General features: G+C 53.9%; 53 protein-coding genes (1 of these 53 running past the window's edge). All 53 read left to right on the top strand.

Features of this window, described 5'->3' with window-relative positions; translation table 11 throughout:
• On the top strand, positions 1-1235 hold the 3' end of the coding sequence (locus tag AC3Y2E_RS14200) for a PolC-type DNA polymerase III (RefSeq protein WP_379211296.1). Its footprint begins 3076 nt before the window's first position; the window shows 1235 of its 4311 coding nt (coding positions 3077-4311); its start codon lies off the left edge, out of view; its stop codon occupies positions 1233-1235.
• 410 nt (positions 1236-1645) lie between these two features.
• Positions 1646-2104 (top strand): ribosome maturation factor RimP, encoded by a 459-nt coding sequence (gene rimP / locus AC3Y2E_RS14195; RefSeq protein WP_379211294.1) that lies wholly within the window; start codon positions 1646-1648, stop codon positions 2102-2104.
• Positions 2105-2137: 33 nt separating this feature from the next.
• On the top strand, positions 2138-3235 hold the full coding sequence (gene nusA, locus AC3Y2E_RS14190) for a transcription termination factor NusA (RefSeq protein ID WP_190927990.1): 1098 nt from the start codon (positions 2138-2140) through the stop codon (positions 3233-3235).
• Between the two features lie 74 nt (positions 3236-3309).
• Positions 3310-3627: an RNase P modulator RnpM gene (gene rnpM / locus AC3Y2E_RS14185; protein ID WP_379211291.1), complete on the top strand. Its 318-nt coding sequence runs from the start codon at positions 3310-3312 to the stop codon at positions 3625-3627.
• Positions 3611-3943 (top strand): YlxQ family RNA-binding protein, encoded by a 333-nt coding sequence (locus tag AC3Y2E_RS14180; protein ID WP_190927994.1) that lies wholly within the window; start codon positions 3611-3613, stop codon positions 3941-3943. Before rnpM ends, AC3Y2E_RS14180 begins: the two co-directional genes overlap by 17 nt.
• Positions 3944-3992: 49 nt before the next feature.
• On the top strand, positions 3993-7064 hold the full coding sequence (infB, locus tag AC3Y2E_RS14175; protein ID WP_483875100.1) for a translation initiation factor IF-2: 3072 nt from the start codon (positions 3993-3995) through the stop codon (positions 7062-7064).
• Positions 7065-7070: 6 nt separating this feature from the next.
• On the top strand, positions 7071-7427 hold the full coding sequence (gene rbfA, locus AC3Y2E_RS14170) for a 30S ribosome-binding factor RbfA (protein WP_190932417.1): 357 nt from the start codon (positions 7071-7073) through the stop codon (positions 7425-7427).
• Positions 7424-8422 (top strand): DHH family phosphoesterase, encoded by a 999-nt coding sequence (locus tag AC3Y2E_RS14165; RefSeq protein WP_379211285.1) that lies wholly within the window; start codon positions 7424-7426, stop codon positions 8420-8422. Before rbfA ends, AC3Y2E_RS14165 begins: the two co-directional genes overlap by 4 nt.
• On the top strand, positions 8419-9372 hold the full coding sequence (gene truB, locus AC3Y2E_RS14160; protein ID WP_379211282.1) for a tRNA pseudouridine(55) synthase TruB: 954 nt from the start codon (positions 8419-8421) through the stop codon (positions 9370-9372). Before AC3Y2E_RS14165 ends, truB begins: the two co-directional genes overlap by 4 nt.
• A gap of 1 nt (position 9373) precedes the next feature.
• Positions 9374-10342: a bifunctional riboflavin kinase/FAD synthetase gene (locus AC3Y2E_RS14155; protein WP_379211280.1), complete on the top strand. Its 969-nt coding sequence runs from the start codon at positions 9374-9376 to the stop codon at positions 10340-10342.
• Between the two features lie 165 nt (positions 10343-10507).
• The gene (rpsO, locus tag AC3Y2E_RS14150) at positions 10508-10777 is read left to right on the top strand and encodes a 30S ribosomal protein S15 (RefSeq protein ID WP_190932421.1); all 270 of its coding nucleotides are present in this window, start codon (positions 10508-10510) and stop codon (positions 10775-10777) included.
• A gap of 211 nt (positions 10778-10988) precedes the next feature.
• Positions 10989-13094, top strand: coding sequence for a polyribonucleotide nucleotidyltransferase (gene pnp / locus AC3Y2E_RS14145; protein ID WP_379211277.1), 2106 nt, complete (start codon positions 10989-10991; stop codon positions 13092-13094).
• 325 nt (positions 13095-13419) lie between these two features.
• A complete protein-coding gene (locus AC3Y2E_RS14140) occupies positions 13420-14454 on the top strand; it encodes a polysaccharide deacetylase family protein (protein ID WP_379211275.1) in 1035 nt (344 codons plus the stop codon).
• A gap of 235 nt (positions 14455-14689) precedes the next feature.
• Positions 14690-15910, top strand: a complete 1221-nt coding sequence (locus AC3Y2E_RS14135; protein ID WP_223837244.1) for a M16 family metallopeptidase — start codon at positions 14690-14692, stop codon at positions 15908-15910.
• Positions 15894-16343 (top strand): dUTP diphosphatase, encoded by a 450-nt coding sequence (gene dut / locus AC3Y2E_RS14130; RefSeq protein ID WP_379211273.1) that lies wholly within the window; start codon positions 15894-15896, stop codon positions 16341-16343. Before AC3Y2E_RS14135 ends, dut begins: the two co-directional genes overlap by 17 nt.
• A gap of 164 nt (positions 16344-16507) precedes the next feature.
• Entirely contained in the window at positions 16508-17404 is an 897-nt protein-coding gene (gene dpsA, locus AC3Y2E_RS14125; protein WP_379211271.1) for a dipicolinate synthase subunit DpsA, read from the top strand.
• Entirely contained in the window at positions 17404-18006 is a 603-nt protein-coding gene (locus AC3Y2E_RS14120) for a dipicolinate synthase subunit B (protein WP_379211602.1), read from the top strand. Before dpsA ends, AC3Y2E_RS14120 begins: the two co-directional genes overlap by 1 nt.
• 43 nt (positions 18007-18049) lie before the next feature.
• Complete coding sequence (locus AC3Y2E_RS14115; RefSeq protein WP_379211268.1) at positions 18050-19090, top strand: aspartate-semialdehyde dehydrogenase; 1041 nt, start codon at positions 18050-18052, stop codon at positions 19088-19090.
• 83 nt (positions 19091-19173) lie between these two features.
• Positions 19174-20394 (top strand): aspartate kinase, encoded by a 1221-nt coding sequence (gene dapG, locus AC3Y2E_RS14110; RefSeq protein WP_379211266.1) that lies wholly within the window; start codon positions 19174-19176, stop codon positions 20392-20394.
• A 182-nt stretch (positions 20395-20576) separates the two neighbouring features.
• Entirely contained in the window at positions 20577-21455 is an 879-nt protein-coding gene (dapA, locus tag AC3Y2E_RS14105; RefSeq protein ID WP_379211264.1) for a 4-hydroxy-tetrahydrodipicolinate synthase, read from the top strand.
• Positions 21456-22310: 855 nt separating this feature from the next.
• Positions 22311-23987 carry a ribonuclease J gene (locus AC3Y2E_RS14100; RefSeq protein WP_332072472.1) on the top strand — a complete coding sequence of 559 codons (1677 nt, stop codon included), beginning with the start codon at positions 22311-22313 and terminating at the stop codon, positions 23985-23987.
• A 207-nt stretch (positions 23988-24194) separates the two neighbouring features.
• Positions 24195-24932: a ClpP family protease gene (locus AC3Y2E_RS14095; RefSeq protein ID WP_332072471.1), complete on the top strand. Its 738-nt coding sequence runs from the start codon at positions 24195-24197 to the stop codon at positions 24930-24932.
• Positions 24929-25147: a YlzJ-like family protein gene (locus AC3Y2E_RS14090; RefSeq protein WP_190932432.1), complete on the top strand. Its 219-nt coding sequence runs from the start codon at positions 24929-24931 to the stop codon at positions 25145-25147. Before AC3Y2E_RS14095 ends, AC3Y2E_RS14090 begins: the two co-directional genes overlap by 4 nt.
• A gap of 225 nt (positions 25148-25372) precedes the next feature.
• Positions 25373-27937 carry an FtsK/SpoIIIE family DNA translocase gene (locus tag AC3Y2E_RS14085; protein ID WP_379211600.1) on the top strand — a complete coding sequence of 855 codons (2565 nt, stop codon included), beginning with the start codon at positions 25373-25375 and terminating at the stop codon, positions 27935-27937.
• Between the two features lie 231 nt (positions 27938-28168).
• On the top strand, positions 28169-28969 hold the full coding sequence (sleB, locus tag AC3Y2E_RS14080; RefSeq protein ID WP_379211260.1) for a spore cortex-lytic enzyme: 801 nt from the start codon (positions 28169-28171) through the stop codon (positions 28967-28969).
• 138 nt (positions 28970-29107) lie between these two features.
• Positions 29108-30388 carry an EF-P 5-aminopentanol modification-associated protein YfmF gene (gene yfmF / locus AC3Y2E_RS14075; RefSeq protein WP_379211258.1) on the top strand — a complete coding sequence of 427 codons (1281 nt, stop codon included), beginning with the start codon at positions 29108-29110 and terminating at the stop codon, positions 30386-30388.
• Positions 30389-30391: 3 nt separating this feature from the next.
• A complete protein-coding gene (yfmH, locus tag AC3Y2E_RS14070) occupies positions 30392-31678 on the top strand; it encodes an EF-P 5-aminopentanol modification-associated protein YfmH (RefSeq protein WP_379211255.1) in 1287 nt (428 codons plus the stop codon).
• Complete coding sequence (gene ymfI, locus AC3Y2E_RS14065; protein WP_379211253.1) at positions 31675-32424, top strand: elongation factor P 5-aminopentanone reductase; 750 nt, start codon at positions 31675-31677, stop codon at positions 32422-32424. The genes yfmH and ymfI overlap by 4 nt, the downstream gene beginning before the upstream one ends.
• Positions 32425-32534: 110 nt before the next feature.
• Complete coding sequence (locus tag AC3Y2E_RS14060) at positions 32535-32783, top strand: DUF3243 domain-containing protein (protein WP_379211251.1); 249 nt, start codon at positions 32535-32537, stop codon at positions 32781-32783.
• Between the two features lie 153 nt (positions 32784-32936).
• Complete coding sequence (locus AC3Y2E_RS14055; RefSeq protein ID WP_190926531.1) at positions 32937-33704, top strand: DUF3388 domain-containing protein; 768 nt, start codon at positions 32937-32939, stop codon at positions 33702-33704.
• Between the two features lie 52 nt (positions 33705-33756).
• Entirely contained in the window at positions 33757-34656 is a 900-nt protein-coding gene (locus tag AC3Y2E_RS14050) for a helix-turn-helix domain-containing protein (protein ID WP_379211248.1), read from the top strand.
• Positions 34657-34745: 89 nt separating this feature from the next.
• Positions 34746-34907 carry a hypothetical protein gene (locus AC3Y2E_RS14045; protein ID WP_190926535.1) on the top strand — a complete coding sequence of 54 codons (162 nt, stop codon included), beginning with the start codon at positions 34746-34748 and terminating at the stop codon, positions 34905-34907.
• 108 nt (positions 34908-35015) lie between these two features.
• Positions 35016-35507, top strand: coding sequence for a YajQ family cyclic di-GMP-binding protein (locus tag AC3Y2E_RS14040; RefSeq protein WP_190926536.1), 492 nt, complete (start codon positions 35016-35018; stop codon positions 35505-35507).
• 260 nt (positions 35508-35767) lie between these two features.
• The gene (rimO, locus tag AC3Y2E_RS14035; RefSeq protein ID WP_190926538.1) at positions 35768-37096 is read left to right on the top strand and encodes a 30S ribosomal protein S12 methylthiotransferase RimO; all 1329 of its coding nucleotides are present in this window, start codon (positions 35768-35770) and stop codon (positions 37094-37096) included.
• A complete protein-coding gene (pgsA, locus tag AC3Y2E_RS14030) occupies positions 37093-37671 on the top strand; it encodes a CDP-diacylglycerol--glycerol-3-phosphate 3-phosphatidyltransferase (RefSeq protein WP_190926540.1) in 579 nt (192 codons plus the stop codon). Before rimO ends, pgsA begins: the two co-directional genes overlap by 4 nt.
• Positions 37672-38017: 346 nt before the next feature.
• A complete protein-coding gene (locus AC3Y2E_RS14025) occupies positions 38018-39268 on the top strand; it encodes a competence/damage-inducible protein A (RefSeq protein ID WP_379211244.1) in 1251 nt (416 codons plus the stop codon).
• A 314-nt stretch (positions 39269-39582) separates the two neighbouring features.
• Positions 39583-40635, top strand: coding sequence for a recombinase RecA (gene recA / locus AC3Y2E_RS14020; RefSeq protein ID WP_332072463.1), 1053 nt, complete (start codon positions 39583-39585; stop codon positions 40633-40635).
• Positions 40636-40731: 96 nt separating this feature from the next.
• Positions 40732-41424, top strand: coding sequence for a RecX family transcriptional regulator (locus AC3Y2E_RS14015; protein WP_379211241.1), 693 nt, complete (start codon positions 40732-40734; stop codon positions 41422-41424).
• A 78-nt stretch (positions 41425-41502) separates the two neighbouring features.
• On the top strand, positions 41503-42474 hold the full coding sequence (locus AC3Y2E_RS14010; RefSeq protein ID WP_379211239.1) for a Gfo/Idh/MocA family protein: 972 nt from the start codon (positions 41503-41505) through the stop codon (positions 42472-42474).
• 332 nt (positions 42475-42806) lie between these two features.
• The gene (locus AC3Y2E_RS14005; protein ID WP_379211237.1) at positions 42807-43436 is read left to right on the top strand and encodes a chromate transporter; all 630 of its coding nucleotides are present in this window, start codon (positions 42807-42809) and stop codon (positions 43434-43436) included.
• Between the two features lie 28 nt (positions 43437-43464).
• The gene (locus AC3Y2E_RS14000) at positions 43465-44001 is read left to right on the top strand and encodes a chromate transporter (protein ID WP_379211235.1); all 537 of its coding nucleotides are present in this window, start codon (positions 43465-43467) and stop codon (positions 43999-44001) included.
• Positions 43994-45199, top strand: a complete 1206-nt coding sequence (locus AC3Y2E_RS13995) for an ROK family protein (RefSeq protein ID WP_379211233.1) — start codon at positions 43994-43996, stop codon at positions 45197-45199. Before AC3Y2E_RS14000 ends, AC3Y2E_RS13995 begins: the two co-directional genes overlap by 8 nt.
• Before the next feature lie 272 nt (positions 45200-45471).
• On the top strand, positions 45472-47013 hold the full coding sequence (gene rny / locus AC3Y2E_RS13990; RefSeq protein ID WP_190926556.1) for a ribonuclease Y: 1542 nt from the start codon (positions 45472-45474) through the stop codon (positions 47011-47013).
• A gap of 135 nt (positions 47014-47148) precedes the next feature.
• Positions 47149-47946, top strand: coding sequence for a TIGR00282 family metallophosphoesterase (locus AC3Y2E_RS13985; RefSeq protein ID WP_332072626.1), 798 nt, complete (start codon positions 47149-47151; stop codon positions 47944-47946).
• 281 nt (positions 47947-48227) lie between these two features.
• Positions 48228-48488 carry a stage V sporulation protein S gene (locus AC3Y2E_RS13980; protein WP_006211249.1) on the top strand — a complete coding sequence of 87 codons (261 nt, stop codon included), beginning with the start codon at positions 48228-48230 and terminating at the stop codon, positions 48486-48488.
• 139 nt (positions 48489-48627) lie between these two features.
• On the top strand, positions 48628-49578 hold the full coding sequence (locus AC3Y2E_RS13975) for a dipeptidase (protein WP_379211229.1): 951 nt from the start codon (positions 48628-48630) through the stop codon (positions 49576-49578).
• 215 nt (positions 49579-49793) lie between these two features.
• On the top strand, positions 49794-51524 hold the full coding sequence (locus tag AC3Y2E_RS13970; protein ID WP_190926560.1) for a 2-oxoacid:acceptor oxidoreductase subunit alpha: 1731 nt from the start codon (positions 49794-49796) through the stop codon (positions 51522-51524).
• 1 nt (position 51525) lies between these two features.
• Positions 51526-52395: a 2-oxoacid:ferredoxin oxidoreductase subunit beta gene (locus AC3Y2E_RS13965; protein WP_190926561.1), complete on the top strand. Its 870-nt coding sequence runs from the start codon at positions 51526-51528 to the stop codon at positions 52393-52395.
• Positions 52396-52533: 138 nt separating this feature from the next.
• A complete protein-coding gene (pduL, locus tag AC3Y2E_RS13960; protein WP_379211597.1) occupies positions 52534-53106 on the top strand; it encodes a phosphate propanoyltransferase in 573 nt (190 codons plus the stop codon).
• 337 nt (positions 53107-53443) lie between these two features.
• On the top strand, positions 53444-54979 hold the full coding sequence (gene miaB / locus AC3Y2E_RS13955) for a tRNA (N6-isopentenyl adenosine(37)-C2)-methylthiotransferase MiaB (RefSeq protein WP_379211226.1): 1536 nt from the start codon (positions 53444-53446) through the stop codon (positions 54977-54979).
• 41 nt (positions 54980-55020) lie between these two features.
• On the top strand, positions 55021-55527 hold the full coding sequence (locus tag AC3Y2E_RS13950; protein WP_379211223.1) for a YlbF/YmcA family competence regulator: 507 nt from the start codon (positions 55021-55023) through the stop codon (positions 55525-55527).
• A 289-nt stretch (positions 55528-55816) separates the two neighbouring features.
• Positions 55817-56716, top strand: coding sequence for a diacylglycerol/lipid kinase family protein (locus AC3Y2E_RS13945; RefSeq protein ID WP_379211221.1), 900 nt, complete (start codon positions 55817-55819; stop codon positions 56714-56716).
• A gap of 37 nt (positions 56717-56753) precedes the next feature.
• Complete coding sequence (locus AC3Y2E_RS13940) at positions 56754-57266, top strand: low molecular weight protein-tyrosine-phosphatase (RefSeq protein ID WP_379211219.1); 513 nt, start codon at positions 56754-56756, stop codon at positions 57264-57266.
• The last annotated feature ends 405 nt before the right edge of the window (positions 57267-57671 follow it).

Below are 57671 nucleotides of genomic sequence, written 5' to 3'. Positions count from 1 at the left end.
TGGCTCAAGGCTGCACCGGCGTAAAGCGCAGTACGGGACAGCATCCGGGCGGAATCGTCGTCGTGCCCGATTACATCGAAGTCGAGGACGTTACGCCGGTTCAATACCCGGCCGACGACACGAAGGCCGATTGGAAAACGACCCATTTCGACTATCACGCGTTTGAGGAAAACTTGCTCAAGCTCGATATACTCGGACACGACGATCCGACGATGATGCGGATGCTGCAGGATTTGACCGGTGTAGACCCGACGACGATTCCGATGAACGATCCGAAAGTAATGAGCTTGTTTAACTCTACTGAGGCGCTGGGCGTAACGCCCGAACAAATCCGTTCGTCTGTCGCCACTTACGGGGTGCCGGAGATGGGGACGAAGTTCGTCCGTCAGATGCTTCAGGAAACGCAGCCTTCCACGTTTGCCGACCTGCTGCAAATTTCCGGATTGTCTCACGGTACGGGAGTGTGGCTCGGCAACGCCCAGGAGCTGATCCGGAACAATACGTGCAACATTAAAACCGTTATCGGGTGCCGGGACGATATCATGCTGTATCTGATCTATAAAGCGGGACTGGATGCGGGTCTGGCGTTTAAGATTACGGAAAGCGTGCGTAAGGGCCGGGGGCTGACGGACGAGTGGATCGATGAAATGAAAAAACATAACGTGCCGAAATGGTATATCGATTCGTGTCTGAAGATCGAATACATGTTTCCGAAGGCGCATGCCGCCGCTTACGTTATATCGGCCGTACGTACCGCCTATTTCAAGCTGTATCACCCGATCGCATATTACGCCACGTATTTTTCGGTGCGCGCTTCCGAAGATTTTGACATCGAGCTGTGCTGTCAAGGCTACGACGCGATCAAAGCTAAGCTGATCGAGATTGAGGAGAAAGGGTTCCAGGCGCTGCCCAAAGAGAAAGCGATGATCTCGGTGCTGGAGATGGCGCTGGAAATGACGGCCCGCGGATTTTCGTTCAAAAGCATCGATCTGTACCGGTCCGACGCGACGCGGTTTATAATCGACGATAAAGCTCTCATCCCTCCCTTCTCTTCCATTCAGGGAGTAGGGGAAAACGCGGCCCGCAATATTGCGGCTTCCCGGGAAGACGGGCCGTTCCTGTCGATCGAAGACTTCCAGACGAAGTCCAAAGCGACCAAAACGATCATCGAAATACTAGGCGGAATGGGCTGCTTCCGCGGCTTGCCGGAGTCCAACCAGCTGTCCTTGTTTTAACGGCTCGGAACCTTCCTTATAGTGCGAGTTCAAAAAGTCCGGTTTTCAGCACCGAGAAGATGGGATGAAGCTAGGAAATGAGGGGCGGAGCGTAGTGGCAGCTTTCGTGATCACCGGAAGTTCCGGCTGAATTCCATATTCGATGACGAGCAGGCTTCCTGATCGGCTTCGAGATCAAAAGTGGGCTTTTTGAACAACCTCTTATATTGATTTTTTCCGCTGGAACGGCCGTGTTTAAGCTAGGAAACCGCTTGTTTTCAGGTTGAAAGGAAACAACTGTTATGGTATAATCATTTTTGGCAATAATGAGTACGGATAGATTGACGCGACTGGAGAGTGGGGAAACCCACTCTTTACGTTTTATCGCACATATCGGAGCTATCCGGCGAAAGTAGCGAAGGAGGTCGACCATGGCGCAGCACATCAAAACGGCCGTGGAGCAAATGCTGGCGCCCTTTTTGGAGCGTGAAGGGTTCGAGTTGGTGGATATCGAGTATGTGAAGGAGGGAAGCAACTGGTTCCTTCGCGTATTTGTAGATAAAGAGGGCGGCATCGACATTGACGATTGCGGCCGCATCAGCGAGTTTTTAAGTGAGCGGCTGGATGAGAAAGATCCGATTCCAACCGCCTATTTTCTCGAAGTATCGTCTCCCGGAGCGGAAAGACCGCTAAAAAAACCGCTGGATTTTGTCCGGGCGGTAGGCAAGCACGTCTTTATAACGACGTACGAGCCGGTCGACGGCGCCAAGGAATTCGAAGGGACGCTGCTGAGCTACGACGAGAACCAGCTTGTCGTACTTGCGGCGAACAAAAAAACGGAAATTCCGGTCGGCAAAGTCGCAAGCGCCCGTCTTGCGATTTTGTTCTAGCGGCTTACCCTTGAAAGGAGGAATCCACCAAACATGAACATGGAATTTATCGAAGCGTTGTCGGATATTGAGCGGGAGAAAGGGATTTCGAAGGACGTTTTGATCGATGCGATCGAAGCGGCTCTCATTTCCAGCTATAAACGCAACTTCAATACAGCACAAAACGTGAGGGTTGACATCAACCGTCATACTGGACTAATTAAAGTGTATGCCCGTAAAACCGTCGTTGAGGAAGTGCTCGACCTCCGGCTTGAAATATCGCAGTCTGCGGCTAGAGAGATTAATCCGAACTTCCAACTGGGCGATATCGTGGAGATTGAAGTCACTCCGCGCGATTTCGGACGGATTGCCGCCCAGACGGCGAAGCAGGTAGTGACCCAGCGTATCCGCGAAGCGGAGCGGGGACTTATTTACGACGCGTTTATCGATCGGGAGGAAGATATTGTAACCGGCACGGTACAGCGTCAAGATTTGCGGAACATTTATTTGGACCTCGGCAAGGTGGAAGCCGTGCTGCCGCTCAGCGAGTTGATGCAGGGCGAGAAGTTCAAGCACCAGGACCGGATCAAAGCGTTTATAACGAAGGTGGAGAACACGACAAAAGGACCGCAAATTATGCTGTCCCGCACACACCCCGGTCTGCTGAAGCGGCTGTTCGAGCTCGAGGTTCCGGAAATTTACGAAGGTGTCGTGGAGATCCGTTCCGTCGCCAGAGAAGCGGGCTTTCGTTCCAAGATTGCGGTCCATTCCCGCAACGACGAGGTCGATCCGGTCGGTTCCTGCGTAGGTCCGAAAGGTACGCGCGTGCAAACGATCGTAAATGAGCTCCGCGGCGAGAAAATCGACATCGTCCGTTGGTCGGAAAATGTTGAGGAGTACGTCGCCAACGCGCTCAGTCCTTCCAAGGTGCTCGAAGTGAACGTATTCGAAGCGGAGAAAATGGCGCGGGTTATCGTGCCGGACTACCAGCTGTCGCTTGCGATCGGCATCAAAGGGCAAAACGCTCGTCTGGCCGCCAAACTTACGGGCTGGAAGATCGATATCAAAAGCGAATCGCAGGCCGAGCAGGAGCTGGGACGCCCGCGTTCGTCGGGTGTGGAAATGCCTCAAGACTCGGTCAGCATCGACTAACCGGTTAGGAAGCGGTTCGCGGTCCCGATAGCGGATGTCGAACGGTTTTTAACGGGATAAAGGTGGGGATGGCCGTGAAAGCAAGAAAAGTACCGCAGCGTAAATGTATCGTCTGCCAAAAAACGTTATCCAAACGGGAAATGCTGCGGATCGTCCGCACGCCGGAGGGGGAGGTCGAGCTCGATCTTTCCGGCAAGAAAAACGGACGCGGCGCTTATATATGCGGGGATGCGGAAGCGTTCAAAAAAGCGAGGAAAACGAAGGCTTTCGACCGGGCGCTCAAGGTGAACCTGACAGCGGAGCAGTACGAGCGGCTCGAGCAAGACTTCTCCTCCGTGCAGGACAAATTCAAATCGGTTAGTTGTGGGAAACCAGATGAACAGTCCGAATAAGGCGTTATCTTACTTGGGGCTCGCGATGCGGGCGGGGAAACTCGCCATCGGTGAAGAAGGCGTCCTGAAAGCGGTACGCTCGGGACAGGCTCGCCTGGTCGTGATGGCGGAAGACGCATCGGACAATACCCGCAAAAAGTTTCAGGACAAATGCCAGCATTATGGCGTTACGCTGGCAGAATGTTTCGACCGGTATGAGCTCGGCGCCGCGATCGGGAAAGAGGCGCGCGTGCTTGTAGCGGTAGTAGATGCAGGATTTGCCCGGCTGATCGAGCCGTGTCTCGTAAATAACCCGGAGGTGAAACCTATTGACTAATCAAGACAAAGATAAATTGCGCGTCTATGAATACGCGAAGTCATTAAATATGAGCAGCAAAGAAATTATTACGATATTAAGAAGGTTGAATGTGCCTGTGAATAACCATATGAGTGTGATGGAGAACGATTCAGTGGACAAAGTGGAGAAATTTTTTCGCGACGTAAAAGCGAATGCCGCAGCCAAACGCGCTGCCGGCGAGGGAAGCGTATCGAATACGGCAGCTCCGGCACAAGATGCCAAACCTGCCCAAAGATCTCAGGAAAATAGAGGGGGCGACCGTCCGCAAGGCGGGGACCGCTCAGAGCGCAGCGACCGTCCGCAAGGCGGGGACCGCCCAGAGCGCAGCGACCGTCCGCAGGGCGGAGATCGTCCGGAGCGCAGCGACCGTCCGCAGGGCGGAGATCGTCCGGAGCGCAGCGACCGTCCGCAAGGCGAGCGTCGTTACGACAATAACCGTCCGAATCAGGGCGGAGGCAGACCGCAAGGCGGAGGCCGTCCATACGGCGACCGTCCGCAAGGTCAAGGCGGCCAAGGTGGCCAAGGTGGAGGCCGTCCATACGGCGACCGTCCGCAAGGTCAAGGCGGCCAAGGTGGCCAAGGTGGAGGCCGTCCATACGGCGACCGTCCGCAAGGCCAAGGCGGCCAAGGTGGAGGCCGTCCATACGGCGACCGTCCGCAAGGCCAAGGCGGTCAAGGCGGAGGCCGTCCATACGGCGACCGTCCGCAAGGTCAAGGCGGCCAAGGCGGAGGCCGTCCATACGGCGACCGTCCGCAAGGCCAAGGCGGAGGCCGTCCGTATGGCGACCGTCCACAAGGTCAAGGCGGCCAAGGTGGAGGCCGTCCATACGGCGACCGTCCGCAAGGTCAAGGCGGTCAAGGCGGAGGCCGTCCATACGGCGACCGTCCACAAGGTCAAGGCGGTCAAGGCGGAGGCCGTCCATACGGCGACCGTCCGCAAGGTCAAGGCGGCCAAGGCGGAGGCCGTCCATACGGCGACCGTCCGCAAGGCAGCGGCAGACCGCAAGGCCAGGGCGGCCAAGGCGGAGGCAGACCGCAAAGCACTACCACTACTCCACCGATGGCTACTGGCCGTCCGCAGCAGACGCGCACGGACCGTGACCGCGGCTACCAGGACCGGGATCGCGCCGGAACGCTCAAAAATGCGGACCCGCGCTTTAACAAAGCGGAAGTCATCCGGACGACCGTTGAGGATTTGGATGATATTACCGTAGCGCAAGGGGTTAAAACTTCGAAAAAACCGAAGTCTCCCCAAGGCAACTCCCGCGGCGGCAGCAACTCCCGCGGTGGCAAAGGCGGCAAAGGAAGATATCAGCCGGAGCCGATCCGTAAGGAAAAGATCGACAACACGCCGAAGAAGATTATCGTACGCGGTACGATGACGGTTGGAGAATTGTGCAAATCGCTCCATAAGGACGCATCCGAAGTTATCAAAAAGCTGCTCTTCCTCGGGGTTATGGCTACCATCAACCAGGAGCTCGATCTGGAGACGATCCAGTTGGTCGCGAACGAGTTTAAGGTTGAAGTGGAAATCAAGCTGCCAGTCGAAGAAGACAATTTCGAAACGATCGAAGAGAAGGACGATCCGGCTGATCTGATCGAACGTCCGGCGGTCGTTACGATTATGGGTCACGTCGACCACGGTAAGACGACGTTGCTGGACGCCATTCGCCAAACGAACGTGTCCGAAGGCGAAGCCGGCGGCATTACCCAGCATATCGGGGCGTACCAGGTCGAAATCAATAACAAAAAAATCACGTTCCTCGACACGCCGGGTCACGAAGCGTTCACATCGATGCGCGCCCGCGGTGCTCAAGTTACAGATATTACGATTATCGTCGTAGCGGCCGATGACGGCGTTATGCCGCAGACGGTAGAAGCGATTAGCCACGCGAAAGCGGCAAACGTGCCGATTATCGTAGCGGTGAATAAAATCGACAAGCCGGATTCGAATCCGGATAAAATCAAGCAGGAGCTCACCGAGTACAATCTGGTGCCGGAGGAGTGGGGCGGAGATACCATTTTCGCCAACATTTCGGCCAAGCAAAGAATCGGTCTGGAAGAGCTGCTTGAGATGATCCTGCTCGTTGCCGAAGTTCAGGAGTTTAAAGCGAACCCGAACAAACGGGCTAGAGGTACTGTAATCGAAGCCGAGCTGGATAAAGGGAAAGGGCCGGTTGCGCGGATTCTCGTTCAGCACGGTACGCTTAAAATCGGCGATGCATTCGTAGCCGGCAACTGCTTCGGACGCGTCCGGGCGATGGTGAACGACAGAGGCCGCCGCTTGAAAGAAGCCGGACCGTCGACCCCTGTCGAGATTACCGGCTTGACCGAAGTGCCGCAAGCGGGCGATCCGTTTATGGCATTCGAGGACGAGCGCAAAGCAAGGGCGATTGCCGAAAGACGGATGACGTCCCACCGTCAGACGACAATGGGCGCGAACAGCCGAGTAACGCTGGACGATCTGTACAAACATATTAAGGATGGCGAGATCAAAGATCTCAATGTCATCATTAAAGGCGACGTACAAGGGTCCGTCGAGGCGCTTAAAGGCTCGCTCGAGAAAATTGAAGTGGAAGGCGTCCGCGTCAAAATTATCCACAACGGCGTCGGTGCGGTTACCGAATCCGACATTATTCTCGCTTCGGCTTCGAACGCGATCATTATCGGATTTAACGTTCGTCCGGAGCCTGCCGCGATGGCGACGGCGGAGCAGGAGAAAGTGGATATCCGTCTGCACAGCATCATCTACAAAGTAATCGAAGAAATCGAACATGCGATGAAAGGTATGCTGGACCCGGTATACAAAGAAGTCGTAATCGGTCAAGCCGAAGTTCGCAATATTTTCAAAGTGAGCAAAATCGGTACGATCGCCGGCTGTATGATCATTTCGGGCAAAATTACAAGAGCGGCGGAGCTTCGCCTCGTTCGCGGCGGCATCGTCGTATTCACAGGCAAAGTCGACTCCCTGAAGCGGTTTAAGGATGACGTCCGTGAAGTGGCGCAAGGTTACGAATGCGGTATTTCCATCGAGAAGTATAACGACATCCGAGAAGGGGACATTATTGAAGCGTTCGTGATGGAAACCGTAGAAAGGTGATGACGGATGGCAAAAGTACGTGTCGGCCGTGTCGGCGAACAAATTAAAAAAGAGCTGAGCCAGATTTTGCAAGCGGAGCTGAAAGATCCCCGTGTCGGTTTTATAACCGTAACGGGGGTCGATGTGACGAACGATCTGTCTCAGGCCAAAGTATACTTGAGCGTAATGGGCACGGATCAGCAAAAGGAAGATTCGCTTAAAGCGATCGAAAAGGCTACCGGATTTATCCGGTCCGAGCTCGGCAAGCGGATTCGGCTGCGCATTACGCCGGAGCTTTTGTTCCAGTTCGATACGTCGATTGAATACGGCAGCCGGATCGACGCGCTGCTGAACCAAATCAACAAAGGGAATCCGGACGCATGACGGACTCCCACCGCAATCGACCGTATGAACAGCAATTGGCGGCCGCACGGAAGTTCATCGAGGACAACGACCGGTTTCTGGTCGTTGCCCATGTGAACCCTGATGGCGACGCCGCCAGCTCTACGTCCGCAGTCGGATGGATGCTGGAGCGGCTCGGCAAACGGTTTGTGCTGGTCAACGAAGGAACGATGCCCAAAAAGTTTGATTTTTTGTGGGGATTCGAGCGTATGCTTGCGCTGGACGAGCTTCCGTCCGAAGAGCGGTATACGTGCATTATCAGCGTGGATTGCGCGGATGAAGCAAGGATCGGCCAAGTCAAGGAACGGTTTGCGGCGGACGCGAAGCTGCTGAATATCGACCATCATCCGACGAACGATTCCTTCGGCGACGTTCAGCTGATCCGCGAAGATGCCGCGGCAACCGTCGAGATCCTGTACGACTTGGCCGGTACGCTGCGGCTGCCTGTCGAGGGGGAGCTCGCTGCCGCGATTTACTGCGGATTGCTGACGGATACCGGCGGATTCCGCTACTCGAATACGACACCCAAGGTCATGCGGATCGCAGCGGAGCTTCTTGCCGGCGGGGTGGAAGGACATCGTCTGGCCGAGCTGGTGCTTGAGAAGATTACGTATGCTCATATCACCGTGTTAAAGCAGGCTTTAAACACGTTATCGTTTAACGAAGACCGTCAGATCAGCTGGATTACCGTCTCCCAGGACGATATCCGGATGACGGGGGCGACCTCGGAGGACATGGACGGGCTCATCTTGTATCCGCGCAATATAGAAGGAGTCGAGGTCGGGCTTCTCTTTAAGCAGACCGATGAGCAGACGGTCAAAGTCAGCTTCCGCTCCAACGGCAAAGCGGACGTGGCCGCCATCGCCCAGCGTTTCGGCGGCGGCGGCCATGTCCGTGCATCCGGCTGTATGCTGAAAGGCGGGCTGCAGGAAGTCGTGGAGCGAGTCGTAAAGGAAGTAGGACAATCGCTGCGATGAACTATGAAGGCGTATTGCCGGTTCACAAACCGGCGGGATTTACCTCGCACGACGTGGTGGCCAAGCTCAGAAGAATTGTCGGGATGAAGCGGATCGGGCATACCGGTACGCTGGACCCGCAAGTAACCGGCGTACTGCCGCTATGTCTGGGCCGCGCCACCCGATTCGTTGAATATATACAGGAGCTTCCGAAGCAATATGAAGCGGAGCTCACGTTCGGAATCAGCACCGATACCGAAGACTGGACCGGAGAGACGATCGAGCGGCTGGAGCCCGGCAGCATCAAGCTGTCGGAGACGGAGGTCCGTTCGGCGCTCGATTCGTTTACCGGTACGATCGATCAAATTCCCCCCATGTATTCCGCCGTCAAAGTCGGAGGCAAAAAGTTGTACGAATTGGCGCGGGAAGGGAAAGAGATCGAGCGAAAATCGAGAAAAGTCGACATTTATAAAATGGAGACGCTTGCTCTTGACCTGGAAACGGACTATCCGAAGGTTCGTTTTCGCGTGTTATGCTCGAAAGGCACCTATATCCGTACGTTATGCGTCGATATAGGGAAGGCGCTCGGTTATCCGGCCGTCATGACACAGCTCGTCCGCAGCTCCACCGGCTCGATTACGCTCGACGGGTGCTTCACCCTGGAGCAGATCGAAGAAAAGCACCGGGCGGGGGAACTGTCGTCTCTGCTTATTCCGGCAGACCGTCTCGTTACGCAGCTACCTTCGGTTACGGTGACGGCAAGCGGGGCGAGACATGCGGCGCAAGGCAAATCGCTTCCGATTCCGGACGGGCCGCTTCATTCGCAGCCGGATGAGCTTGTCAAGGTATACGATCCGGACGGCGTGTTTATCGGAATATTCAAAGCAGACGGGGAGAGCGGGATGCTGCGTCCGGAGAAAGTGTTCGCAAGCCAGGTCCAGGCGAGTGCCCAAGTAGCAGGTGAGAACTGACATGCAATCCATAAAGTTATCCTATCCGATCCCGAATCCGGTTCCCGGAAGTCCAAGTGGCGGACAAGTACTGGCAATCGGCGATTTCGACGGTCTGCACCTGGGACATCGCGAGGTGATCAGCCGGGCTGCAGAAACGGCGCGAAAGCTTGGAGCGCCTGCGGCGGTTATGACGTTTCATCCGCATCCGCGCGAGGTGCTCGGCCAGGACAAGTACGTCCGGCACCTCACGCCGGTGCGCGAGAAGCTGGAGCTTTTCGAGCAGGCCGGAGTGAATACCGCTTATCTCGTCCGTTTTGACGTCCCGTTCTCGCACATCACCCCTTCGCAGTTCGTGGAAGAAGTGTTGATCCCGCTTCGGGTGAATACGGTTGTGGTCGGCTTCGATTTCAAATTCGGTCACAAAGGAAGCGGCAATCCGGACATGATGTGCGAGCTCGCCGCGGGCCGCTTTGCCGTTGAAGTGGTGCGCCCTTATTGTATGGATGGAATCAAAGTCAGCAGTACGCTTATCCGGGAACATCTGGAGCGGGGAGAGGTCGGCCGGGTGCAGCAGTTGCTTGGCCGTTCCTACGCCATGACCGGGACCGTCATTCACGGGGCGGCGAGAGGCAGACAGATCGGATTTCCGACGGCGAATATCGAACTGGACGATTTTTATGTCATCCCTTCAAACGGCGTATATGCGATCCGGCTTGAACTTGGAGGCGAAAGTTTCGCCGGCGTTATGAACATCGGAACGAAACCGACGTTTGAAGATACGGACACGCGGACGCTCGAAGCGCATCTGTTCGATTTCTCCCGGACGATCTACGGAGAAGCCGTCAAGGTAGAACTGATCGAGTTCATCCGATACGAGCAAAAATTCAGTTCCATCGATGAATTGATCGCCCAAATCGGCCGGGATGTCGAGCAAGCGAAGCAAATTACGGGACATAGTGCGGAAAAAGCCGAGAATGGCGTTAAATAATCGCCTCCGGCATTTACTTTGCATTTGCAATTGTGTTATACTAAGTTTCGTTGCTTAGGCGAAAGCTTGGCAGCGATTCAGGAACCTTGGCTCGGTTGGCCGATCTCACCGTCGTCTTCTGGGCTAATGGCGATTGTTTATATGAAGATAGGGAGGTGAACGGAAATGGCATTGACTCAAGAACGCAAAACGCAACTGATTCAAGATTACAAAACTCACGAATCCGACACGGGGTCTCCGGAAGTGCAAATCGCGATTCTGACCGAGAACATCGTAAACTTGACGAATCACCTGCGCACGCACAAGAAAGACCACCATTCCCGTCGTGGACTGCTTAAGATGGTCGGTCAACGTCGTAAACTGCTGGCTTACTTGAAAAACAAAGAAGTTAGCCGTTACGCAGCATTGATCGAACGTCTCGGACTTCGCAGATAATGGTTACGGACAAAGCAACCTGCCGGCTAGGCCGCGCGGTTGTTTTTTTCTACAATCCATAGAGGCGGGGGTTCCCCCGAAAGCCCGGAATCGGTTTGTCGGTTTTCCGCGCCTTCGGGGGAATTTTCGTGCGCAAGAAGGAAATACTAGACTCTATGCAGAATAAAGGAAATGTCGCTACCAAAACTTACATACGAGCAGGAGGGAGTACATGGAAAAACAGGTGCGCATGGACCTAGGAGGCCGACCGCTGTCGCTTGAAACCGGCCGGCTGGCCAAACAGGCGAACGGCGCTGTGCTTGTCCGTTACGGTGAAACCGTCGTACTATGCACAGTCACGGCTTCGAGCGAGCCCAAAGATCTCGACTTTTTTCCATTGACGGTGAATTACGAAGAGAGATTGTATGCCGTCGGTAAAATTCCGGGTGGATTTATTAAGCGGGAAGGACGTCCGAGCGAGAAGGCGATTTTGGCCGGCCGGCTGACCGACCGTACGATTCGCCCCTTGTTTGCGGAAGGATTCCGCAACGACGTTCAGATCGTCGCGATGGTTATGAGCGTAGACCAGGACTGTCCGCCGGAAATTGCGGCGATGATCGGTACTTCGGCGGCGCTGACGGTATCCGACGTTCCGTTTAACGGCCCGATCGGCGGCGTTATTGTAGGCCGCATCGACGGTCAATTCATCATCAATCCGGACAGCAGCCAGGAAGACAAAAGCGACATGCACGTCGTCGTCGCCGGTACGAAGGATGCCATCATGATGGTGGAAGCGGAAGCGAACGAGATTCCGGAGGAGCACATCCTCGAAGCGATCATGTTCGGTCACGAGGAAATCAAAAAAATCGTAGCCGTCCAAGAACAATTCGCAGCCGAAGCGGGTAAGCCGAAGATGGAAGTGAAGCTGCACGCCGTGAACGAGTCGGTGAATAGCGATGTTCGGGCGTTTGCGAGCGCGCGTCTTGTGGAAGCGATCCGTATTCCGGAGAAGCATGCGCGTCAGGATGCGATCGATGCGATTAATGCAGAAGCGATCGACCATTTCGCGTCGCAATATGCGGAAGAGCCGGAGAAGCTGAAGGATGTTAAGGAAGTGCTGTACGATATCGTCAAAGAAGAAGTGCGCCGTCTGATCACGCATGATAAAGTGCGGCCTGACGGACGCGCGCCGGAAGAAATCCGTCCGATCGAATGCGATACGGCTTTGCTTCCTCGTACACACGGTTCCGGCCTGTTTACGCGCGGTCAAACCCAGGCTTTAAGCATTTGTACGCTGGGTGCGCTCGGCGATGTGCAAATTTTGGACGGGCTTGATCTGGAAGATTCGAAACGTTTTATGCATCATTACAACTTCCCGCCGTTCAGCGTAGGCGAGGCCAGACCGCTCCGCGCTCCGGGACGCCGCGAAATCGGTCATGGTGCACTCGGTGAGCGCGCGCTGGCCAAAGTATTGCCGGCGGAATCCGAATTCCCGTATACGATTCGTCTTGTATCCGAAGTTCTCGAGTCGAACGGCTCTACTTCGCAGGCGAGCATCTGTGCGAGCACACTCGCGATGATGGATGCGGGCGTACCGATCAAAGCCCCGGTTGCAGGCGTAGCGATGGGTCTGATCAAGGACGGCGAACATTTCTCGATTTTGACCGACATTCAAGGGATGGAAGACCATCTTGGAGACATGGACTTTAAAGTTGCCGGTACGGCGGCTGGAGTTACCGCGATCCAGATGGATATCAAAATCGACGGAATCGACCGTGAGATCTTGAATCAAGCGTTGGGGCAGGCGAAGGAAGGCCGGATGTTCATCCTTGGCAAAATGCTTGAAGCGATTCAAGAACCGCGCAAAAATCTTTCACCTTATGCGCCGAAAATCGTCATCATGCACATCAATCCGGACAAAATCCGTGATGTCATCGGTGCGGGCGGCAAAATCATCAACAAAATCATTGAAGAAACCGGCGTGAAAATCGATATCGAGCAAGACGGTACTGTATTTATCGCCTCTTCGAATGCCGAGATGAACGAGAAAGCCAAATCGATCATCGAAGGAATCGTCAAGGAAGTTGTCATAGGCGAGACGTACCTCGGTACGGTCAAGCGGATCGAGAAATTCGGCGCGTTTGTTGAAATTTTGCCGGGTAAGGACGGGCTTGTCCATATCTCGCAAATCTCGACGGAACGAGTAGCCAAAGTGGAAGACGTCTTGAAGATCGGCGATCAAATCACGGTTAAAGTAACCGAGATCGATAACCAGGGCCGCGTTAATTTGTCCCGCAAAGCAACGCTGACCACTCCGCAGGTACCGGCGCAAAGCTGATTGGCTGCGCCTCCTGTGCCTCAAGCGCAGGGCTGAAGATGCGGTTTTCTTCCAAGCGAAGCAAGATAATCGAATAACCCGAAGGAGCTTCGAACCGAAGCTTCTCTGAACAAAGAGCCAGAGCAGTCTGTCTCTTTTTTTATTGCTGCCGTACATATAAATGAGCTAAGCGAGACAGCTGTACAGCGTTTATTTACTGGACAGGGAAGAGGTATAGCCATTAGGGGCCTCACTTTTGGCGGGAATATCTTGTCCCTGTTACTTGGACATATCCAGGGCACGTTCGTCATAAGCTGGTACAAATCGGACGGATCGGGGTAGATATATGCAAAAGTATAAATGGCTATTTGTCGGAGGGGCGCTTGGTCTGGTCACTTGGGGTCTCGTGCAATCAAGCAGCATGGACGCTTTCGTCGCATCGTTGGACGAGCGCTCCGGAACCGCATACCGTCAGGTCGACCCGCTGGAAGGGTTTCATATGACGACGAGCACTTCGACGTCGCCGATATCGGGCGAACAGCTTATGGAACGCATCAGAGCGGAAGCGGATACCTACAAGGAAGCTCCGATCGATGCCAAAGTGGACCGGGTGTGGAAGGCGATCCCGGGGCTGAACGGGGTCGAGGTCGATATCGAACAAACGTTCAATCAGGCCAGGGGCAAAGACGTAAGCGGCGGTATTCCGCTCGTATTCAAACCGATCCCGCCTGCCGTAACCTTGAAGGATTTGGGCCCGCATCCCGTCTATAAAGGCAATCCTAACAAGCCGATGGCATCCCTGATGATCAACGTGGCCTGGGGGAACGAATTTATTGAACCGATGCTGGACGTTCTGGAGAAAGAGGACGTCAAGGCCACCTTTTTCTTTGACGGTTCCTGGCTGAGTAAAAATATCGATGTGGCGAAGCTGATTCAGAAGAAAGGGCACGAGTTGTCCAACCATGCGTATTCGCACAAAGATATGAGCAAGCTCGGCAGGGAAGAGACGGTCAAAGAGATCAGCCGGACACAAGATTTGTTAAAGGAACAATTAGGGGTGGACAATGTATTGTTCGCTCCGCCGTCCGGGGATTTCAGCGATTTGACGGTGAAAGTGGCGTTCGAGATGAATTTGCAGACGATATTGTGGACGCTGGACACGGTCGACTGGCAGAAGCCTTCCTCGGATTCCATCGTTCGCAAGATCAGCTCGCGCGTCGAGCCGGGTTCGCTGATCCTGATGCATCCGACCGCTTCGTCCTCCGGAGCGCTTTCCGGCATGATCCAAGAAATCAAGCGAAAAGGTCTCGTGTTGGGAACGGTCTCGGAACTAATCTCTCCGGAGCGAATACCAAAGGTTGAGCGCAACATTAATTTTTGATAAGATCATGGGAGTAAAGAATGTAGAGATTAGATCGGAACGCCTGCCCGTTCCCGAATTGCAACATAACCTGCCGGCCGCTTAAGACGCGGTCGTGCTACCAACGAGGCGCCAGCCGTACTTACGTTCTATCGGACCCCGGCACATGATGCAGCAATCGATCTACTACGTTTCCATATTAAGGGGGAGCCCCATCTTGATCAAAAAGACGCTGAGCAACGGTTTGCGGGTCGTCATGGAACAAATCCCGACCTACCGTTCCGTATCGTTCGGAGTATGGGTAAAGACCGGGTCGCGTTATGAAGACGGACCGAACAACGGAATTTCCCATTTTATCGAACATATGCTGTTTAAAGGAACGGAGCGGTATACGGCTAAAGATATCGCAGAAATTTTCGACGGGATCGGCGGCAACGTGAACGCCTTTACGGCGAAGGAGTACACGTGTTATTATGCGAAAGTTCTCGATACGCATCTGCCTATCGCCGTGGATGTGCTTTCCGACATGTTCTTCAATTCGAAGTTCGATCAAGCCGAGCTCGATAAGGAACGGAACGTCATCCTGGAAGAAATCTCGATGTACGACGATACGCCGGACGATCTGGTTCACGACCTGATTGCAAAAGCCGCGTACGGCGATCATGCGCTCGCCTATTCGATTCTCGGCACGGAAGCCAACTTGAAGGCGATTCAGCCCGCTCATCTGCGGCAGTATATGAAGGAACATTACTCGATTCCCAATACGGTCATCGGAATGGCCGGAAATATCGACGACAGCGTTACCGATTTGCTGGAAAAGCATTTCGGATCGTTTCACAATAAGGGGACCGCTTATGAGCTGGACGTTCCCCAATTTGTCGGCCAATCTTTATTTCACGCCAAAAAAACCGAACAAAATCATATCTGTCTCGCATTGCCGGGCTGCTCGCTGCACGATCCGATGCTGTACCCGATGATTCTGCTTAACAATATGATCGGCGGCGGAATGAGCTCGTACTTGTTCCAGGAAATTCGCGAGAAGCGCGGGCTTGCTTATTCGGTCTATTCGTACCATACGGCGCATGTCGACAGCGGCATGTTTACCATTTATATGGGGACGGCGCCGAAGCAGACCCAGGAAGTGCTGAATGTTACGATGGAAGTGCTGCGAGGCGTCGCGCAGAACGGTTTGTCCGACGAGGAGCTTCGCAAAGGAAAAGAGCAGCTGAAAGGGAGCTTTATTCTAAGTCTGGAGAGCACGAGCAGCCGGATGAACCGTCTTGGCAAAAACGAGCTCATGTTCGGCAAACATTACACGCTTGATGAAATTTTGGCCCGAATTGATTCCGTCTCGCAGGAAGATATCCGGACGCTGGTCAACCGGCTGTTCGGACAACCGTTCGCCTTGGCGATGGTCGGCAAATCGGACAAACCGATCCAGTCGTTCAGGAGGGATTCCCTTGTCATACCTAGTTAATGTCAAACGCCAACCCGGCTGCGAAGACGTACAGCTGCCTCAGAAAATGTCCGAGCTCGCCAGCGGCTTCGATCTGTATGCCGCCGTAGCCGAACCGGTAACGCTTCAGCCAGGGGAGCGGTCTCTTATACCGACCGGCTTCGCCATTGCTATGCCGCCGGAACTCGAAGCGCAAATTCGTCCGCGCAGCGGACTTGCCTATAAGCACGGCATCACATGCCTGAATACGCCGGGAACGATCGATGCGGACTATCGCGGGGAAATTAAAGTGTTGCTGATTAATCTTGGACAAGTACCGTTTACAATCGAACGGAACGAAAGGATCGCCCAAATGGTGTTTCAGACCGTGCCCGCTGTCAAGCTGGAAGTGGTGGACGATCTGGACGATACGGCGCGCGGGGCCGGGGGATTCGGTCATACCGGAACAAAATAACGGATTGCAGATGTAACGATCGTCGCTCCTGATCAAGGAAGCGGCGATTTTTTTTGTTGGCGGCGGGTGGAAGGGTGTAACGTCAGTAGGCAGCTTGGGCTGTAACCCATTCCTGTGTCCGCGCATAAGATGTTCTATACTTGCGGCACGAAAGGGGTGTAAATATGCTGACCGGCATTCAAGTCACCTTGATCGGCGGGGATGCGCGCCAATTGGAAGTGATTCATAAGTTTTCCGAGCTGGACGCGTCCGTCACCCTGATCGGATTTGACAACTTGCAGCATCTGCACAGTGGAGTTACAAGATCGGCCCTAACGGTAGAAGCGTTGGAAAAATCCGACGCGGTCATTTTACCGGTAGTGGGAACTGACGATAACGGCGTTGTCGATTCGATTTTCTCGACGTCCGAACTTTTATTGACCGATGAACATATCGCGGCGCTGCCCAAGCATGCGAAAGTGTACACCGGTATGGCAAAGCGTTATTTGAAGGAGCTGTGCTCCAAGCAGAGTATCGAACTGGTCGAACTGCTGGACAGAGACGATGTGGCGATCTACAATTCGATTCCGACGGCGGAAGGCGCCCTGATGATGGCGATTCAGAACACCGATATTACGATCCACGGTTCGATCTGTATGGTGCTCGGAATCGGACGGACAGGGATGACGATGGCGCGGACGTTGAAGGGGCTAGGCGCTACCGTCAAGGTGGGAATCCGCAAACCGGAGCATTTTGCACGGGCGTGGGAGATGGGTTTTACCCCGTTTTACTTGTCTGAATTGTCACATCAGGTGACGAATATCGACTTGCTTTTTAATACGATTCCGACTATGATAGTCACAGCGCAGATTATTGCCAACATTCCGCACCGCGCGGTCATTATCGACCTTGCGTCGAAGCCTGGCGGGACCGATTTTCGATTCGCCGAAAAACGGGGCGTAAAGGCAATGCTCGCACCCGGACTTCCCGGAATCGTCGCACCGAAAACAGCTGGACGCATCATTGCGAACACCGTAAGTCAGCTGATCATGGATGACGTATACTCCGGGAGGAATGCGTGATGGAATGGAATGGGAAAACGGTCGGCTTCGCCTTGACTGGGTCGCATTGTACGTTTGCCGAAACGATGCCGCATATTCAACGGTTCGTTGATGCGGGCGCGAAGGTCGTACCGATTGCGTCCAATACTTTAATGACGACAGATACCCGATTTGGCACATCGGAAAATTGGCAGAAACAATTGAAAGAAATAACCGGAAATGATATTATCTCTTCGATTGTCGATGCCGAGCCTCTGGGTCCGTCGAAGCTGCTGGATGTTATGCTGATTGCGCCTTGTACGGGCAATACGACGAGCCGGCTCGCCAATGCGATGACGGACAGCGCGGTTCTGATGGCCGCCAAAGCGCAAATGCGCAACCAAAGGCCGTTAGTGCTTGCGATATCCACCAATGACGGACTTGGATTAAACGCATCAAATATTGCCAAGCTGCTGGTCGCCAAAAATATTTATTTCGTCCCGTTCGGTCAGGACAATCCCGTGCAGAAACCGAATTCGCTTGTGGCGCGCATGGATCTGATTATGGATACGTGTGCGGCTGCGCTGCAGGGCAAACAGTTGCAACCGTTATTGATCGAAAGGTTCCAGGACATTATTTCTTGATCATCCTGTCTTCCTATCACTGCCCAAGGAGAGAAATCAGGTCATGTCGAGCCAAAAACGATTCAATGTCGCCGTAGTCGGATCTACCGGTGCGGTAGGCGAGCAAATTATCCGCCTGCTGGACGAACGTAACTTCCCGCTCCATGAGCTGAAACTGCTCTCGTCCGCGCGTTCCGCCGGAAAGAAGGTCCGGTTCAAAGAACGTGAGATTACGATCGAGGAAGCGACTCCGGAAAGTTTTGAAGGAATCGACATCGCTTTGTTCAGCGCGGGCGGAGACGTCAGCCGCGAGCTCATTCCTCATGCGGTAGAGCATGGAGCGGTATGTATCGATAATACTAGCGCATACCGGATGGACCCGGATACCCCGCTTATCGTCCCGGAAGTCAATATCGATAAAATCAGCGATCATCGGGGCATTATCGCCAATCCGAACTGTTCGACGATCCAGATGGTGGCCGCCTTGAAACCGCTGTACGATCGATATGGCATCTCGCGCATTATCGTTTCGACGTATCAGGCCGTATCGGGGGCCGGAGCGAAAGCGATTCAGGAAATGCTGCGCCAGTCCAAGGAAGTGATGGAAGGCCGCGAGGCGGCTCCGGAGCTTTTACCGGTTGGTTCTTTGCCGGTTAAACATCAAATCGCTTTTAATGCCATTCCGCAAATCGACAAGTTTACGGAAAACGGCTTTACTTATGAAGAAATGAAAATGATCAACGAAACGAAAAAAATGTTGGATGACGAATCGCTTGAGGTAACGGCTACCTGTGTCCGTATTCCGGTTGTGTACGGTCACTCGGAGTCGGTTTATGTCGAACTTAAAAGCGATTTTGACGTGGAAGAAGTAAAATCGCTTCTTGCCGCCGCTCCGGGAATCGTACTGCAGGACAACTTGCAACAGCAGCAGTACCCGCTCGCTACGGAAGCGGCCGGCAAGCTCGACACATTCGTTGGCCGCGTTCGCCGCGATCTGTCCAATCCGCGTGGGCTGAACCTATGGATCGTGTCCGACAATTTATTGAAGGGCGCAGCTTGGAATGCGGTGCAGATTGCCGAATACATCGCCATCGAGCAGCATTAATGAAATAAATATGGAATACCGAAGCGAAATGTTTCGATCTGTCTGTAAGCAGATCGAAACATTTCCGGCTTGGAGGGAAACCAATGCGCATATTGGTGCAGAAGTTCGGCGGAACTTCCCTCTCCGACGCCCGAGCCAGAAGCCATGCCATTCGGCATATCAGGCGAGCCTTAGCCGAATCGTTCCACTTGGTCGTAGTCGTATCCGCAATGGGCAGAAAAGGGGAACCTTACGCCACCGATTCATTGCTAGAGCTAGCCCGCAGTAATGGAAATTGCCTGCCCGCAAGGGAAAGGGATCTGTTAATGCACTGCGGCGAGATTATATCCGCAGCCGTATTATGCAGTCTGTTGGAAGCGGAAAACGTATCGTCCGTCGTATATACAGGAGCGCAAGCCGGAATTCGGACGAACGATCGGTTCGGCGACGCCCGGATCGATTCCATTCAGCCGTCCCGGATCGTTCAGGCATTGTCCGAAAGCAGAGTGGTCATCGTCCCCGGTTTTCAAGGGGAGACGGCCCAGGGCGATATTACAACACTCGGAAGAGGCGGCAGCGATACGACGGCTACGGCGCTGGGCTCAGCGCTGCGAGCCGAACGGGTCGATATTTTTACCGACGTTGAAGGCGTGTTTACGGCGGACCCGAGGATCGTATCCGAGGCCAAGCCTATCGATAAAGTCACTTATGCCGAAATATGCAATATGGCTTATCAAGGTGCCAAAGTGATTCATCCACGCGCCGTCGAGATCGCCATGGAAGCCGGCGTACCGATCCGGGTACGGTCGACGTTCTCTGAAGACGAAGGGACGCTTGTCACCCGGGCAGCCGAGACCGAGCTGTCGGATCGGAGGCTCCGGGACCGGTTCGTTACAGGGATCGCCCATGTCGCTCCGGTGACCCAGATCAAGGTTGCCGCGCAGGACGGACAATATGACTTGTCTCTGAACGTGTTCAAGGCGATGGCGTCGAATCAGATCAGCGTTGATTTTATTAACGTGAACGTGTCCGGCGTCACCTACACCGTATTTGAACACGAGGCCGGACGTGCGCTCGACGTTCTGGGCAAGATGGGATATTCGCCCGAGTTCGTTACCGGATGCGCGAAAGTGTCCGTAATCGGCGGAGGTATGAACGGCGTTCCGGGAGTGATGGCGAGAATTGTCGAGTCCTTGACGGAGCGTGACATACCGATTTTGCAATCGGCGGATTCGACCGCGACGATCTGGGTTCTTGTGAAAGAAACGGATATGGTCCAGGCGATCCAAGCTTTGCACCACGCTTTTATGCTTGATAAACCTTAAGTGTTCTTAGTATGCTTGAGATGCCGGCTTTGCTGAAGCGAAGTTTTGCAGATGCTTACGATGCCAACTTTGCTAAAGCAAAGTTCTGTTGATGCTTACGATGCCAACTTTGCTAAAGCAAAGTTCTGTTGATGCTTACGATGCCAACTTTGCTAAAGCAAAGTTCTTAGGAGGAATATAAAGTGAACTTCGGAAGAGTCATTACCGCCATGGTGACCCCGTTCGATTCCGAGCTTCGAGTTGATTGGAATCAAGCGAGACGTCTGGTCGATTTTTTGATTGAGGAGCAGAAGTCCGACAGTCTGGTGGTATGCGGAACTACGGGCGAATCCCCGACCTTGACGGAGGAAGAGAAGCTGGAGTTGTTCCGTCTGGCTGTTGATCAAGCGAAGGGACGCTGCAAAATTATTGCGGGAACCGGCAGCTACGATACGGTCCATACGATTCATCTAACCCGCGAAGCGGAAAAAGCGGGCGTTGACGGGGTTTTGCTTGTCGCCCCTTATTACAATCGCCCATCCCAAGAGGGAATATACGAACATTTCAAAGCGGCTGCTCAAGCGACGAGGCTGCCGGTCATGCTGTACAACATTCCGTCCCGTACAGGCATCACCGTGTCGGCCGCAACAACCTTGAAGCTGGCGCAACTGCCGAACGTAGTGGCTACGAAAGAAGCGCATTCGGATTTCGATCTGATCTCGGAATTGACGGCCAATGCGCCGGAAAGCTTCCGGGTATACAGCGGCGACGATATTCTCACTCTCCCTATGCTGTCCGTAGGCGCTTACGGGATCGTCAGCGTCGCCAGTCATGTGATCGGCAAAGAGATGCAGGAGATGGTAGGAGCTTACGTCGAAGGAAATGTGTCGAAAGCTGCACAATTGCATGCGAAGCTGCGCCCCGTCTTCGGCGGGTTGTTCAACTGTCCGCATCGCGTGCCGAATCCGGTACCGGTCAAGTATGCGCTCAGCCTGTTTGGCATGCCGGTGGGCGAAGTCCGGCTGCCGCTCGTGTCTGCGACAGAGGATGAGCAGCGTTTCATTCGCGCGTTGTTCCAATAAATGTTCGAAAGTTCGACCGGTGCCGGTAGGCATCGGTTTTTTTATATGCCGGAAAGTTCAAGTTCTTTACCGTGCTAAAGGGTAGGGAAGAGGTTTCTTTACTTAGCGTTTATGAAAGTATACTACTCAGGTTCGATGACTAACGAATCGTATCGTGCTTATGGCTGGAAAACGACATTATTCCAGACGTAACGAATCCGGGGATCGTTATCGAACCGAAAGTGGAAAAAAACGATCCGATTTGCGGGAATAACCATACAAGAGTTCGTTGCAAATTCAAACGTCTGCATCGGCTCTGATAACGATTGCTGGGTTCGTTAGCCACCATATCACCGCATGAAGATAAAGAAGCTAGCCAAAATCACACTGGGTGTGAATTTGGCATGAACCACGACCAAAATCACACTGGGTGTGAATTTGGCATGAACCACGACCAAAATCACACTGGGTGTGAAATTCGGGCCTCAATTGAAGTTGTGTTGTTACCGCCAAGTCTAAACAAGACAATACGACTGAGGCGAGCGGCTTGAGTGCGGGTACTCATTACTTTCCACGCGCATACGTAAGGTTTCACGTCAAAATACCGTCCGGACGCTTCTTTTCCGGACGGCTTTTTCATTTTGGAGTAAGCTAAATATCGAGCCGAAAGGTGCCGCTCCAGGCTGCCCGGTCACGCCCGATCCTTGCCCGTCCGGCCTCCCGCGCGGCTTGCGGCACTCCCCGTTGTATTCGTTTTCGCCCGACTTGTATTCCGCCATCCGGTTCATGTATAATAAATGACAAGTGACTGGTTCGGGTTATCTTTGGTTCGGGAATATAAAGATCGTCGTCAATATAAATTTAGGAGGTATAGTCTTGTCTAAGAAAAATATAGATAAATTATCGATTTTCGCTCTGGGCGGCGTGGGCGAAATCGGCAAAAATATGTATGTCGTGCAATATGCTAACGACATCGTCGTTATCGATTCCGGTTTGAAGTTCCCGGAGGAGGATATGCTCGGCATTGATATCGTTATCCCCGATATCTCTTATTTAACGGAGAACCGCGATAAAGTCAGAGGGATCTTGATTACGCACGGCCATGAGGACCATATCGGCGGTTTGCCTTATGTACTCAAACATTTGAACGTACCTGTGTATGGGACGAAGCTTACGCTCGGACTAATCGAAGGCAAGCTGAAGGAAGCGAATCTGCTCGGTGAAACGAAACGAATTCTGATTAACTCGGATTCGGAAGTGCAGCTCGGCGCAATTAAAGCTACATTCTTCAGAGTGAATCACAGCATACCGGACTCGGTAGGCGTCTGCCTGGATACACCCGAAGGGCTCGTCGTTCATACCGGTGATTTCAAATTTGACCAGACTCCGGTCAACCAGCAATATGCCGATTTGCATAAGATGGCAGCGATCGGCAGCCGGGGCGTTTTGGCGCTTTTATCGGATAGCACGAATGCGGAGCGTCCTGGCTTTACGGGCTCCGAACGTACGGTCGGCATCGAACTGGAGGAAGTGTTCCGCAAGGCGAAGCAGCGCGTAGTCGTAGCGACTTTTGCTTCGAACGTGCATCGCCTCCAGCAAGTAGTCGACGCGGCGGAAGCTACCCGCCGGAAGCTTACGGTAATCGGAAGAAGCATGGTCAACGTCGTAAACATTGCAAGCGAACTCGGCTATTTAAATATTCCGGACGGCATGCTGATTGAGCCGGAAGAAGTGAACAAGCTTGCCGCAGACCGGGTCGTCATCTTGTCTACAGGCAGCCAAGGCGAGCCTATGTCCGCGCTTACGCGGATGGCGCGCGCCAATCACCGCAAGGTAGACATTTTGCCTGGGGATACCGTCGTGATCGCGGCGACACCGATCCCCGGCAACGAGCGGTATGTTGGACGGACCGTCGACGAATTGTTCCGTATCGGAGCAAACGTAATTTACGGTCCGGGATCGGTTTCCGGAGTACACGTTTCGGGACACGGCAGCCAAGAAGAGCTGAAGCTGATGCTGAACATTATGAAGCCGAAATATTTCATTCCGATTCACGGCGAATACCGGATGCTCCGTCAGCACGCTTTGCTTGCGGAATCGGTAGGCATTGATCGGGAAGATATCTTCATCGTGGATATTGGCGATACGATCGAAATTCAAAGCGGCGTCGCCCGGAGAGGGCCTCGCGTTTCCTGCGGAAACGTGCTTATCGACGGTCTTGGCGTCGGAGACGTGGGGAACATCGTACTCCGCGACCGGAAGCTGCTGTCGCAGGACGGAATTTTGGTTGTCGTCGTAACGCTCAGCAAGCAGGACGGTACGATCTTGTCCGGCCCCGATATTATTTCCAGAGGATTCGTGTACGTTCGCGAATCCGAAGGATTACTCGACGAAGCGAACCGTATTGTCAGCAGCACGTTGAACCGGCTGATGGTAGAGAATGTAAACGAATGGGCTTCGCTCAAAACCCATGTAAAAGATGCGCTTGGACGATTTTTATATGAACAAACCCGAAGAAGACCAATGATTTTGCCGATCATTATGGAAGTGTAATGACACGACAGATCTAGTCACTGAACCCGAAGATACCCGAAACACGAATTTTTCGAAGCTATTCCGGCTTAAGACGGAATGGCTTTTCTTTTTTTGTTCAACGGCTTCGATTGCAGGGAGACTCAACAACAACAAGGTATTTTTTCCTTCGGATAAAAATCCCGGACCCAATCATACTATGAAGGACACGATAAGGGAGGGTTCGCCATGCCGGATAAGCCGATAAATGAGCAAGAGCAGCCAGACGTAGCCGAAGAGAAAAGAAGAAGTGCGACGGTCGAGACGATCCAGCAATTAGGGCAGACGACCACGCCTGCCGGGACAGAATCGAATATTTATTGTATGACGATCATCGGACAAGTAGAAGGGCATCTCGTGCTGCCGCCGCAAAATAAAACGACCAAATACGAGCATCTGATCCCGCAGCTGGTCGCGGCGGAACAAAATCCGAAGATTGAAGGCATTCTGATCATATTAAATACCGTCGGCGGCGATGTGGAGGCCGGACTTGCGATAGCGGAAATGATAACGTCGATGTCCAAACCTACAGTAACCCTAGTGCTTGGCGGGGGACATAGTATCGGCGTTCCGATCGCGGTTTCGTCCAACTATTCCTTAATCGCGGAAACGGCGACGATGACGATTCATCCGATCCGACTGAATGGACTCGTGATTGGAGTTCCGCAAACGTTCGAGTATCTGGATAAAATGCAGGAACGGGTTCTTCGCTTCATCACAAGTCATTCCAACATTACAGAACACAAGCTCAAAGAGTTAATGTTCAAAACCGGCGAGCTTACGCGCGACATCGGGACGACCGTGATTGGAATCGATGCAGTCAAGTACGGGCTGATCGATGCGGTCGGAGGCGTCGGAGAGGCGATCCGGCAATTAAATATGCGAATCGATCAATATCGCAGCATGAAAGGAAGGATCGTACAATGATCTTATACACGGAAGTTCCACTCGATACTGTGTTGGACGGCTTGAATGATTCCCGCCCCGCTTCCCAGGAAGTGACCGTCGGCGGTGTTTTGATGCAAGTGGAAGCCGTCTCGCCCTTCCAAGGAAAGATTGTCCGCCTGTTATCGCCGGACCCGATGCATTATTTAAATCCCGCTTACGCCCCCGGGCAATTGATCGAATTTAAACCGGTTTGAGACCGCCGGATAAGGAGCGCGTTATCATGCGCTTCTTTTTTTGTGCGAACAAGTGTTTTTATTTGCGCCGTTTTTTGGAAAGTATGATATAATAGCTACCGGAGAAGTTGTCTGATCCGTCTTGATTGCTTGTCCGCGGAGGGATCTTTTTGGCGTTGTCAGGATTTCGACGATGACCGCTTGCTAGCTGCTGCCATCTGATGCTGATATACGGAGGTGTGGACACTGGCCAAAAGAAGAAAAAAGAGCGGCTCGCTCTCAACACAGCTGAAGTTCGAATTGTACGGCATCCTGATCCTCATCTTCTCGGTAATCGCTTTGTCTCACGAAGGTTCCGTCGCGAGGTCGCTCATGTATTTGTTTCGATTTTTCCTCGGAGTGCTCGATTGGGTCGTGCCGGTCATTTTCGTATACATAGGGTTGTATGTGATGATTCGCAGAAATTGGCCGCGCGGCTGGACGGCGCGCAAGTCGGGATTTTTGCTCGTGATTCTCGGTTTTTTGATCATGAACCATATTACGATGTTTCAATTGCTTAGTCCGAATGGGGACCAGCTCTCCTCCTCGTGGATCGTAAGCCAGACCTGGGCCAGCTTGATCGACGGGCTAAGCCCGCAAAATGAAGCGGTGCTTGCCAATCAGGTGGGAGGCGGCATGGTCGGGGCCGTACTGTACGCTTGCTTGTACTTTTTGTTCGATAATCTCGGAGCCCGGCTGATCGAGTACGCTTTATTCGCGATCGGCTTCGTGCTGATCACCGGTATCTCCTATGTCGATCTCGGAAGCAAGGCCAAGCGTCTGTTCCGCGGCAGCGGAGGCCGGCTGCGGGATACGTTCTCGCATATGTTCGAGCTGCTCAAAAGCCCGGAGAAACCGAAGCCAGTTCGTACCCGCAAGGCGGTCAGGCCGCAAATTCCGCTGGACGACGATTTCGACGACGAGATTACCGGACCTGTCGTGATCCGGGAGAAGAAAAAGCCGGTCTTTTTCCAAATGCTGCAGCGCAAGCAAACCGCACCTGCAGGACCGGATATCGACGAGGAGGATGACGGGCAGATCGTATATTCGGCCAATGGGAAAGAAGACGGGAACGTTCCCAAGCCGGACTATGATGACGATATGGAAAACCGCGGGACGGAGGCGGATTCCTCGATTCCGTTAATCCGCGATTTTCAGGAGCATATTGCGGAGCAAGAAACGCCGGAGCGGCTTCCTCCAGCCATCCAGGAGCCCCCGGCGCTGCCGCAGCCTGCCGTCACGGCCATGCAGCCTCCTTCCAATCAGATCAAGATCAAACTGCCGGTGGAGGCAGACGGGGACGGAGATATGACCTTCCACAAAGAACCGGAACGGCCTCCGGCCAAGCCTTACGAGCTGCCGGCTTTCTCGCTGCTTGCCAAGCCGAGCGGTTCGGGCAAAGGAGGGGACTCCGTCGACTTCAAGACGATCGCCCGCAAGCTGGAAACGACGCTCGAAAGCTTCGGAGTCCGCACGAAGGTGCTGGAGGTGGTCAGAGGGCCGTCGGTCACCCGTTATGAGATTCAGCCGGATGTCGGCGTCAAAGTAAGCAAAGTGGTCAGCTTAACCGATGATATTGCGCTTGCGCTCGCTGCCAAGGATATCCGGATGGAAGCGCCGATCCCCGGCAAATCGGCGATCGGCATCGAAGTTCCGAACCCGGAAATCGCCGTCGTTACGATGCGGGAAGTGATGGAGAGTCTGGTGTTCCAGGAATCGGCCTCGAAACTGTCGATCGCTTTCGGCCGCGACATTTCCGGACAAGCGATCGTCGGCAATCTGGCCAAGATGCCTCACTTGCTCGTAGCGGGAGCGACAGGCTCCGGGAAGTCGGTCTGTATCAACGGGATCATAACGAGCATTTTGTACAAAGCGAAGCCGGACGAAGTGAAGTTTCTGATGATCGACCCGAAGATGGTCGAGCTGAATATGTACAACGGCATTCCACATTTGCTCGCACCGGTCGTAACCGATCCGAGAAGAGCGTCGCTGGCGCTGAAGAAAATCGTCGGCGAGATGGAGAAACGGTACGACCTGTTCTCCAAGTTCGGCACGCGGAATATCGAAGGTTATAACACGATGCCTGAGGAGAAAAGGGAAGGCGAGCCGCTGCCGTATATCGTCGTGATTCTGGACGAGCTCGCCGACCTGATGATGGTCGCCGCAAGCGATGTCGAGGATTCGATCTGCCGCCTCGCCCAGAAAGCGCGTGCCGCAGGCATCCATCTGATTATCGCGACCCAGCGGCCATCCGTAGACGTTATTACTGGTCTGATCAAGGCCAACATTCCTTCGCGGATCGCATTCGGCGTATCGTCGCAGGTTGACTCCAGAACGATTCTCGATATGGCGGGAGCGGAAAAGCTGCTAGGCCGCGGGGATATGCTGTTCCTGCCGGTCGGCGCATCCAAGCCGATTCGCGTGCAGGGAGCGTTTCTGTCCGACCAGGAGGTCGAGTCCGTCGTTACGTTCTGCAAAACCCAGGAGGAAGCGATCTACCGGGAAGAAATGGTTCCCGAGGTGGAAGAAGCGTCGGCGGAAGAGGAGCAGGTCGAGGATGAGTTGTACGATCAAGCGGTCCAGATCGTGCTTGAAGCCAAGCAGGCCTCGGTCTCGCTGCTGCAACGGCGGATGCGCGTAGGTTATACGCGGGCGGCCCGGCTGATCGACTCGATGGAGGCCAAAGGGATCGTCGGTCCTTATGAAGGCAGCAAGCCGAGAGAAGTGCTCGTCTCCTTGGAGCAGTATCAGCACAGCCGCATATCGTCATAGATGCAAGAGGGCTGTTCTCCTAAGTCGTTTTACGATTTTGTAAGCCCCGCTTAGAACCGAGTTCCCTTAAGAAAAAGGACCTCAGCCTCCACGTTATCGTGGAAGCCTGAGGTCCTTTCGTTTGGATCATCGGGACGTTTTTAGACTCCTTTCATTGCATAATCCGGCACCAGCTTTGTCATAATAAGGCGTGAATCCGACTGCAATATGACAAAGGGAAGGTAGACGGACATGAACAAGCGACTTGTGGTCATAACGATATGTACCGTATTGTTTTTGCTGGCAGGCATGCAAATCAAGAGCAAATACTACTCCGAACAAACGTTTGGAAACTGGGAGGTTCGGTACGGCGCCAAAGGAGGCGACGTCTACGAGCTTCAGGGCAGGCTGAAAATGCTCGGGTATTACCATGGCGATGTGGACGGCGACTTTGGCTACAGTACGCTGCAAGCGGTCAAAAACTTTCAGTACAAATTCGGAATGAAGGTAGACGGCCTGGTCGGCAGCAAGACCAAATTAAAACTGTGGGAAGCGACGAAGGAATGGTCGCCGGACCGCACTCCCCGCAAGGGCGCGGAACAAGCGGCTCCGGCAGCGCCGGCTCCGGGAACGGCGGCCGGAGGCGGCGCAGGTGCAGGCGCCGGACAAAAGCTGCCCAGCTCGAACAATCTCGGGTTGTCCGAGCAGGACCTGAACCTGATGGCAAACGCCGTATACGGGGAAGCGAGAGGCGAGCCGTATGTCGGGCAGATTGCCGTAGCCGCCGTTATTTTAAACCGGGTCCGGTCGGCGAGTTTTCCGAACACCGTATCAGGCGTTATTTTCCAGCCGGGGGCGTTCACGGCGGTAGCGGACGGACAGATCTGGCTAACACCGAACGATACAGCCAAAAAAGCGGTACAGGACGCTTTGAACGGCTACGATCCTTCCGGCGGATGCCTCTATTACTTCAACCCGGAGACCGCCACCTCCAAATGGATCTGGACACGGGTGCAGGTCAAAAAAATTGGCAAACATATCTTTTGCAACTAGTCCGAAACGAGGAAGCTGGAGAAGAAGTAACCGGTTAGGTTGCTTCTTCTGTTTCTAGAAGAATATAATGGAAAAGAGGTCGATACAATGGCAGTAGATACACGGCATCCATCACAAGCGGAAGGGAGCAAGTTGCCTTTGAATAAGTCTGCATTCGAAAGGGATACCGTGGGAAACGTGAGATTGCACGTTCTGCCGACGGATCAGTTTAAGACGTACGCTATCTCGGTATACATAGGACGTCCGTTGAATGAATCGTCCGTAACGCCGGTAGCGCTCACGCCGTTCGTTCTTCGCAGGGGCACATCCAGCTTGCCCGAAACCAAGCAGTTCCGGGAACGCCAGGACGACCTGTACGGAGCCGGCTTCGGCTTCGATATTTACAAAAGAGGCGACTACCAGATCGTCCAGTTCCGCATGGATATGATTCATGACGACTTTGTCTCGGACTCCGGCTCGATGCTGGAGCAGGCTGTGCAATTCGTCGGTGAGGCGATTACCGATCCGGTATTGGAGAACGGCGCTTTCAGAACCAAATATGTGGAAGCGGAGAAAGATACGCTTCGCAAACGAATCGAAGCCATCATTAACGATAAAATCCGTTATGCCGCAGAGCGCTGCATGGAGGAGATGTGCAAAAACGAGCCGTACCGGCTCCACCCGCTCGGCAAAGTAGACGATTTGGCAGCCATTACGCCCGAATCTTTGTACGCTTCCTACAAACAGTGGCTTGCGGAATCGCCGATCGACGTATACGTGGTGGGCAATACGACGCTGGCCGAGGTTAAACCGCTTGTCGAAGCGGCTTTTAAGTGGAATCCTCCGCAATCCGTCGCGTATAACCAAAAGCCCGAGCACCGGCAGGTGGAACAGGTCAACACGGTAGTCGAGCGTCTAGATGTAACGCAAGGCAAGCTGAATATGGGGCTTCGCACTTATGTAACTTATTCGGACGACGATTATCCGGCGATGCTGATGTATAACGGAATTTTAGGCGGTTATCCGCATTCCAAGCTGTTCTTAAACGTCAGGGAGAAGGAGAGTCTCGCTTATTACGCTTCTTCCCGTCTGGACGGCCACAAAGGCATTTTAACGATTCAGTCCGGGATCGAATTCGCCAACTATGAAAAAGCGGTAGACATTATTCAGAAGCAGATCGCCCAAATGAACGAAGGCCAATACAGCGACCTGGAGCTGTCGCAGACGCGCGCCATGATCTCGAACCAGCTGCGCGAAAGCCAGGATTCGGCGTATGAGACCATCTCGCTGGACTTCAATAATCAGCTCTCCGGCAAGGTGCGCTCGGCAGCCGAGCTGATCGAACAGATCGGACGGGTGGACGTCGAAGCGATTCGCCGCGTAGCCCAAGGCGTTAAGCTCGACACCGTATACTTTTTGAGAGACCGGAAGGGGGAGTGACGCATGCAAACGATACCGTTTACCCGACTGAAAGAGACGCTTTATTACGAGCAGCTGCCGAACGGACTCAAAGTATACGTCCTGCCGAAGCCCGGATTTCATAAAATTTACGCGACGTTTTCGACCAAGTACGGTTCGATCGACAACCATTTTCAAGTCGAGGGCAAGCAGGAAGTATCGGTTCCGGACGGAATCGCTCATTTTCTGGAGCATAAGATGTTCGAAGAGCCGACCGGCGACATTTTCGCCACGTTCGCTTCCCAGGGCGCTTCGGCCAACGCGTTCACCAGTTTCGACCGAACGGTTTATTTGTTCTCGGCAACCGAGCAGGTAACCGAAAACCTGACGACATTGATCAATTTCGTGCAAAACCCGTACTTTACCGAGCAAAACGTCGAGAAAGAAAAAGGAATCATCGGCCAAGAGATCAACATGTACCGGGACAATCCCGATTGGCGCGTTTATTTCGGCCTGATCGAGGCGCTGTACAGCAAGCATCCGGTGCGGATCGACATTGCCGGGACGATCGATTCGATTGCCCAGATTACTAAGGATACGTTGTACGAGTGTTACCATACGTTTTATCATCCGAGCAACATGAGCCTGTTCGTTGTCGGAGGCGTCGAAGTCGAGCCGATTATGCAGCTGGTCCGCGACAACCAGGCAGCCAAAACGTTCCCGTCTCAGGGCGACATCCGCCGCTTCTTCGAGGAAGAGCCGAGTCAGGTAAGCGAGCGCGAGAAAGTGATCGAGCTCCCCGTATCGCTCCCGAAATGCCTGTTCGGCTTTAAGGAGCTGAGCACTGAAGGGGAGAAGGGCGGGCCGCTGAAGCGGGAAATGACGACGAAGCTCGTGCTGGACGCCCTGCTTAGTCCGAGTTCCCAGCTGTACCGTGATTTGTACGACGACGGGCTGATCTCCGATACGTTCGGTCACGAATACAACTGCAATTCCAACTATGCGTTCTCCATTATCGGAGGCGATACGAAAAATCCCGACGAGCTTGTACAGCGGGTGAAGGCGGCTCTGGAACGCGCCAAGTCCGAAGGAATCAGTGCAGAGTCGTTTGAACGAAGTAGAAAAAAGAAAATCGGCGGCTTTTTGCGCATGATGAACTCACCGGAAGCGATGGCCAACGAGTTTACGAAGTATGAATTTAAAAATACGAGCCTGTTTGACGTGCTTGGCGTATACGAGTCGGTTACGCTGGAAGAGGCCAATGAGAGACTGCGCGAGCATGCCGATTTCGACCGGTTTGCCATATCGATCGTGCGGAGCCCGCAAGGATGATTAAGCCGTTCTCCGAGACGACCGTGCTCATTACCGGTGCGAGCCGGGGCATTGGGGCAGCCATCGCCCAACGCTTCGCCTCCGTCGGTATGAAGGTCGTCATCCATTACTTGCATTCTCACGAGGCGGCCAACGAAACGGCGCGGGCCTGTCTGAATCTCGGCGCGAACGTATTGACGGTAACGGCGGACGTACGCTCGAAAGAACAGCTGCAGCGGATGAAGGAAAAGATGGAGAAGCACGGAATGGTGCCGGATATTCTGGTCAACAATGCGGGAGTCGCCCACTACGGACTGCTGCAGGACGTTTCCGAGGATGAATGGGCGCATGTGATGGACGTTAATTTGAAAGGCATGTTCATGTGCACCCAGCTGTTTATGGATTCGATGATCAAGCAAAAGTACGGCCGAATCATTAATGTTTCGTCCGTCTGGGGCATATCCGGCGCTTCCTGCGAGGTCGTCTATTCCACCGCCAAAGGCGGGGTGAACGCATTTACGAAAGCGCTGGCCAAAGAGCTGGCGCCTTCGGGCGTCACCGTCAACGCCGTCGCCCCGGGAGTCGTAGAGACGTCAATGAACGACAAATGGAATACGGCCGAGAAGGAAGCGCTGCAAAACGACATTCCCGCCGGCAGATTTGCGCATCCCGATGAAATCGCTTCTCTGGTCTATTTTATCGCTCTTCCCGAATCGGGGTATATCACCGGGCAAATCATCAGTCCGAACGGCGGCTGGCTAACCTGAACCGACCGTTTTCCTGAAGTTGGACAAGCAGCGTTCGTATACGGACGACGCAATCGGCACATCCTACAATTGTTGCATCGTAACTTACAGCGACAAGGAGGAAACCGATCATGGCAACTGTATTGAAAAACTTCGAGCGCTGGAAAGAGTTTTTGTCCGAGCGAGTGGAGCAGGCACATAGCGCCGGCATGAGCGACGAAACGATCGCCAAACTCGCCGCCCAGCTTGGAGAATTTTTGTCCGACAAGATCGACCCGGAAAATAAAGAAGAACGCGTATTGAAGGAACTGTGGGACGTGGCGGACGAGCAGGAAAAAACGACTATTGCCCGTCTTATGGTGAAACTGGTTCGCTCCTAACAACCGAACAGCGGATGGAAGTCCGAAGCCTCCTCTAGCAGGGGGCTTTTACCGCGTAACGGAACTTTTTTTAGACACAGGCTAGGAGGATAATGACGAATATTGTAGAATAGTTTTGGTAAGGGTCGACAACTGGCGGAAAGGTGAGAACAGATGGAAACGAAACAGTGGTACATGGAATACAAAATACATAAAAACCGTCCGGGGTTGCTCGGCGATATCGCGTCTCTGATGGGGATGCTGGAGATCAATATATTAACCATCAACGGCGTCGAAGACCGGACCCGCGGCATGCTGCTGCAGACGAACGACGACGAAAAAATCGAATTGATGGGTAAGATGTTGAAAAAAGTGGATAATATTACTGTATCGGCACTTCGCGCACCGAAGCTGGTCGATATTTTGGCCGTTCGTCACGGCCGATACATCGAACGCGACTCCGACGACCGCAAGACGTTCCGGTTCACCCGCGACGAATTGGGACTATTGGTCGACTTTCTGGGCGAGCTGTGCAAGCAGGAGGGCAATCAGGTCATAGGGCTTCGGGGAATGCCGCGCGTCGGCAAAACCGAATCGATCATCGCCGGAAGCGTATGCGCCAAGAAGCGATGGACGTTCGTATCCTCGACGCTGCTCAGACAGACGGTACGCAGTCAAATGTCGGACGACGAAATGAATCCTTCCAACGTGTTTATCATCGACGGAATCGTATCTACGATGCGCTCCAACGAGAAGCATCATATGCTGCTCCGCGAGATTATGGCGATGCCTTCGACCAAAGTGATTGAACATCCGGATATATTCATTCGCGAATCGGAGTATACTTATGATACGTTTAATGTTATTGTAGAACTTCGGAATACGCCGGAAGAGGAAATATCGTACGAGTCGTTCACGAACTTCGACAACGACGGGTTTTAACACCCGCCCACTCTTTCCCGCACCATGACAAACCCCAGGAGGTGATTGAACAGTGTCGGATTTGGGACAGCTGCTGAAAAAAGCGCGTCTGGATAAAGGAATATCGCTCGACCAGCTTGAGGAAACGACGAAAATCCGAAAGCGGTATTTGGAAGCGATCGAGGAAGGCGATTACAAAGTATTGCCGGGCAATTTCTATGTTCGCGCCTTCATCAAAAGCTATGCCGAGACGGTCGGGCTGGACCCGAATGAAGTTCTCGAGCATTACGGGAAAGCGGTGCCGGCGACGGAGGTCGAACCGGCCGTAGAGCCGATCCGCCGGAAGCGGAGCAGTACGCGCAATACGGAGAAACTCAGCAAATGGGCGTCCAATATTTTGATGCTGTCGTTCATCCTGCTTATATTGGGCATCATTTACTACTTTATCGGGACGTCTTACAGTGGGAACGATCCTAAAAAACAAGTGGACCCGAGCGATAAAATTACGGACAAGCTTCCGGATAAGAATGCCCCGTCCGTACAAAATACGGGAGACGCTGGAGCCGGTGGCCAAACGGACACCGGCAAGCCTCCCGAAGGTTCGGTCACCCCGCCGGCTGTCAATCTCCCCGAGCCCGTCGTTACGTTTGCCCGCTCTGTAGGCAATATCGACTACTATACGGTGACGAATGCCGATAAACTGAATGTGAAGCTGGTCATTAACGGAGAAGAGTGCTGGCTCAGCATCAGCAAGATTATCCCGGCCACCGCCGATCGTAAGCAGGAGCATCAATCGATCGAGTCGAAGCTTTACAAAAAAGGCGATACCCGCGATTGGACGTCCGATCAAAGCGTCTACTTGAATATCGGATTTCCTCCTGCTGCCGAGATTACCGTCAACGGAGTCCCGATCCAGCTCGGAACGGTCAAAGCCTCCAAAAAAGTGCAGATCGATTTGGAAAAACCGATGTAACGGGCAGCGCCCGGGGAAGAATAAACCGCTCTTATTCCGGCAACCCTACGATTACGTAACGACTTTATCGCGAAGCGAGGGAATCGACAATGGGAACAAGCTGGGTAGTCACCATCTTGGGCGTGATCGTAAGCCTGGTTGGCTGGTACTTGACCCCGAACGTATGGGGCTACGGAATATTGGGCTTTGGCGTCGCTCATATCATCCTTGGCGTATTGGATATGTTTCGAACGCCGGATCGAGCGCGTTAACGATCTTCATGCCGATCGGCATCCCCGGGGCACCTGCGAAGGTGTCTTTTTTTCGTAAGCGCCGATTGTTATAATGGAGGAAACGATGGGAAGGCGGGATTGGATTAGATGAGCTCCGAGAATTCGTTCGACGTCGTCTCGGCGATCGACATGCAGGAATTGAACAATGCCATACAACAAGCCGAAAAGGAAATCGACAACCGCTTCGATTTTAAAGGCTCCAAAAGCAGCATCCAGCTTGACAAAAACGAACTGGTCGTCATCTCCGACGATGAGTACAAGCTGAACAGCGTGCTGGACGTTCTTCATTCGAAGATGGTCAAGAGAGGGATATCTCTTAAAAACTTGCAATACGGCAAACTGGAGCCGGCCGCTTCCTCCACCGTCCGTCAGCGGATCGGGCTGAAGCAGGGGATCGGCCAGGAACATGCCAAAAAAATCAATGTGCTGCTGCGGGATTCCAAGCTGAAAGTCAAAAGCCAGATCCAGGGCGACCAAATCCGCGTTACCGGCAAAAACAAGGACGATCTGCAAAAAGCGATTCAACTGCTGAGGCAATCCGATATCGATCTCGACCTGCAGTTCGTCAACTTCAGATAAGCTTTGTGCATATGGCAGCCGGCCTTACTGTTACAAGTACGGCTTTTTGCCGTATATACGATTTTTCGGCCTAAAACCGGCGTATCTTCTATTTTTGACACTTTCAAGCGGAGTGTATTATACTTGTGTGTATGTTATGCAGGGCACGTTACTGCTGCGCTCCGTAAAAGCACTGTCCGCTATAGCCGGCTTTCGATACGAGCGCGCGCACCGCAAAATGAAAGATTACGCTTTCGAATAGAGCTTGGGGGAACTAGTTCATGACAGAAAAAGTAAAAGTCGTTACGCTTGGCTGCGAAAAAAACTTGGTGGACTCGGAGATCATGTCCGGCCTCATTCATGAACGCGGCTACTCGCTGGTCGACGATAAGGAAGACGCAACCGTCATTATCGTCAATACGTGCGGATTTATCGACGCCGCCAAAGAAGAGTCCGTCAATACAATCCTTGACTTGGCCGAATTGAAAGATACGGCCAGTCTGAAGGCGCTGATCGTCTCCGGATGCCTGACCCAGCGTTATAAAAAAGAGCTGATGAACGAAATGCCGGAGATCGACGGGATTGTCGGAACCGGCGATTTCGATAAAATTAACGATATTATCGATGAAGCGCTTGCAGGGAGAAAACCGATTCTGATCGGCAATCCGGCATTTAATTACGAGAAGGCGCTGCCGCGCAGAGTGACCACTCCGCGTTATACGGCGTATGTCAAAATTGCAGAGGGCTGCGATAACGCCTGTACGTTCTGCAGCATTCCGATCATGCGCGGCAAGTTTCGCAGCCGCTCGATCGAATCGGTTGTCGCCGAAGCGCAATCGCTGGCGTCCCAGGGCGTTCGGGAGATCAGTCTGATCGCGCAGGATTCTACCAACTACGGGACCGACCTGTACGACAAGTTCATGCTCCCGGCCCTGCTGGACCGAGTCAGCGAAGTGCCCGGCATCGAGTGGGTACGGCTTCATTACGCGTATCCGGGCTTCTTTACAGACGAGTTGATCGAAACGATCGCATCCAATCCTAAAGTTTGCAAATATATCGACATGCCGCTTCAGCACAGCGAGGACACGATCCTGAAACGGATGCGCCGTCCGGGCCGTCAGCGCGACGCCAGGGAACTGGTCGCCAAAATCCGTGCCCGCATGCCCGACGTGGCGATCCGCACATCGGTAATCGTCGGATTCCCGGGCGAGACGGAAGAGGACTTCGCCAACTTGTGCGAGTTTGTCAAAGAGATGAAGTTTGACCGGCTCGGCGTATTCTCCTACTCGCAGGAGGAGGACACTCCGGCGTCCAGACTGCCGGATCAGCTTCCGGAGGACGTCAAGGAATTCCGGGCGACGACGCTGATGGAAATCCAGCGTGAAATATCCCGCGAAGAGAACGGCAAGCGGATCGGGCAAGAACTGAATGTGCTGATTGAACGGTACGACGGGCGCAACGACGTATACATCGGACGCTCGGAATACGATGCTCCGGACGTGGACGGCGAAGTGTTCGTTTCAAAATGCTCCGCCGGGATCGGCGAGATGCAAAAGGTGCGGATTACGCACTCCTTCGAATTCGATTTGTCCGGGGAGGGGATCGCGTGAATCTGGCGAACCGCATAACAGTGGCGAGAATATTTCTCGTCCCTGTCATTATGTTCTTCCTGCTTGTGAATCTCGATCTGCCTCCTATCCGGATTGAACAGTTCAGCATTACGTACAACCAGATTATCGCGGTTCTTATCTTTATTATTGCGGCCAGCACGGACAGTCTCGATGGCTATATCGCGCGCAAGCACAAGCTGATTACGAACCTCGGCAAGCTGCTCGATCCGCTGGCGGACAAGCTGCTCGTCAGCGCCGTGCTCGTATCGCTGGTTGATATGGGCAAGCTGGATGCATGGATCGCGATCGTCATTATCAGCCGGGAGTTTGCCGTAACCGGGCTCCGTTCGATTTGCGCGGCGGAAGGTATCGTGCTGGCGGCCAGCAAACTTGGGAAATGGAAGACGGCTGCCCAAATTACCGCCATTATCGCCTTGCTCATTAACAATTTTCCGTTCGCGTTCCTCAATATTCCGTTCGACTTGATTGCGAGCTGGATCGCGGCGATCATTACGATTTATTCCGGAATCGATTATTTCGCCAAAAACTGGCACGTAATTCAATTCGACCATTAAACGGATATATAAGTTGAACTAAACATCTACGATGGAAAACCCAATGTAGTGGAGAAAAGAAATTAGCTTGAAAGCGAGTTTTGGCTTAAGAGCTTTCGTTAGAAAGCTGCTTCGGAAGGATAAGCTTTGAGTGTCAACCGTCCGAAGGCCAATCCAATCCGAGGCACTCAAAACAAGATGTCTGAAGCTTCAAGCAATTTTTTTCGCAACGAAATGGACTTCAACTTTCATTAGTTTAACTTATATAGCAAACAACCGGTCGGTTTACCGCACCGGGTTGTTTTTCGGGGAGATAACCGGAGCCGGCAGGCTGGGAAGGCTTGGCGGCAGGAGAGGGAGAACGGATATGAGAGCGGAGATTATCGCGGTAGGCACGGAGCTGCTGCTCGGCCAGATTGTCAACACGAACGCCCAATACATAGCGCAAGGCTGCGCAGGCATAGGACTGAATGTGTATTACCAGACGGTCGTCGGGGATAACCGGGAGCGGCTGCGGCAGACGTTCGAGCTGGCGGCCTCGCGGGCGGACTTCGTCATCGTGACCGGAGGGCTGGGCCCGACGCAGGACGATCTGACGAAGGATGCGCTTGCGGAGCTTCTCGGATTGTCGATATCGATTCATCAACCGTCGATGGACAAAATCGTCTCGCTGTTCCGCGCTCGAGGAACGGAAATGGTGGAGAGCAACGCGAGACAAGCCAATCTGATCGAAGGCTGCGAGCCACTCTCCAACGACAACGGGCTTGCGGTAGGCGTCGCTTTGACGCATGAGGGGACGCATTATGTGCTGCTTCCCGGCCCGCCGAAGGAAATGAAGCCGATGTTCGACCGGTACGCGATCCCGTGGATCAGCTCGGTGATGGGTGATCAAGCGGCTCCCCTGCACTCGAAAATGCTCAAGTTCGCCGGGATCGGCGAGTCCAACCTGGAGCACCGGCTGATCGACCTGATCGAAGGCCAGCAGGACCCTACGATCGCTCCTTATGCGAAGGAAGGCGAAGTGAGCATCCGGCTGACGACGCGGGCCGTGACGGCCGAGGAAGCGCAGCGGAAGCTGGCGACAACCGAACGGGAAATCCGGAGCCGGGTCGGAGATCACATCTATGCCGATTCGGATGTGCCGATCGAACGTGTGATCGTATTGCAGCTTGCCGAAGCAGGCAAAACGCTGGCGCTTGCCGAAAGCTGTACGGGAGGGCTGGTCAGCGAGATGATCACCGAAGTAGCCGGCAGTTCTGCCGCTTACAAGGGTGGGATTGTCTGTTATACGAACGAAATCAAGCGGAACCTGTTAGGTGTACCGGCGGAACTGCTCGAAGGCGCCGGCGCGCCCGGCGCAGTCAGTGCCGAGACAGCTGTGCTGCTCGCCGAGCAGGTGATGGAGAGAATCGGCTCGGATTACGCGATCTCGGTTACGGGAGTAGCGGGGCCTGCTGAATCGGAAGGCAAGCCGGTAGGGCTCGTCTACATCGGTTTAGCCGAGCGCGGACGCGGCGCCGAAGCGGAGAAGCTTCAATTGTCGGGCAATCGCGAATCGATCCGGCTGAAGGCGGCCAAGCACGCTTTATACCGGCTGTGGCAGCGTCTTATAAAGTAAGCCGCGAGCGTCGTCTGCTCGGCGGCCCGGCAAAGTTTTTGTTGCCCGGGACGAGATCATGCGATATACTTGCAGTATTGTAGCGGAAGCACCGTAACATGGCCCTGGTAGCCTTGTTGCGGTGTTTTTTTGTCCGTTCGAAGCTCATACGCTTATCGGGCGGATACGTGCGAATACGGCTATTTGGCGGGACTGGAGATGGCCGCAGCGACTGTTCGCAAAAAAATGCGAATGTATGTTCGAAAAAATACTTGGCAAATGGGCGAAAAGAAGGTATCATAAGCTATAGAAACGATAAAAAGGAAGTGAGTAGGTTGTCAGATCGCCGCGCTGCGTTGGAAAATGCCCTGCGTCAAATTGAGAAGCAATTTGGCAAAGGATCGATTATGAAACTTGGTGAATCCACCCACATGCAGGTGGAGACCATCCCTACCGGAGCGCTTGCGCTCGATATCGCTATTGGGGTTGGCGGATTTCCGAGAGGAAGAATTATCGAAGTTTACGGACCGGAATCGTCAGGTAAAACGACAGTGGCGCTGCATGCGATCGCCGAAGTGCAGCGGGCCGGAGGACAAGCCGCCTTTATCGATGCCGAGCACGCTTTGGACCCGTTGTATGCAAGCAAGCTGGGTATTAACATCGACGAATTGCTGTTGTCACAGCCGGATACAGGCGAGCAGGCGCTCGAGATCGCGGAAGCGCTCGTTCGCAGCGGTGCGGTCGACATCATTGTTATTGACTCCGTAGCCGCTCTCGTACCGAAAGCGGAAATCGAAGGCGAGATGGGCGACTCCCACGTCGGCCTGCAAGCCCGGCTTATGTCCCAGGCGCTCCGGAAGCTGTCTGGTGCGATCAACAAGTCGAAGGTTATCGCGATCTTTATTAACCAGCTCCGTGAGAAGGTCGGCGTTATGTTTGGTAACCCGGAAACGACTCCGGGCGGACGCGCGCTGAAGTTCTATTCTTCCGTCCGGCTGGAAGTGCGCCGTGTCGAGACGATCAAGCAAGGCAATGACATGGTCGGCAACCGGACACGGATCAAGGTAGTTAAAAATAAAGTTGCTCCGCCATTTAAGCAAGCCGAGGTGGACATCATGTACGGGGAAGGCATCTCCCGCGAAGGCAGCATTGTGGATATCGGAACGGAGATGGATATCGTTAACAAAAGCGGCGCTTGGTATTCCTATGACGGCGAACGTCTTGGCCAGGGCCGCGAAAACGCAAAGCAGTTCCTTAAAGATAACCCGCAGATCGCTGCCGTTATCGAACAGAGGATCCGTGAGGCAAGCAATATGAACCAAGTTGGCGCTCAGATGGTTTCGTCGGATGACGACGAGGACGAAGATGAGCTGGCAGCGTTCGAATAACATCATGTGACGGCTGCATGACCGGATGCGCACCTTTGAATTTTGATAAGGTGCGTTTTCGGTTTTTGCGCTGTTTGGCTATCGGAAGGAGGCAGCATGAACAACACGGAATCCCTCATTACCGCTGTCGAAAGGCATCCGAGGAGGAACGGCCGGTATCTCATCTATCTGGACGGACAGCATGCGCTAACTGTCTACGAGGAAGTGCTGATCAAGCACCGGCTGCTGAAAGGGGAGCGGGTCGAGGCGGACAAGCTGCGCCGCGTGCTGGAGGACGAGGAGCAGCAGAGGGCATGGTCTGACGCCTTGAAGCATGTCGGCCGCCGGCCGAGGTCGGAGAAGGAGGTCCGGCAGTTTCTAAAGCGCAAGGAATATACGGAACCGCTGATTGACCGGATTATACAGCGGCTGAAGGAGCAGAGGTATCTCGACGACGCCGATTTTGCGGCATTATGGACGGAGCAGCGGATCTACTCGCAGAAAAAGGGCAGCAGGTGGGTAAAGCAGGAGCTGCAGCAAAAGGGTGTCGCCCCTGCAACGATTCAGGAGGCGCTTGATCAAGTTCGTCCGGACGAAGAAGAGCGGATCTGCGTCGAGCTCGGCTTGAAAAAGTGGAAGCTGACGAGCGGAACCTCTCAGGACAAAAGGCGGAAGACCGCTGGTTTTCTGATGCGGCGCGGGTATTCGGCATCTATTGTGGGCAAGGCCATCCGGCGTATTATAGAGGAGGCTGCGGACGAAGACGAGCGCAGTGAAGACTCGGAGCTGTGGGAATGGCCGGAAGAATAAGTACGGTTAAGCGGCGGCTTTACAGGCAGGGAAGCATCAACGTTAAGCGAAGGCGGATAACGGAGCGGAGGAAGAAGGATGGAGAATACGATCCGGTGGGGAATTGTCGGCTGCGGGAACGTAACGGAAGTCAAAAGCGGGCCGGGCTTTCAGCAGGCGGCGGGGTCGGAACTGGTCGCCGTGATGAGGCGAAACGGAGAGCTGGCGGAGGATTACGCCCGGCGGCACCGCGTAGCCAGATGGTATGACAATGCGGATAGACTGATCGGAGACCCGCAGGTGGACGCCGTATACGTGGCGACTCCGCCTGCGTCGCACAAAGAGTATGTCCTCGCCGCAGCTGGGGCGGGTAAGCCGGTATACGTAGAAAAACCGATGGCGATGAACGCGGGCGAATGCGAGGAGATGATCGAAGCATGCCGGAAGGCGGGGGTACCGCTGTTCGTCGCTTACTACCGGAGAGCGCTTCCGCGGTTTCTCAAAGTGAAGCAGCTGCTGAGCATGGGCGCGATCGGGGAAGCGCGGTTTGTTACGACCGTACATACCAAAAAGCTGACCGAAGATCCGGGCAGCTTGCCGTGGAGAGTTAGGCCGGAAATTTCCGGGGGCGGCCATTTTTTTGATCTGGCGAGCCATACGCTGGATCTGCTCGACTTTTTGCTGGGACCGATCCGGGATGCAGCCGGAAGAGCCGGCAATCAAGGGAAGGCGTATGAGGCGGAAGATGTCGTAAGCGGGACGTATGTGTTCGAATCGGGCGTGCAGGGAACGGGAGTATGGTGCTTTACCGCTTATCAGGGGGGCGAAATGAATGAAATCGTGGGCTCGCGAGGCAAGCTGACGTTCTCCACCTTCGGCAGCGAACCCATCCGGCTTACGACTGCGGACGGAATCGGAGACTATTCGCTGGAGCATCCGGAGCATATCCAGCAGCCGCTCATTCAGACGATCGTAGACGAGCTGCTGGGCAAGGGACGTTGTCCAAGCACCGGCGAATCCGCGCTGCGGACCGCCAAAGTGATGGATGAGCTTGTTAAGATCCGCAGCTGAACGGGGGCGGCTGCCGGCTCGATTTCGTCTCGTTGTTCAACTTTATTTCATTTCTGAGAAAGCTGTCGAGGAAGCGATTCCTCGGATGGCTTTTTTGTTGTATGCGGAACTGCGATTTCTGTCCGGCATGTACAACCTTGGACCGGCCGGGCTCAAGCTCAGAAAATCGCATTTTTATTATTTCAATATGGTGTAAAGTTATTCGATACGTTCTAAGAATCCTGGGCGGATGTCCAGTGTCGGAGCGATTTTTTCAAAAAAGGCCAATATCTTTATTCCAAAATGGTATAAAGTGAGGTATAATGAAATTGTCTAGGGGAGGACGGATTACAATGGGGAACTTACGGAGTACTACGAAGCAGCTCGGGCCCATATTATGGACATTTCTTAAAATCGCTCCGATTACGTTCGGGGGCGGCTATGCGATGATCCCGGTTTTGGAGAAGGAAGCCGTTCATAAACAGGGCTGGATCAAGCAGGAGGAAATCGGCGACGTGCTGGCCGTATCACAGACGATACCCGGCGCCGTCGCATTAAACGCCGCCTCGTTCATCGGTTACCGGGTCGCGGGCATAAGCGGCGCCGTTATGGCCGTAATCGGCATGATGCTGCCGACCTTTCTGATCGTGACGGGACTTGCGACGCTGCTCCTGTCGCTGCAGGATAACGTGAAAGTGGCAGCCGCGCTGCAAGGAATGAAGCCTGCAGTGGTGGCGATGATCGTATACGCCGGATACCGCGTGTCGAAGACCGCTCTAACCGATAAATGGACGACCCTGATCGCGATTGCGGCCGCCGCTGTGCTGCTGCTCAAGTTCGTTTCGCCGATACTCGTTATTTTGCTCGGCGCTTTGGCGGGAATCGGGATCGGATTGTGGAATAATCGCCACGGAGGGGGCCGCCGCAGACCGGCCCAAGGCCCGTATAGAGAGCCCGACTACTTTATCGGAGAGGGCATATAAGGGCGGCGGAGAGGGGAGGAATAGCGCGATGCTGGCGGAGCTGTTCGTCACATTTTTATTAATCGGATTCGTATCGGTCGGCGGCGGCTATTCGATGGTTTCGGTAATCGAACATGAAGCGGTCACGCAGGGGTGGATGAATGCGGACACATTTTCTGGTATGATTGCAGTAGCGGGAGCATCGCCCGGGCCGATAGCGACCAATATAGCCATTATGGTCGGCTATTACACGCAAGGCTGGGCAGGTGCAGCCGTTTCCGCGATCGGGATGACGCTGCCGTCGCTGCTGCTCGTTATTGCGGCGGGTATGCTGTTCGCCAAATTTCACCGTCACGGGATAGTGGAATCGGCGTTTTACGGACTGCGGCCGATTGTCGCAGCGCTGATTTTTTATGCGGCCTACAGGCTGCTTCTGAACGGCGGCGCCATCTTTGCATTCGATTGGAATACGGTTTGGTTTCTCGCCATATTCGCCGGCGCTTTTATCGCCCTTATGCGCTTTCGGGTGCATCCGCTCGCGGTAATTGCCGTATCCGGCCTGGTGGGTGTAGCGGTGTATGCCTAATTTGGAGGATTGGATTCCGAACCGGAAGGCGAAACAGATTTTCGCGGAAATCCGGAGAAAAGGAATCGTTTCAAAATTTGATTTGTTGGAGCTGGACGGACTGACGTCGAGCACGTTGACGCGGATGCTGGAAGAGCTCGCCACATCGGGATGGATCGAGGAAAGCGGACTCGGCGAGTCGTCCGGTGGAAGACGGCCGCTGCTGTACAGGCTGAACCCGCATCGCGGATACGTATTCGGGCTGGACGTCTCCAGAGCTTCGACCCGGCTCGTTCTGTGCGATTTGCAGCTCGAGAAGCTGGATTCCGTCTCCTGGCAGATGACGGACCGGCTGACCCCCGATTTGCTGCTCGGCGAAATTGCCGGCGCTGCCAAACGGATGATTCAGAAGCATGCGCTCGATTGGGAGCGCTTTTTGGGTCTGGGCATCGCCGCAGTCGGCCCGGTCGACCGGACCAAGGGGATGATGCTGAACCCGCATTCCTTTCCGGCGGAAGGCTGGAGCCAGGTGCCGATCGGCCCGAGGCTCGAGCAGGAGCTGGGCGTTCCCGTGCTGCTCGATAATGGAGCCAATACCGCTTTGTTGGCCGAATATTGGGCCGGATCTCCGCAGCAGTACCGTCATCTGCTGTACGTGCGGGCAGGAGTCGGCATTCGCTCGGCGATGATGTCGAACGGACAGCTCGTATACGGGGCGGTTGATATGGAAGGATCGGTCGGGCATATGATTATCCAGACGGACGGCCCGCCGCATCCGGAACGGTCGCACGTATACGGCTGCCTCGAATCGTTCGTTTCCATTCCGGTGCTGGAGAAGCAGGCGGCCGTCCGCTTGAAGCAAGGCCGCAGAAGCGTGTTGGGCGACTGGGTCCAGCATCCCGACGAGGTTGAATTTCAGCATTTGCTGAAAGCTTTATCGGCCGACGACAGGCTGGTCACCGAGCTGTTTACGCAAGCCGCCACTTTTTTCGGGATCGGACTATCCAATCTTTTGAACATTTTGCACCCGGAGAAAGTGATTTTAGGCGGCCCGCTCATTACGACCAACGAGCTGTTTTACCAGATCAGCACCCAGGTGGCGTTAAAAAATACGTTGTATTATCCGACCTACCCGGTTACGTTCACAAGAGGCAAGCTGTCGGACGACGCGCTGGCGGTCGGAGCGGCGGCGATGGTGATCGATCGGCTGACGCTTTGAAAACGTTTCATCGGAGCGCTCCCGAGTTGCTTGACAAGCTTCTTTCGCAAAAGCTAAAATGAGGGTGTACACGCCGTTTTCGCCGGATTACGCCCTTTTTTCCTTTTATGCAGGTTTTCGCCGCCCCTTACGGCGGAAATCCGCGGAAAGCGTGTCGTTTTGACCGGTCTTGCAACCGGAGGTCATGGATTGAATGAAGTGGAAAGCAACCGGAATAAAAAACCGAATATCCCAAGCTAACCCTTGGAGGCTTCAACGAGGAGGTGAACAAGATGGACATTGTCATCACGATCGTGATCGCTCTCGTTGTTGGCGCTATATGCTTTGGGATTGGTTATTTTATCCGCAAGTCCCTCGCTGAGGCGAAAATCTCCAGTGCGGAAGAAGCTGCCCGTCAGCTGATCGAAGCGGCTAAGAAAGAAGCCGAAGCTCAGAAGAAGGAAGCTGTACTGGAAGCGAAGGACGAAATTCATAAACTTCGCGCCGAAGCTGAAAAAGACATTCGTGAACGTCGGAATGAAACTCAACGGCAAGAAAGACGATTGTTGCAAAAAGAGGAAACGCTGGATAAAAAAATGGAATCCCTCGAGCGTAAAGAGGAGCAAGTCGCCAACAAAGAGAAGCGGATTGACGAGACGCAATCTCAAATTGACCAGCTGTACCGTTCTCAAGTAGCCGAGCTGGAGCGCATATCCGCGCTGACGATGGAAGAGGCGAAGCAACTCATTTTGTCCTCCGTCGAGCAAGAGGTGCGGCATGAGACGGCACAATTGATCAAAGACATCGAGAACCAGGCGAAGGAAGAAGCCGAGAAACGTGCGCGCGAGATCATTACACTGGCGATTCAGCGCTGTGCCGCAGACCATGTAGCGGAAACGACAGTGTCTGTAGTGGCGCTTCCGAACGAAGAGATGAAGGGCCGCATTATCGGACGCGAAGGCCGCAACATTCGTGCGCTGGAGACGTTGACGGGGATCGACCTCATCATCGACGATACGCCGGAGGCGGTCATCTTGTCCGGCTTCGATCCGATCCGGAGAGAAATTGCCCGGACTTCGCTTGAAAAGTTAGTAGCGGACGGACGAATCCATCCGGCGCGAATCGAAGAGATGGTAGAGAAATCGCGCAAGGAAGTGGACGAACGGATCCGCGAGTATGGCGAACAGGCAACGTTCGAGACAGGCGTTCACGGACTGCATCCGGATCTGATCAAAATACTCGGCCGGTTGAAGTTCCGTACGAGCTACGGGCAGAACGTCCTGAAGCATTCGATGGAAGTCGCTTATTTGGCCGGACTGATGGCAGGCGAGCTGGGAGAAGACGTCACGTTGGCGAAACGGGCCGGGCTTCTTCACGACATCGGCAAAGCGCTTGACCATGAAGTCGAAGGCTCTCATGTCGAGATCGGCGTCGAGATCGGCAAAAAGTACAAGGAACACCCGGTCGTCGTAAACAGCATCGCTTCCCACCATGGAGACTGCGAGGCAACCTCCGTAATCGCCATGCTGGTCGGCGCGGCGGACGCCTTGTCGGCTGCCAGACCGGGCGCGCGCAGAGAGACGCTGGAGACGTACATCAAGCGGCTCGAGAAGCTGGAGGAGATTACCGAATCGTTCGACGGCGTCGAGAAGTCGTACGCCATCCAGGCGGGCCGCGAAGTTCGCGTTATGGTACAGCCGGAGAAGATCGACGATACGGAAGCGTTCCGGTTGGCACGCGATATTACGAAGAAGATCGAAAGCGAGCTCGATTATCCGGGTCATATCAAAGTGACGGTAATTCGCGAGACGCGGGCCGTCGAGTACGCAAAGTAATAGACGAACAACCAGCATCCGAAACGAAAGCGAGAAGTGGCTATCCGGCCACTTCTCCTTTGCTTTTGCCGGGGGGCCGTATAAGGCCGGCTGACGGTTATGGCCCGCCCGGTACCGATGAAGGAGGAGAGTTCCATACGCATCTTGTTTATAGGGGATATTGTCGGAGGCTCCGGCCGCAGAGCGGTGAAGACGCAGCTGCCCGAGTTGAAGCGCAAATACGATCCCGCCTTTATCGTAGTGAACGGTGAGAATGCGGCCGGCGGCCGCGGCATCACGGCGCAAATCGCCAAAGAGCTGTTCGAGCTCGGCGTTCATGGCATTACGATGGGGAACCATACTTGGGACAACAAAGACATCTTCAATTTTATCGAGGAGGAGGCCCGGATCGTCCGTCCGGCCAATTATCCGCCCGGCACACCGGGCGAAGGAATGACGATTCTGAAAAACAAGGCGGGCAAAGAGCTGGCGATCGTCAATTTGATGGGCCGCACCTTTTTGCCTCCGCTGGACTGCCCGTTTCAGACGATCGATTCGATCCTCGATAAGCTCAAAAAAAAGCAGAAACATATATTCGTCGACTTCCACGCGGAGGCGACTTCCGAAAAAATCGCCATGGGCTGGCATCTCGACGGGAAAGTGTCGGCGGTTGTCGGGACGCATACCCATGTGCAGACCCACGACGAGCGGATCCTGCCGCAGGGGACCGGGTACGTGACCGATGTCGGCATGACCGGTGCCAGGGACGGCGTGCTCGGCATGGAGCGGGAAGCGGTGCTGCAGAAGTTCAAAACCCAGCTGCCCGTCCGGTTTACGGCTGACGAAGGCAAATGGCAGCTTCACGCCGTTGTGATCGACCTGGACGCAGAGAGCGGAATGGCCAAAAAAATCGAGCTGGTCCGCCGGTTCGAGACGGAGATGATTTTCGAGTAGATGGAAGCAGCGGGGAAGAGGACGCGGGGCGAATAGTCATTACCGGCAGAAGCCGGCGCCCCTCCTTCCCGGTCTCCGTCTCCGTATCTTGACGCAACACAGCTAGTGAATGCGGTGGCGGTCTGAGGTGCGGGAGCGCCATGTATCCAACAATTGCGCGAATTGACAGAAACTTTTGAAATTTAATGTGGTTTACTACTTGCCGGAAGAAGGAATTATTCCAGAACTGCACGAATAGTGTAGTAGTGGAATTCATCCAACATTCCCGAGGAGGTCTAGCCATGGAAGTATTAAAAGTTTCAGCAAAGTCCAATCCCAACTCCGTTGCGGGTGCATTGGCCGGCGTATTGCGCGAGCGAGGCGGGGCGGAACTTCAAGCCATTGGCGCTGGAGCGTTGAATCAGGCTATCAAGGCTGTAGCGATCGCACGAGGATTCGTAGCACCGAGCGGCGTAGATTTGATTTGCATCCCGGCCTTCACGGATATAGTTATTGACGGCGAAGATCGCACCGCGATCAAGCTGATTGTCGAACCGCGTTAGAACGCGAAGCTTGCAAGCAAGCCTATAGTAAAACGATTGATATAAAGCTCCTGCAAGGGGCTTTTTTTGCGGCCCGCGAAAAGGTTGCGTTCGCATACATACGGAAAGTCGATTATCCGAAATCGGGAAGGGGACGGACATGATGACGGTTATTGATGCGCATTGCGACGTTTTAAGCAAGCTTCTGCTTGATCCGACGATCTGTTTTGCAGGAAACGACTCGCGGCTGGACGTGACAAAGGATAAGCTGCAGCAGGCAGGTTCGGCGATGCAATGTTTTGCGATATGGATATCGGAAAGCTTGCCGGAATCGAATATGGAGCAGATAAGGACTTGTGCCGAGCTGTTTCACAGCCGGATTATCGAGCAAGCCGGGATGGTAGCCGTCCGCTCACCCGAAGATTTGCAGGCGGCGGTGCAAGCGGGGCGCCCGGGAGCGCTGCTGACACTGGAAGGCGCGGATGCGCTGAACGGCCGTGTCGACCACGTCCGGGAGCTGTACCGGCTCGGCGTCCGGATGCTCGGGTTGACCTGGAATTTTGCGAACTGGGCTGCAGACGGCGTATCCGAGCCGCGAAACGGCGGATTAACGATAAAAGGGCGGCGCCTTGTTAAAGAATGCGATTCCTTGGGAATAATAATAGATGTGTCTCATTTGGCCGAACGCAGCTTCTGGGAAGTTGCCGAGTTAAGCGGGAAGGCTTTCGTCGCCTCGCATTCCAACGTTTTCGAGCTATGCGGGCATGCGCGCAACCTGAACAAGCGGCAAATCACGTGTATCGCCGAACGCGGAGGCGTGATCGGCATCAACTTTTTTCCGCCGTTTGTAAGCGCAAACGAATCGGCGACGATCGATGAGGTGGTCCGGCATATCGAGACGGTTTGCGAATGGGGAGGCGAACGGGCGGCTGCGCTGGGAGCTGATTTCGACGGAATCGGCAAAAAGGTGCCGGGCTTGGAAGACCCGTCCGGCTACGCCCGACTCGAGGAAGCGCTATCGAAACGGATGTCCGCGGAGCTTGTGGAGCGGGTCATGTTTCGCAATTGGTATGAATATTTTGTGACGGCCCTGCCAAAATCAGAATGCTAGTCGGCGGATCAATCTAATCCCGAGATGGATTCGATCTAATATAGCTATGTTTCAATTATGTACAAATCGCTTGCATTTTCCTGTCCGAAAGCATAAAATCTTTTAAGAATGCCGAGGTCTCATTAACGGTGTAGCGCTTTCAAAATGTTAGGTTTTGCGATGATTCGAATCTATCATCCCATCACCGAAGGACACAGTTTAAAGGAGTGGACGTTGTGATCGAGCAGTTGTCATGGAAAGTCGGAGGGCAGCAAGGGGAAGGCGTTGAAAGTACGGACCGCATCTTCTCCACCGCCTTAAATCGTCTTGGCTACTATCTATACGGCTACAGACATTTCTCTTCCCGGATTAAGGGCGGACATACGAACAACAAAATCCGGATCAGTACGAAGCCGATTCGGGCGATTTCCGACGATCTGGACATATTGGTCGCGTTCGACCAAGAAACCATCGATTTGAATGCGCACGAGCTTCGCGCGGGCGGCGTTGTTGTCGCTGACGCCAAGTTTAATCCCACATTGCCGGAAGGTATAGACGCACGTCTGTTCCCAGTTCCGATTACCGCGATTGCGGAAGATTTGGGAACGGCGCTGTTTAAAAATATGGCGGCATCCGGTGCCTCTTGGGCATTGCTCGGATTGCCTCTCGAAGTGTTCAACAAAGCCGTCGAAGAAGAATTCGGCCGTAAGGGTCCTGCAGTCGTCGAAAAGAACGTCGAAGCGGTCAAACGTGCGGCGGACTTCGTAATCGAGCTGGCCGGCGGTCCTTTGGAAGAGTTCAAGCTGGCGGAAGCGGACGGATCGCAGAAGCTGTTCATTATCGGAAACGACGCGATCGGACTTGGCGCGGTAGCCGCCGGCTGCCGTTTCATGCCGGCATATCCCATCACACCGGCTTCCGAGATTATGGAATATTTGATCAAGCGCCTGCCTAAGTTCGGCGGCACGGTCATCCAAACCGAAGACGAGATCGCAGCCGTCACGATGGCGATCGGCGCCAACTACGGCGGCGTGCGCGCGCTGACCGCTTCCGCGGGTCCCGGACTATCGCTGATGATGGAAGCGATCGGTCTTGCCGGCATGACTGAGACGCCTGTCGTTATCGTCAACACGCAGCGCGGCGGTCCGAGCACGGGTCTTCCGACCAAGCAGGAGCAGAGCGACTTGAACGCGATGGTATACGGAACTCACGGCGAGATTCCGAAAATCGTGATCGCCCCTGCTACAGTAGAAGATTGCTTCTACGACACGATTGAAGCGTTCAATCTGGCGGAGAAGTACCAATGCCCGGTAATTATTATGACCGACCTGCAGCTCTCTCTCGGCAAGCAATCTTCCGAACTGCTGGATTACAACAAAATCGTCATCGATCGCGGCAACCTGGTGACCGACGTTCCGAAGCAGGAGGACGGCAAGCTGTTCAAACGGTACGAATTTACCGAAGACGGCGTGTCCCCTCGCGTACTGCCTGGCGAACCCGGCGGCTTGCACCACGTTACCGGCGTAGAGCATGACGAGACCGGCCGTCCGTCGGAAAGCCCGATCAACCGTCAGAAGATGATGGACAAACGTCTCGCCAAGCTCAAAAGCCTGAAGCTTGCGAACGCAGTCGTATCTGACGCTCCGCACGACAATGCGGACCTGCTGATCATCGGTATGGGATCAACAGGCGGTACGATCGACGAGGCGAGAGCAAGATTGGCTAAGGAAGGAATGAAGACGAACCATTCGACGGTCCGTCTGATCCATCCGTTCCCTGTGGACGAAGTGGCCGCTCAGATTGCTAAAGCGAAAAAAGTCGTCGTTATTGAAAACAACGCCACAGGTCAGCTGGCTGAGCAAATCAAGCTGCATGTGGGACACGATAAAATTACGAGCATGCTGAAATACGACGGAACGCCGTTCCTGCCTTCGGAAGTTTACAAACATTGCAAGGAGCTGAACTAAGATGGCGACATTAAAAGATTTCAGAAATAACGTAAAGCCGAACTGGTGCCCGGGCTGCGGCGACTTCGCCGTACAAGCTGCGATCCAGAGAGCGGCTGCAAACGTCGGTCTGGAGCCTGAAAACTTGGCTGTCGTATCCGGTATCGGCTGTTCCGGCCGTATCTCGGGCTACATTAACTGTTACGGCTTCCACGGCATTCACGGCCGTTCGCTGCCGATTGCACAAGGGCTCAAGATGGCTAACCGCGAGCTGACGGTTATCGCTTCCGGCGGTGACGGAGACGGCTTCGCCATCGGTCTTGGCCATACGGTTCATGCGATCCGTCGCAATATCGATATGACCTATATCGTCATGGACAACCAAATTTACGGGCTGACCAAAGGGCAAAACTCCCCGCGCAGCGCGAAAGGGTTCGTCAATGCGAAATATACGCCCCAAGGGTCGATCGAGTCCGAGCTCGCTCCGCTCGAGATGGCTCTTGCAGCAGGTGCTACTTATGTCGCCCAGTCGTTTTCCAGCAACCTGAAGCAGTTGACGGCCGTCATCGAAGCGGGCATTCAGCATAAAGGCTTCTCGTTCATCAATATTTTCAGCCCATGCGTAACGTTCAACAAGTTCAACACGTATGAGTGGTTCAAGGAAAACATCGTCGACCTCGACGAAATTCCGGACTACAACCCGAACGACCGCGTTATGGCGATGACGAAAATTATGGAGACGAACGGTATGCTGACCGGGATTATCTATCAAAACAAAGAAAAGCAAAGCTACGAGGAAATGGTTCCGGGCTTCAAGCCGGAAGCGCTCGCCAAGCAAAATATGAAAATTACGGAAGCCGAGTTCGACAAGCTTGTCGCCGAATTCCGTTAAGAAGCGTGAACGAAAGACATGTGATCACGGTCACATGTCTTTTTTCTACATTAGCTTATAATGGAAAGCGAGAAGTGCGATACTAGAGTATCGCATACAGATCAGAGTCGCATCTCAGAGAGGAGCTTTACGATGAGCGTGGAGAAAATCGTTCCGGTCGGGGTATCCGCCCGTCATATTCATTTATCGCAGGAGCATATCGAACTTTTATTTGGAGCGGGCTATGAGCTGAAGCCGCTCAAGCCGTTATCCCAACCGGGCCAGTTTGCGGCGGAGGAGACGGTGGCCGTATACGGACCGAAAGGGAAATTCGACAAAGTGCGGATTTTGGGTCCCGCGCGCAAAGCGTCGCAAATCGAAATTTCCAAGACGGATTCGTTCCAGCTCGGCATCGATGCTCCCGTCCGGGAGTCCGGCAATATCGAAGGGACACCGGGCATTACAGTGAAAGGTCCTGCAGGCGAGGTCGTGCTCGAACGCGGCGTCATTATCGCAGCCAGACATATTCATTTCCATACGAAGGAAGCCGCCGAATGGGGCATCCGGGACAAGCAGCTGCTGCGGGTAAGAGTCGGGGGCACTCGTCCTCTAGTCTTCGAAGACGTGATCGCCAGAATTTCCGACCAGTTTGCGCTCGATATGCATATCGATACGGATGAAGCGAACGCGGCCGGCATTAAAAATGGCGAGACCGCTGTTATATTGGATTGATTAGCCGAAGGGGATTTCCCCACTCGGCTTTTTGTTTTTTGTCTATATAAGTTGAACTAAATATCATCGATGGAAAAACCCAATGTAGTGGAGAAAAGAAATTAGCTTGAAAGCGAGTTTTGGCTTAAGAGCTTTCGTTAGAAAGCTGCTTCGGAAGGATATGCTTTGAGTGTCAACAGTCCGAAGGCCAATCCAATCCGAGACACTCAAAACAAGATGTCTGAAGCTTCAAGCAATTTTTTTCGCAATGAAATGGACTTCAAACAATAGTTCAACTTATATAGCTCCCCCAGCATTTATTTTGTCAGAAAGGGAGGAATAATGGTATAATGAAATAATGACTGGATGCGGAAAGGAAGTGGAATTGTTGAAAAAGGAATTGACCCTCTTGGACGAGAAACAAACGAAGTCCGACAAGGACTATTCGATATATTTCCAACCGCCTTCATTAAAAGATGCAAAAAAGCGGGGCAAAGAGGATATCGCCGTTCACTACGAGTCGGCTATTCCGGAAGACATGAAGACGATCGGCACCGGCAAGAAATATTTGATCCGTACGTACGGCTGCCAAATGAATGAGCACGATACCGAGGTTATGAAGGGCATGCTGGAGGAGATGGGCTACGAGTCGACGGAAGAGAAGCTCGATGCCGACATCATCCTGCTGAATACGTGTGCGATCCGGGAGAACGCCGAAGATAAAGTGTTCGGCGAGCTCGGCCATCTGAAGACGCTGAAGCAGCAGAAGCCTGGGCTTATTTTGGGCGTATGCGGCTGTATGTCGCAGGAAGAATCGGTGGTCAACCGGATTATGCAAAAGCATGCTTTCGTTGATATCATCTTCGGCACGCACAATATCCACCGGCTGCCGGTGCTTCTGAAAGAAGCGTATTACGGCAAAGAGATGGTCGTCGAAGTATGGTCCAAAGAAGGCGACATCATCGAGAACTTGCCCAAAAAACGCGAAGGCATGAAAGCATGGGTTAACATCATGTACGGCTGCGACAAGTTCTGTACGTACTGCATCGTGCCGTATACGCGCGGCAAGGAACGGAGCCGTCGTCCGCATGACGTGCTGGCGGAGATCCGCGATCTGGCGCGGCAAGGGTTTAAGGAAATTACGCTGCTTGGCCAGAACGTGAACGCATACGGTAAAGACTTTGACGATATCTCGTATTCGTTCGGCGATTTGATGGACGACGTGCGCAAGATCGATATCCCGCGTATCCGCTTTACGACGTCCCACCCGAGAGATTTCGACGATCGGCTGATCGAGGTGCTGGCGAAGCGGGGCAATCTGGTGGAGCATATTCATTTGCCGGTCCAATCCGGCAATACCGAAGTGCTCAAGCTCATGAGCCGTAAATATTCGCGCGAGCATTATTTGGACCTCGTCCGTAAAATCCGCGCTGCCATTCCGGACGCGATGCTGACAACGGATATTATCGTCGGATTCCCGGGCGAGACGGAGGAGCAGTTCCAGGACACGCTCTCGCTCGTTCGCGAGGTTCGGTACGATTCGGCTTTCACCTTCATCTACTCTCCGCGTGACGGCACGCCTGCGGCGGCGATGGAGGATAACGTGCCTGAAGAAGTCAAGAAAGACCGCTTGAAGCGTCTTAACGATCTATTGAATGTGATCAGCCGCGAGCAGAATGAGCAGCTCCGGGGGCAGACGCTGGAAGTGCTCGTCGAAGGCGAGAGCCGGACGAACCCGGATGTGCTGGCCGGACGGACGAGAACGAACAAGCTGGTCCATTTCCGCGGCTCGAAAGACTTAGCCGGTCAATTCGTCCAAGTGACGATTACGGAGCCGCAGACATGGGTTCTCAAGGGCGAGCTGATCACTTCACAGCCTGCCAAAGTCGTTTAATCCAAATTCGATATACGAATAGAAACGTAGGAGTGAATAGAATGGCAGGACAGCACGGGGCACATACCCACGATCACGATCACGACCATAATCACGAGCATGGTCATTCTTGCGCCAATCCGCCTCACGATATGGAGAGCTACAGCAAGACGGATTTAATCGTACGCGACGATATCATGGCCAAAGCGAAAGAGCTCGCTCACCTGATTTCTACGACGGATGAAGTCCTGATGTTCCAAAAGGCAGAGAAACAGGTTCAGTCCAACACCGAAATTCAGGATTTGATCAAGCTGATCAAAAAACGGCAAAAAGAAGCGGTTGCATTCGAGCGATTCCAAAACCAGAAGATGGTCGACAAGATCAACGGAGAGCTGGAAGAGCTGCAGGACAAGCTGGACGATTATCCGATCGTCACGCAGTTCAAGCAGACCCAGGAAGATATCAATTATTTGCTGCAGCTCGTCGTTGGCGTTATCCGCGATACGGTATCCGAGAAAATACAGGTCGAGGAAGGTTCAGTCGAACCCGCCAGCAGCTGTAGCGATTGATCGGATCGCCTTTCCGTCCCCGTCCACTTGCTAATCGAAGTGACGGGTCAAACGTCGCCGTGTACAAGGGGTTACGTCGGATCACTGCCGTCGTGACCCTTTTTTTATGAGCTGAGTATACGTTTTCAGCCAAAGTGAATCCTTTCTGCTCGCATGAAAACTACCTTTACAAAAGGTCATTCCATGTGGATAAGCTTGTTTATCGTTTAGGAGCGTTTCTTGCGGTCGCAGCGATTTACCTGTACGGAGCTGGTTCGGATTCTGAAAGCGATGGGAGGCAGCCGGACCCGTGATATGGTTCGTCATTAACCGGCTATCCGGAAACGGTAAAGGGAAGAAAGTATGGCAGGAGGTCGAACGGGCACTGGACAGGCTCGGCATTGAATACGGCCGTACGTTTACGCAAAAACAGGGACATGCGGAGGAGATCGCCCGGGAACTGGCTAATAAGCCGGGTACCACCGCGATCGTCGCTGTAGGCGGTGACGGAACCGTCCATGAGGTTGCGAACGGAGTCGCGGGGACGAGCGTGCCGGTCGGCTGCATTCCTGCCGGGTCCGGAGACGATTTTGCACGCAGCCTCGGATATCCGCTGTTATGGGAAGGCGCGCTGGAGCGCGTATTGAAGCTTAACAGCCGCCGGATCGATGCCGGCTTGATCAATGGCAGACTGTTTGCCATATCGGCGGGAATCGGTTTTGACGGCGAAGTGGCCAAGCTGACGAACCGGTCCTGGTACAAACGTTGGTTCAATCGAATCCGAGCGGGGCGGATCTCTTACGTTGTCACTGTTCTACGATTGTTGATTACGTACAAGCCCTGCCGTGTGCGGTTGGATGTCGATGGGATCACCTCCGAGCACGACGGCGTCTGGCTGATGGCGATCGCCAATATGCCGGGTTACGGCGGGGGCATGAAGATTTGTCCGGATGCCAAGGATGACGACGGATGGCTCCATCTGTGTCTGGTGGAAGGGATATCGCGTATGGAATTGCTGCGTTTTTTCCCGCGGGTCTACGACGGAACGCATGTAACGCATCCGGCTGTAAGGATGTTGGCCGGGAGGAAGATCCGGATGGAGAGCGGCACGCCGATGACGATACATATGGACGGAGAATTCGGAGGGGAGACGCCGGCCGGAACACCGGTTGCGATCGAAGTGCTTCCGGATCGTTTGCTTGTCATTTGAAAATAATGCAATGTCGATAGACGGGAAGGAGTATGACATGATTCATGTATTGTTCGTATGTCTGGGCAACATCTGCCGTTCTCCGATGGCGGAAGCGGTACTTCGGCACCAAGTAAAGGCAGCGGGGCTGGAGCAGCAGATTCAGATAGACTCTGCAGGAACCGGCGATTGGCATATCGGTCATCCTCCGCATGAAGGGACCCGCAAGATGCTGGACAGCAAGCGCATCTCGTGGAACGGGATGACGGCGAGGCAGGTTAAGCCGGAAGATTTTGCCCAGTTCGACTATATCATCGCCATGGATAATAGTAATTTAAGCAATCTGAACGAGATTTTGGCACAGCATACCCGCGAGGGTTCCGGAGCTCCAGAGCAGCCGGACGGCGGAGTAAAGTCCAAAATGTTTCGTCTCCTCGATTTACTGCCGGAGCGAAAGCTGGAGAACGTGCCGGACCCTTATTACACCGGCAATTTTGACGAAGTGTATGAGATGGTCGAGGCGGGCTGCCGCGTCCTGCTGAAGCAGATCCAAGACGAGTTGAAGCGGTAATCCGCCTAACCTTGTACGACTGCTGCCGGCCTTCCGCTTCTTACTCGGCTTGATCGCTAATCGCTCCGGCGGACAACCGGCTGAACAGGCAGGCGCCGCTTCGGCTCCAACCTTGTATTATTGTTCCGGAGCGTGCTGAATGGGACGGTTCAGTATAAAAATCGTCCACGCGAGCATCGTACGAAACTGCTCCACAGCAAGTAAAAGCGGCGGGGAGTCTCGTCCTGCAGCTAAAACTCGTCTGTACGCACCAAAGCTCCGGCATATAGCCGGAGCCTTTTTCAGTGCGCCACGCATGGCGACTAACTAGGCGGTGAAAGTCCGCTGTGGGGGCATGTAGTGGCCAACCACTAGCCAAGAGCAAGGGTGTCCATCGTGAGATGGAATCTGAAGGAAGCTGGAGGC

It is taken from the genome of Paenibacillus sp. MAH-35, from assembly GCF_058135425.1.
This window is presented reverse-complemented; position numbering and strand designations above follow the sequence as displayed.

Coding starts and splice junctions, on each gene's coding strand:
- rimP (WP_379211294.1), top strand. CDS start 1,646: ATGGCGCAGCACATCAAAACGGCCGTGGAGCAAATGCTGGCGCCCTTT.
- nusA (WP_190927990.1), top strand. CDS start 2,138: ATGAACATGGAATTTATCGAAGCGTTGTCGGATATTGAGCGGGAGAAA.
- AC3Y2E_RS14180 (WP_190927994.1), top strand. CDS start 3,611: ATGAACAGTCCGAATAAGGCGTTATCTTACTTGGGGCTCGCGATGCGG.
- infB (WP_483875100.1), top strand. CDS start 3,993: ATGAGCAGCAAAGAAATTATTACGATATTAAGAAGGTTGAATGTGCCT.
- rbfA (WP_190932417.1), top strand. CDS start 7,071: ATGGCAAAAGTACGTGTCGGCCGTGTCGGCGAACAAATTAAAAAAGAG.
- AC3Y2E_RS14165 (WP_379211285.1), top strand. CDS start 7,424: ATGACGGACTCCCACCGCAATCGACCGTATGAACAGCAATTGGCGGCC.
- truB (WP_379211282.1), top strand. CDS start 8,419: ATGAACTATGAAGGCGTATTGCCGGTTCACAAACCGGCGGGATTTACC.
- AC3Y2E_RS14155 (WP_379211280.1), top strand. CDS start 9,374: ATGCAATCCATAAAGTTATCCTATCCGATCCCGAATCCGGTTCCCGGA.
- rpsO (WP_190932421.1), top strand. CDS start 10,508: ATGGCATTGACTCAAGAACGCAAAACGCAACTGATTCAAGATTACAAA.
- pnp (WP_379211277.1), top strand. CDS start 10,989: ATGGAAAAACAGGTGCGCATGGACCTAGGAGGCCGACCGCTGTCGCTT.
- AC3Y2E_RS14140 (WP_379211275.1), top strand. CDS start 13,420: ATGCAAAAGTATAAATGGCTATTTGTCGGAGGGGCGCTTGGTCTGGTC.
- AC3Y2E_RS14135 (WP_223837244.1), top strand. CDS start 14,690: ATGGAACAAATCCCGACCTACCGTTCCGTATCGTTCGGAGTATGGGTA.
- dpsA (WP_379211271.1), top strand. CDS start 16,508: ATGCTGACCGGCATTCAAGTCACCTTGATCGGCGGGGATGCGCGCCAA.
- AC3Y2E_RS14120 (WP_379211602.1), top strand. CDS start 17,404: ATGGAATGGAATGGGAAAACGGTCGGCTTCGCCTTGACTGGGTCGCAT.
- AC3Y2E_RS14115 (WP_379211268.1), top strand. CDS start 18,050: ATGTCGAGCCAAAAACGATTCAATGTCGCCGTAGTCGGATCTACCGGT.
- dapG (WP_379211266.1), top strand. CDS start 19,174: ATGCGCATATTGGTGCAGAAGTTCGGCGGAACTTCCCTCTCCGACGCC.
- AC3Y2E_RS14095 (WP_332072471.1), top strand. CDS start 24,195: ATGCCGGATAAGCCGATAAATGAGCAAGAGCAGCCAGACGTAGCCGAA.
- AC3Y2E_RS14090 (WP_190932432.1), top strand. CDS start 24,929: ATGATCTTATACACGGAAGTTCCACTCGATACTGTGTTGGACGGCTTG.
- sleB (WP_379211260.1), top strand. CDS start 28,169: ATGAACAAGCGACTTGTGGTCATAACGATATGTACCGTATTGTTTTTG.
- yfmH (WP_379211255.1), top strand. CDS start 30,392: ATGCAAACGATACCGTTTACCCGACTGAAAGAGACGCTTTATTACGAG.
- ymfI (WP_379211253.1), top strand. CDS start 31,675: ATGATTAAGCCGTTCTCCGAGACGACCGTGCTCATTACCGGTGCGAGC.
- AC3Y2E_RS14060 (WP_379211251.1), top strand. CDS start 32,535: ATGGCAACTGTATTGAAAAACTTCGAGCGCTGGAAAGAGTTTTTGTCC.
- AC3Y2E_RS14055 (WP_190926531.1), top strand. CDS start 32,937: ATGGAAACGAAACAGTGGTACATGGAATACAAAATACATAAAAACCGT.
- AC3Y2E_RS14045 (WP_190926535.1), top strand. CDS start 34,746: ATGGGAACAAGCTGGGTAGTCACCATCTTGGGCGTGATCGTAAGCCTG.
- AC3Y2E_RS14040 (WP_190926536.1), top strand. CDS start 35,016: ATGAGCTCCGAGAATTCGTTCGACGTCGTCTCGGCGATCGACATGCAG.
- rimO (WP_190926538.1), top strand. CDS start 35,768: ATGACAGAAAAAGTAAAAGTCGTTACGCTTGGCTGCGAAAAAAACTTG.
- AC3Y2E_RS14025 (WP_379211244.1), top strand. CDS start 38,018: ATGAGAGCGGAGATTATCGCGGTAGGCACGGAGCTGCTGCTCGGCCAG.
- AC3Y2E_RS14015 (WP_379211241.1), top strand. CDS start 40,732: ATGAACAACACGGAATCCCTCATTACCGCTGTCGAAAGGCATCCGAGG.
- AC3Y2E_RS14010 (WP_379211239.1), top strand. CDS start 41,503: ATGGAGAATACGATCCGGTGGGGAATTGTCGGCTGCGGGAACGTAACG.
- AC3Y2E_RS14005 (WP_379211237.1), top strand. CDS start 42,807: ATGGGGAACTTACGGAGTACTACGAAGCAGCTCGGGCCCATATTATGG.
- AC3Y2E_RS14000 (WP_379211235.1), top strand. CDS start 43,465: ATGCTGGCGGAGCTGTTCGTCACATTTTTATTAATCGGATTCGTATCG.
- AC3Y2E_RS13995 (WP_379211233.1), top strand. CDS start 43,994: ATGCCTAATTTGGAGGATTGGATTCCGAACCGGAAGGCGAAACAGATT.
- rny (WP_190926556.1), top strand. CDS start 45,472: ATGGACATTGTCATCACGATCGTGATCGCTCTCGTTGTTGGCGCTATA.
- AC3Y2E_RS13980 (WP_006211249.1), top strand. CDS start 48,228: ATGGAAGTATTAAAAGTTTCAGCAAAGTCCAATCCCAACTCCGTTGCG.
- AC3Y2E_RS13975 (WP_379211229.1), top strand. CDS start 48,628: ATGATGACGGTTATTGATGCGCATTGCGACGTTTTAAGCAAGCTTCTG.
- AC3Y2E_RS13965 (WP_190926561.1), top strand. CDS start 51,526: ATGGCGACATTAAAAGATTTCAGAAATAACGTAAAGCCGAACTGGTGC.
- miaB (WP_379211226.1), top strand. CDS start 53,444: ATGACTGGATGCGGAAAGGAAGTGGAATTGTTGAAAAAGGAATTGACC.
- AC3Y2E_RS13950 (WP_379211223.1), top strand. CDS start 55,021: ATGGCAGGACAGCACGGGGCACATACCCACGATCACGATCACGACCAT.
- AC3Y2E_RS13940 (WP_379211219.1), top strand. CDS start 56,754: ATGATTCATGTATTGTTCGTATGTCTGGGCAACATCTGCCGTTCTCCG.